Annotated in this window: 54 protein-coding genes and 1 pseudogene (1 of these 55 only partly in view); 26 read left to right on the top strand and 29 right to left on the bottom strand. The window is 45.2% G+C overall.

Annotation, left to right across the window (positions count from 1 at the left end):
- Positions 1 to 550, bottom strand: the 5' portion of a protein-coding gene (locus J4N43_RS23555) for a LysR family transcriptional regulator (protein ID WP_005374391.1). 338 nt of this gene lie to the left of the window's left edge; 550 of the gene's 888 nt are visible here — the first part of the coding sequence; the start codon lies at positions 548 to 550; its stop codon lies beyond the left edge, outside the window.
- 126 nt (positions 551 to 676) lie between these two features.
- Between J4N43_RS23555 and J4N43_RS23560 the strand changes: the two genes are divergently transcribed.
- The 3 genes and pseudogenes from J4N43_RS23560 to J4N43_RS23570 all read left to right on the top strand — a co-directional run bounded on the left by J4N43_RS23560 (position 677) and on the right by J4N43_RS23570 (position 3,954).
- Positions 677 to 1,543, top strand: a complete 867-nt coding sequence (locus J4N43_RS23560) for an MBL fold metallo-hydrolase (protein ID WP_005374393.1) — start codon at positions 677 to 679, stop codon at positions 1,541 to 1,543.
- Positions 1,537 to 2,157, top strand: a pseudogene (locus J4N43_RS23565) (DsbA family protein). The gene J4N43_RS23560 and the pseudogene J4N43_RS23565 overlap by 7 nt, the downstream one beginning before the upstream one ends.
- Positions 2,158 to 2,274: 117 nt before the next feature.
- Positions 2,275 to 3,954, top strand: coding sequence for an RluA family pseudouridine synthase (locus tag J4N43_RS23570; protein ID WP_053350103.1), 1,680 nt, complete (start codon positions 2,275 to 2,277; stop codon positions 3,952 to 3,954).
- Positions 3,955 to 4,051: 97 nt separating this feature from the next.
- Here J4N43_RS23570 and J4N43_RS23575 read toward each other — a convergent pair whose 3' ends face one another.
- Complete coding sequence (locus tag J4N43_RS23575; protein WP_005374400.1) at positions 4,052 to 5,392, bottom strand: MATE family efflux transporter; 1,341 nt, start codon at positions 5,390 to 5,392, stop codon at positions 4,052 to 4,054.
- A 507-nt stretch (positions 5,393 to 5,899) separates the two neighbouring features.
- On the opposite strand from J4N43_RS23575, the gene J4N43_RS23580 reads away from it, so the two are divergent.
- Entirely contained in the window at positions 5,900 to 7,048 is a 1,149-nt protein-coding gene (locus tag J4N43_RS23580) for a GGDEF domain-containing protein (protein WP_053308037.1), read from the top strand.
- A 3-nt stretch (positions 7,049 to 7,051) separates the two neighbouring features.
- Here the strand turns inward: J4N43_RS23580 and J4N43_RS23585 are convergent, their stop codons facing one another.
- A complete protein-coding gene (locus tag J4N43_RS23585) occupies positions 7,052 to 7,333 on the bottom strand; it encodes a hypothetical protein (RefSeq protein ID WP_005374405.1) in 282 nt (93 codons plus the stop codon).
- A 132-nt stretch (positions 7,334 to 7,465) separates the two neighbouring features.
- The gene (gene ppnP / locus J4N43_RS23590) at positions 7,466 to 7,750 is read right to left on the bottom strand and encodes a pyrimidine/purine nucleoside phosphorylase (protein WP_005374407.1); all 285 of its coding nucleotides are present in this window, start codon (positions 7,748 to 7,750) and stop codon (positions 7,466 to 7,468) included.
- Positions 7,751 to 8,078: 328 nt separating this feature from the next.
- On the opposite strand from ppnP, the gene J4N43_RS23595 reads away from it, so the two are divergent.
- Complete coding sequence (locus tag J4N43_RS23595; protein WP_005374408.1) at positions 8,079 to 8,582, top strand: DUF2850 domain-containing protein; 504 nt, start codon at positions 8,079 to 8,081, stop codon at positions 8,580 to 8,582.
- A gap of 369 nt (positions 8,583 to 8,951) precedes the next feature.
- Positions 8,952 to 11,498, top strand: a complete 2,547-nt coding sequence (locus J4N43_RS23600; RefSeq protein WP_158159439.1) for a glycosyl hydrolase family 18 protein — start codon at positions 8,952 to 8,954, stop codon at positions 11,496 to 11,498.
- Positions 11,499 to 11,666: 168 nt separating this feature from the next.
- On the opposite strand, the gene J4N43_RS23605 is transcribed toward J4N43_RS23600, so the two are convergent.
- Positions 11,667 to 12,524: an alpha/beta hydrolase gene (locus J4N43_RS23605; protein WP_005374414.1), complete on the bottom strand. Its 858-nt coding sequence runs from the start codon at positions 12,522 to 12,524 to the stop codon at positions 11,667 to 11,669.
- 128 nt (positions 12,525 to 12,652) lie between these two features.
- The gene (locus J4N43_RS23610) at positions 12,653 to 13,243 is read right to left on the bottom strand and encodes a TetR/AcrR family transcriptional regulator (RefSeq protein ID WP_005374416.1); all 591 of its coding nucleotides are present in this window, start codon (positions 13,241 to 13,243) and stop codon (positions 12,653 to 12,655) included.
- A gap of 250 nt (positions 13,244 to 13,493) precedes the next feature.
- Here J4N43_RS23610 and J4N43_RS23615 point away from each other — a divergent pair, with 250 nt between their 5' ends.
- Together J4N43_RS23615 and nhaD are read left to right on the top strand one after the other, a co-directional pair.
- Positions 13,494 to 14,519, top strand: coding sequence for an acyltransferase (locus J4N43_RS23615; RefSeq protein ID WP_053350104.1), 1,026 nt, complete (start codon positions 13,494 to 13,496; stop codon positions 14,517 to 14,519).
- Positions 14,520 to 14,939: 420 nt separating this feature from the next.
- Positions 14,940 to 16,370, top strand: coding sequence for a sodium:proton antiporter NhaD (gene nhaD / locus J4N43_RS23620; RefSeq protein WP_053350105.1), 1,431 nt, complete (start codon positions 14,940 to 14,942; stop codon positions 16,368 to 16,370).
- Positions 16,371 to 16,407: 37 nt separating this feature from the next.
- On the opposite strand, the gene J4N43_RS23625 is transcribed toward nhaD, so the two are convergent.
- Complete coding sequence (locus tag J4N43_RS23625) at positions 16,408 to 16,803, bottom strand: GFA family protein (protein ID WP_017821038.1); 396 nt, start codon at positions 16,801 to 16,803, stop codon at positions 16,408 to 16,410.
- A 201-nt stretch (positions 16,804 to 17,004) separates the two neighbouring features.
- Here J4N43_RS23625 and J4N43_RS23630 point away from each other — a divergent pair, with 201 nt between their 5' ends.
- Entirely contained in the window at positions 17,005 to 17,613 is a 609-nt protein-coding gene (locus J4N43_RS23630; RefSeq protein WP_005374427.1) for a DUF6198 family protein, read from the top strand.
- A 72-nt stretch (positions 17,614 to 17,685) separates the two neighbouring features.
- Here the strand turns inward: J4N43_RS23630 and J4N43_RS23635 are convergent, their stop codons facing one another.
- The 3 genes from J4N43_RS23635 to J4N43_RS23645 all read right to left on the bottom strand — a co-directional run bounded on the left by J4N43_RS23635 (position 17,686) and on the right by J4N43_RS23645 (position 20,451).
- On the bottom strand, positions 17,686 to 18,504 hold the full coding sequence (locus tag J4N43_RS23635; RefSeq protein WP_053350106.1) for a hypothetical protein: 819 nt from the start codon (positions 18,502 to 18,504) through the stop codon (positions 17,686 to 17,688).
- A gap of 100 nt (positions 18,505 to 18,604) precedes the next feature.
- On the bottom strand, positions 18,605 to 19,087 hold the full coding sequence (locus J4N43_RS23640; RefSeq protein ID WP_005374431.1) for a methylated-DNA--[protein]-cysteine S-methyltransferase: 483 nt from the start codon (positions 19,085 to 19,087) through the stop codon (positions 18,605 to 18,607).
- Complete coding sequence (locus J4N43_RS23645) at positions 19,084 to 20,451, bottom strand: AlkA N-terminal domain-containing protein (RefSeq protein WP_252094182.1); 1,368 nt, start codon at positions 20,449 to 20,451, stop codon at positions 19,084 to 19,086. Before J4N43_RS23645 ends, J4N43_RS23640 begins: the two co-directional genes overlap by 4 nt.
- A gap of 194 nt (positions 20,452 to 20,645) precedes the next feature.
- Here J4N43_RS23645 and J4N43_RS23650 point away from each other — a divergent pair, with 194 nt between their 5' ends.
- The 3 genes from J4N43_RS23650 (at position 20,646) to J4N43_RS23660 (ending at position 22,323) form a co-directional block, all read left to right on the top strand.
- The gene (locus J4N43_RS23650) at positions 20,646 to 20,849 is read left to right on the top strand and encodes a hypothetical protein (RefSeq protein WP_017633816.1); all 204 of its coding nucleotides are present in this window, start codon (positions 20,646 to 20,648) and stop codon (positions 20,847 to 20,849) included.
- A 325-nt stretch (positions 20,850 to 21,174) separates the two neighbouring features.
- Positions 21,175 to 21,618 carry a DoxX family protein gene (locus J4N43_RS23655; protein WP_005374434.1) on the top strand — a complete coding sequence of 148 codons (444 nt, stop codon included), beginning with the start codon at positions 21,175 to 21,177 and terminating at the stop codon, positions 21,616 to 21,618.
- Between the two features lie 9 nt (positions 21,619 to 21,627).
- Complete coding sequence (locus J4N43_RS23660; RefSeq protein ID WP_005383228.1) at positions 21,628 to 22,323, top strand: pirin family protein; 696 nt, start codon at positions 21,628 to 21,630, stop codon at positions 22,321 to 22,323.
- 81 nt (positions 22,324 to 22,404) lie between these two features.
- Here the strand turns inward: J4N43_RS23660 and J4N43_RS23665 are convergent, their stop codons facing one another.
- Positions 22,405 to 23,298 carry a LysR family transcriptional regulator gene (locus J4N43_RS23665; protein WP_005374436.1) on the bottom strand — a complete coding sequence of 298 codons (894 nt, stop codon included), beginning with the start codon at positions 23,296 to 23,298 and terminating at the stop codon, positions 22,405 to 22,407.
- Positions 23,299 to 23,447: 149 nt separating this feature from the next.
- On the opposite strand from J4N43_RS23665, the gene J4N43_RS23670 reads away from it, so the two are divergent.
- The gene (locus tag J4N43_RS23670; protein ID WP_005374439.1) at positions 23,448 to 23,801 is read left to right on the top strand and encodes a MaoP family protein; all 354 of its coding nucleotides are present in this window, start codon (positions 23,448 to 23,450) and stop codon (positions 23,799 to 23,801) included.
- 147 nt (positions 23,802 to 23,948) lie between these two features.
- Here J4N43_RS23670 and J4N43_RS23675 read toward each other — a convergent pair whose 3' ends face one another.
- On the bottom strand, positions 23,949 to 24,200 hold the full coding sequence (locus J4N43_RS23675; RefSeq protein WP_005374440.1) for a DUF3081 domain-containing protein: 252 nt from the start codon (positions 24,198 to 24,200) through the stop codon (positions 23,949 to 23,951).
- A gap of 374 nt (positions 24,201 to 24,574) precedes the next feature.
- Here J4N43_RS23675 and nagB point away from each other — a divergent pair, with 374 nt between their 5' ends.
- Positions 24,575 to 25,375, top strand: a complete 801-nt coding sequence (nagB, locus tag J4N43_RS23680; protein WP_005374441.1) for a glucosamine-6-phosphate deaminase — start codon at positions 24,575 to 24,577, stop codon at positions 25,373 to 25,375.
- A gap of 90 nt (positions 25,376 to 25,465) precedes the next feature.
- On the opposite strand, the gene J4N43_RS23685 is transcribed toward nagB, so the two are convergent.
- Positions 25,466 to 26,332 carry a hypothetical protein gene (locus tag J4N43_RS23685; protein WP_005374442.1) on the bottom strand — a complete coding sequence of 289 codons (867 nt, stop codon included), beginning with the start codon at positions 26,330 to 26,332 and terminating at the stop codon, positions 25,466 to 25,468.
- A 153-nt stretch (positions 26,333 to 26,485) separates the two neighbouring features.
- A complete protein-coding gene (gltS, locus tag J4N43_RS23690) occupies positions 26,486 to 27,712 on the bottom strand; it encodes a sodium/glutamate symporter (protein ID WP_053350109.1) in 1,227 nt (408 codons plus the stop codon).
- A 413-nt stretch (positions 27,713 to 28,125) separates the two neighbouring features.
- On the opposite strand from gltS (J4N43_RS23690), the gene J4N43_RS23695 reads away from it, so the two are divergent.
- From J4N43_RS23695 to J4N43_RS23705, 3 genes are read left to right on the top strand one after another with little or no spacing between them, the layout of a single operon-like run.
- Positions 28,126 to 28,497 (top strand): GntR family transcriptional regulator, encoded by a 372-nt coding sequence (locus tag J4N43_RS23695; protein ID WP_005374444.1) that lies wholly within the window; start codon positions 28,126 to 28,128, stop codon positions 28,495 to 28,497.
- Complete coding sequence (locus J4N43_RS23700) at positions 28,494 to 29,351, top strand: ABC transporter ATP-binding protein (protein WP_005374445.1); 858 nt, start codon at positions 28,494 to 28,496, stop codon at positions 29,349 to 29,351. The genes J4N43_RS23695 and J4N43_RS23700 overlap by 4 nt, the downstream gene beginning before the upstream one ends.
- Positions 29,351 to 30,181, top strand: a complete 831-nt coding sequence (locus tag J4N43_RS23705; protein ID WP_053350110.1) for a hypothetical protein — start codon at positions 29,351 to 29,353, stop codon at positions 30,179 to 30,181. Before J4N43_RS23700 ends, J4N43_RS23705 begins: the two co-directional genes overlap by 1 nt.
- Before the next feature lie 99 nt (positions 30,182 to 30,280).
- On the opposite strand, the gene gltS (J4N43_RS23710) is transcribed toward J4N43_RS23705, so the two are convergent.
- Complete coding sequence (gene gltS, locus J4N43_RS23710; RefSeq protein ID WP_005374448.1) at positions 30,281 to 31,516, bottom strand: sodium/glutamate symporter; 1,236 nt, start codon at positions 31,514 to 31,516, stop codon at positions 30,281 to 30,283.
- 862 nt (positions 31,517 to 32,378) lie between these two features.
- Here gltS (J4N43_RS23710) and J4N43_RS23715 point away from each other — a divergent pair.
- The 4 genes from J4N43_RS23715 to J4N43_RS23730 all read left to right on the top strand — a co-directional run bounded on the left by J4N43_RS23715 (position 32,379) and on the right by J4N43_RS23730 (position 36,037).
- Positions 32,379 to 33,173, top strand: coding sequence for a DUF4344 domain-containing metallopeptidase (locus J4N43_RS23715; protein ID WP_158159438.1), 795 nt, complete (start codon positions 32,379 to 32,381; stop codon positions 33,171 to 33,173).
- Between the two features lie 24 nt (positions 33,174 to 33,197).
- Complete coding sequence (locus J4N43_RS23720) at positions 33,198 to 33,584, top strand: thiol-disulfide oxidoreductase DCC family protein (protein WP_047102487.1); 387 nt, start codon at positions 33,198 to 33,200, stop codon at positions 33,582 to 33,584.
- A 175-nt stretch (positions 33,585 to 33,759) separates the two neighbouring features.
- Positions 33,760 to 35,421, top strand: a complete 1,662-nt coding sequence (locus J4N43_RS23725) for a methyl-accepting chemotaxis protein (RefSeq protein ID WP_025768726.1) — start codon at positions 33,760 to 33,762, stop codon at positions 35,419 to 35,421.
- Positions 35,422 to 35,542: 121 nt separating this feature from the next.
- Positions 35,543 to 36,037, top strand: a complete 495-nt coding sequence (locus J4N43_RS23730; RefSeq protein ID WP_005374458.1) for a peptidylprolyl isomerase — start codon at positions 35,543 to 35,545, stop codon at positions 36,035 to 36,037.
- Positions 36,038 to 36,154: 117 nt separating this feature from the next.
- Here the strand turns inward: J4N43_RS23730 and J4N43_RS23735 are convergent, their stop codons facing one another.
- From J4N43_RS23735 to J4N43_RS23770, 8 genes are all read right to left on the bottom strand, one after another.
- The gene (locus J4N43_RS23735; RefSeq protein ID WP_005374466.1) at positions 36,155 to 36,790 is read right to left on the bottom strand and encodes a DUF2268 domain-containing putative Zn-dependent protease; all 636 of its coding nucleotides are present in this window, start codon (positions 36,788 to 36,790) and stop codon (positions 36,155 to 36,157) included.
- Between the two features lie 68 nt (positions 36,791 to 36,858).
- Positions 36,859 to 37,650 (bottom strand): LytR/AlgR family response regulator transcription factor, encoded by a 792-nt coding sequence (locus J4N43_RS23740; RefSeq protein ID WP_176311385.1) that lies wholly within the window; start codon positions 37,648 to 37,650, stop codon positions 36,859 to 36,861.
- Between the two features lie 15 nt (positions 37,651 to 37,665).
- Positions 37,666 to 38,688: a sensor histidine kinase gene (locus J4N43_RS23745; protein ID WP_005374473.1), complete on the bottom strand. Its 1,023-nt coding sequence runs from the start codon at positions 38,686 to 38,688 to the stop codon at positions 37,666 to 37,668.
- Positions 38,689 to 40,035 (bottom strand): DUF1302 domain-containing protein, encoded by a 1,347-nt coding sequence (locus tag J4N43_RS23750; protein ID WP_054576514.1) that lies wholly within the window; start codon positions 40,033 to 40,035, stop codon positions 38,689 to 38,691.
- A gap of 45 nt (positions 40,036 to 40,080) precedes the next feature.
- Complete coding sequence (locus tag J4N43_RS23755) at positions 40,081 to 40,866, bottom strand: outer membrane lipoprotein-sorting protein (RefSeq protein WP_005374475.1); 786 nt, start codon at positions 40,864 to 40,866, stop codon at positions 40,081 to 40,083.
- Positions 40,859 to 42,127 (bottom strand): ABC transporter permease, encoded by a 1,269-nt coding sequence (locus J4N43_RS23760; RefSeq protein ID WP_005374476.1) that lies wholly within the window; start codon positions 42,125 to 42,127, stop codon positions 40,859 to 40,861. Before J4N43_RS23760 ends, J4N43_RS23755 begins: the two co-directional genes overlap by 8 nt.
- Positions 42,115 to 42,813 carry an ABC transporter ATP-binding protein gene (locus J4N43_RS23765; RefSeq protein ID WP_005374479.1) on the bottom strand — a complete coding sequence of 233 codons (699 nt, stop codon included), beginning with the start codon at positions 42,811 to 42,813 and terminating at the stop codon, positions 42,115 to 42,117. Before J4N43_RS23765 ends, J4N43_RS23760 begins: the two co-directional genes overlap by 13 nt.
- A 9-nt stretch (positions 42,814 to 42,822) precedes the next feature.
- The gene (locus J4N43_RS23770; RefSeq protein ID WP_031778861.1) at positions 42,823 to 43,491 is read right to left on the bottom strand and encodes a hypothetical protein; all 669 of its coding nucleotides are present in this window, start codon (positions 43,489 to 43,491) and stop codon (positions 42,823 to 42,825) included.
- A gap of 392 nt (positions 43,492 to 43,883) precedes the next feature.
- On the opposite strand from J4N43_RS23770, the gene rodA reads away from it, so the two are divergent.
- Entirely contained in the window at positions 43,884 to 44,966 is a 1,083-nt protein-coding gene (rodA, locus tag J4N43_RS23775; protein WP_005374481.1) for a rod shape-determining protein RodA, read from the top strand.
- A 72-nt stretch (positions 44,967 to 45,038) separates the two neighbouring features.
- Here the strand turns inward: rodA and J4N43_RS23780 are convergent, their stop codons facing one another.
- From J4N43_RS23780 to J4N43_RS23790, 3 genes are all read right to left on the bottom strand, one after another.
- Positions 45,039 to 45,755 (bottom strand): YebC/PmpR family DNA-binding transcriptional regulator, encoded by a 717-nt coding sequence (locus tag J4N43_RS23780; RefSeq protein ID WP_005374482.1) that lies wholly within the window; start codon positions 45,753 to 45,755, stop codon positions 45,039 to 45,041.
- A 135-nt stretch (positions 45,756 to 45,890) separates the two neighbouring features.
- Complete coding sequence (locus J4N43_RS23785) at positions 45,891 to 46,100, bottom strand: DUF3283 family protein (RefSeq protein WP_005374484.1); 210 nt, start codon at positions 46,098 to 46,100, stop codon at positions 45,891 to 45,893.
- Between the two features lie 100 nt (positions 46,101 to 46,200).
- Positions 46,201 to 48,099, bottom strand: coding sequence for an ATP-binding protein (locus J4N43_RS23790; protein WP_005374486.1), 1,899 nt, complete (start codon positions 48,097 to 48,099; stop codon positions 46,201 to 46,203).
- Positions 48,100 to 48,167: 68 nt separating this feature from the next.
- On the opposite strand from J4N43_RS23790, the gene J4N43_RS23795 reads away from it, so the two are divergent.
- Positions 48,168 to 48,923 (top strand): substrate-binding periplasmic protein, encoded by a 756-nt coding sequence (locus tag J4N43_RS23795; protein WP_005374490.1) that lies wholly within the window; start codon positions 48,168 to 48,170, stop codon positions 48,921 to 48,923.
- 68 nt (positions 48,924 to 48,991) lie between these two features.
- On the opposite strand, the gene ribA is transcribed toward J4N43_RS23795, so the two are convergent.
- Together ribA and J4N43_RS23805 are read right to left on the bottom strand one after the other, a co-directional pair.
- Positions 48,992 to 50,053: a GTP cyclohydrolase II gene (gene ribA, locus J4N43_RS23800; protein WP_017635221.1), complete on the bottom strand. Its 1,062-nt coding sequence runs from the start codon at positions 50,051 to 50,053 to the stop codon at positions 48,992 to 48,994.
- 238 nt (positions 50,054 to 50,291) lie between these two features.
- Entirely contained in the window at positions 50,292 to 50,489 is a 198-nt protein-coding gene (locus tag J4N43_RS23805) for a PA3496 family putative envelope integrity protein (protein WP_005374493.1), read from the bottom strand.
- A 361-nt stretch (positions 50,490 to 50,850) separates the two neighbouring features.
- Here J4N43_RS23805 and J4N43_RS23810 point away from each other — a divergent pair, with 361 nt between their 5' ends.
- The 3 genes from J4N43_RS23810 to J4N43_RS23820 are packed head-to-tail and all read left to right on the top strand — an operon-like array spanning position 50,851 to position 53,101.
- On the top strand, positions 50,851 to 51,699 hold the full coding sequence (locus J4N43_RS23810) for an ABC transporter ATP-binding protein (protein ID WP_158159435.1): 849 nt from the start codon (positions 50,851 to 50,853) through the stop codon (positions 51,697 to 51,699).
- A gap of 2 nt (positions 51,700 to 51,701) precedes the next feature.
- Positions 51,702 to 52,634, top strand: coding sequence for an ATP-binding cassette domain-containing protein (locus tag J4N43_RS23815; protein WP_158159434.1), 933 nt, complete (start codon positions 51,702 to 51,704; stop codon positions 52,632 to 52,634).
- Positions 52,634 to 53,101 (top strand): transcriptional regulator, encoded by a 468-nt coding sequence (locus J4N43_RS23820; RefSeq protein ID WP_158159433.1) that lies wholly within the window; start codon positions 52,634 to 52,636, stop codon positions 53,099 to 53,101. Before J4N43_RS23815 ends, J4N43_RS23820 begins: the two co-directional genes overlap by 1 nt.
- Before the next feature lie 289 nt (positions 53,102 to 53,390).
- On the opposite strand, the gene J4N43_RS23825 is transcribed toward J4N43_RS23820, so the two are convergent.
- Positions 53,391 to 55,361 carry a replication initiator protein RctB domain-containing protein gene (locus J4N43_RS23825; RefSeq protein ID WP_005374502.1) on the bottom strand — a complete coding sequence of 657 codons (1,971 nt, stop codon included), beginning with the start codon at positions 55,359 to 55,361 and terminating at the stop codon, positions 53,391 to 53,393.
- Positions 55,362 to 55,979: the final 618 nt, after the last annotated feature.

Raw genomic sequence — 55,979 nt, forward strand, 5'->3', positions numbered from 1 at the left:
ATAAATCTCGCGGATGCGCGATCGCGTGGTGAGTTTGTAAATATTGCGGTGATGCTACCAACACCGATTCGCACACCGCAATCGGCTTACCAATCAAAGAAGGATCGGGATCTGACGCAATTCGGATCGCCAGATCGATACGTTGTTCGGTTAGATCACTCACTGAATCTTGCAGATCTATGTCGATATGCACTTTGGGGTGCTTTTGCATAAAACTGTTTACTACGGGGATCAACTGTGAGAATCCAAATGAAGTACTAGACGCAAGACGGATTTTTCCGGACAGCTCACCATCAGCGGCAATGTTCGACGTTAATGTATCGGCCTGTTTTAACCAGCGCTCAATCTGAGGCAAGCTGCGCTCCCCTGCGGTGGTGAGGGACACCTTGCGCGTGGTGCGGTGTAACAAACGAGTTTGCAGCCAGTTCTCCATCGCCTCTACATAACGAGTTACCATTGGCCGAGACATGTCTAACCGTTCTGCGGTCGCGGTAAAACTGCCAGAATACACCACATCTACAAATACTTTTGCTGCCGTTACTCTATCCATATATTTGCTCGAAATAAGAAATAGTGATGCACATTATTGTGTATTTTTCCGAGCGTATCAATTTCCTAATATAGCTCCCGTTCCCAAGCCATCGTCGCTTGGCCCCAAATTCTTTAGGAGCTTATTATGAAAAAATTCACTTTGATTACTGCATCCATTTTAATGGCAAGCCCTGTTCTAGCGGCAAACCACTCTCCCCTTACTCTTGAGGTTTACAACGCCGACGGTAACAGCTTCCACGTAAACTCAACTTTGGTATACGGTGAGACTGACGCCATGGTTATCGACACTGGATTCACCAAAGCTGACGCGATGCGCATTGCCGCTAAAGTGTTGGACTCAGGCAAAACACTTAAAACCATTTTTATCAGCCAAGCGGACCCAGATTACTACTTTGGCGCAGAGGCCTTACACCAACAGTTCCCTGATGCGCAGATCATCACAACGCCTGCGGTTCAAAAAATTATTAAAGAGAAATTGGCTGGAAAGCTGGCGTACTGGGGACCAAAGCTTGGCGCAAACGCACCAGTAAAACCAGTGATCCCTGTCGCGTACGACAAAACATCATTGGAGCTAGAAGGTCATAAGATTGAAATTCGTGGTAACCATGGCACATCAGCACACCGCCCTTACCTATGGATTCCAGATAACAAAGCGATTCTAGGTAACGTAGCCGTGTACTCAAACGTACATTTGTGGATGGCAGATGCCGCTGACCAAACCGCCATCAATGCTTGGGAGCAGCAACTTAGCGAGATGCTTGCGCTTAAACCTCAAGTGGTCATTCCTGGTCACATGAAAGCAGGCACAAAGCTGAACGCAGACACCATTCGCTACTCGCAACAATACTTGCAGGATTTTCAGCAAGCGAAAAAACACAGCAATAACAGCGTTCAACTCATTGACACCATGTCAGCGAAATACCCAGAAGCTCAATTGCCAATCGCGCTAGAAATCGGTGCTAAAGTGCATACTGGTGAAATGTCATGGTAACTGTGCATTACTTCTTCGATCCCATGTGTGGTTGGTGCTACGGGGCATCACCACTCATCGAAGCCTTGATGGACACCTCTCAATTTAAGGTATAGCTTCATCCCGGCGGCATGATTGAGAAACGCGCGATTGAATCTGAATTTCGTCAGCACATCATCAACAGTGACGCTCGTATCGCAACCGAAACCGGAGCAACGTTTGGTGAAGCATATCTGCAACGCGTGAAAAGCGACGATGCGTTTGTTCTTGATTCTTATCTACCAACACAAGCGATCTTGAGTGCGGAGAAAATGGGGCTGAATCCATGGCACATGCTAAAGGCCATCCAATCCGCGCATTATCAGCTCGGGTTAAAAGTGAATGAAGCATCGACGCTCAAAACCATTGCAGAATCGCTAGGTTTAGCAAACGATGAGTGGGAGCAAAACATGACGTTAAGCGAAGCCGAACTAAACGAGAGAATTCGCTCTAGCCGACAGTTGATGCGCCAGTTACACGTTGGTGGTTATCCAACCCTGATTGCAGAAGTAAATGGCGAGTACTTGACCTTGCCGCACTCGACCTACTACGACAAACCGGCACAGTGGAAGCTTGCATTACAAAAACTGCAATAAACTCTTCCCCACTCGCTCTTGTCCTTAATCCAAGAGCGAGTGCACACACCGACATGGCAATCCTGACTCAAACAGGTACAATCCTCGCTCGAATTTTTACTCGCGCGGATACCCACCATGCACTCGCCTGAACATTGTTTTACACGTTTTACTGCTGATACTTCTGACTATGAATTACCAACGCAGTTTACGTTTCCGTTCTACTACACGCCGCATCCTCTTTGCGTTATGGCCGCAAAGCAATTGCAACAGCACTTATTAGCGCAAACCGACTTCGAACACGATTTTGGTTTGGTTAATGAAGAAACGGGGCGAGGCAAAATGTTTGGCGTATTGCTGGTAAAAAGCCCTCAAGGCGAGCTCGGCTTTTTAAGTGCGTTTTCTGGCAAAATTGCCGACCAAAACTTGATTCCAGGATTTGTCCCTCCTGTGTACGACATGCTGACCGATGAAAGCTTCTTCCGCGCAGAAACGGATGCCATCAACGCCGCCAATGCGGAGTACAAAACCTGTGCTGCGAATCCGGAATTGGCAGATCTTAAAGCGCAAATCCAAGCCGACCGAGCCGCTTATCAGCAAGAGGAGCAAACACAGCGCCAAGTGATGATTGACGGCCGCGCCGCACGCAAACGACAGCGCCAACAGGGCGAGCAAACGCTCAATGCCGATGATCTCAAAATCTTGTTGGATGAGTTGGGTAAGCAAAGTGTCGCCGAGAAAAATGTTCTCAAATACTTAAAGCAAGCGTGGGATGAAAAGCTTGCAACCAAAGAAGCACGATTGGCCGAGTTAGAGCAGCAACTTGCTCACCTGAAAGAGCAGCGCAAGACGCTCTCCAACGCTTTACAGCACAAACTGCATAAACAATACCGCTTCCTAAACAGCCATGGCGAAACACGCGACTTGGTGGACATTTTTGCGGACACCACAAACCCAATCCCACCAGCAGGTGCGGGGGAATGTGCTGCGCCAAAACTGCTCCAATACGCATTTAAACACAGATTCAAACCGCTGGCGCTGGCAGAATTTTGGTGGGGTGTTTCGCCAAAGTCTGAAGTTCGCCAACACAAAAAATTCTACCCATCGTGCAACAGCAAATGTCAGCCGATTTTGGGCCATATGATGCAAGGGCTGGATGTCGAACCTAACCCATTGGCGGAGAATTGGGCAGAAGACAAAGAGCTGGAGATAATCTACCAAGACGACGCTATGGTCGTCGTCAACAAGCCCTCGGGCTTACTTTCAGTGCCGGGTAAAACCATCAAAGACTCTGCTTATACTCGCCTACAAGCGATGTTCCCTGATGTGGAAGGGCCGTTTGTGATTCATCGCCTCGACATGGCGACCTCTGGCATTTTGGTGTTTGCCTTAACCAAGCGCGCGAACAAAAGTCTGCAAAAACAGTTTATGGCTCGCGGCGTACAAAAACGTTATATGGCACTGCTCGAAGGCGTATTAAACGAGCCGGAAGGGGAAATTTCACTGCCAATGCGTGGTGACCCCGACGACCGCCCACGTCAACTGGTGTGTTTTGAACACGGGAAACATGCGGAAACCTACTGGCAACTGATTGAAGTCAAAGATGGACGCAGCAAGGTATACATGTATCCGAAAACCGGGCGAACTCACCAACTACGTGTACACAGTGCTCATCACATGGGGTTAAACATGCCAATGGTTGGTGATGGTTTATACGGCGAAAAAGCGAATCGCTTACACCTGCATGCTGAGATGCTAGAGCTGGATCATCCATACAGCAAAGAGCGTATGGTGTTCAAAGCTGAGTGCGAATTCTAACGTCTTCCAGATTTTAAATAACAAAAAGGCACTGACTATCAGTGCCTTTTTTGGTTTCTAACAACAGAATAAGCGTGATGCGCGATACCGAAAACCGTTAGCTCACCTTAAACTTGGTCCACACCTGAGAACGCCAACGCCTTGCCATGATGATACCACGCACCCATTCATCGAGTGCGATTGCCATCCAAGCCCCTAAAACGCCATAACCCAAGTGGATGCCAAAGATGTAAGAGAAAAGCACGCCTAGTCCCCACATACTCAAAATCCCCATTTGCACTGGGAACTTGATGTCACCCGCGCCTTTGAGCCCCGCGATAAAGATCAGGTTAAACACACGTCCGGCCTCGAGCAAAATTGAGCCCATGACTAACGAACCTGCCAATGCGAGTATCTCTGGTTGATCGGTAAATACGCGCAGAATCTCTTCTCTAAACAGGTAAATCAGTGTGGTTGCCGCCGTTGATGCCACAAATCCCACTAAGAAGTAGATTTGTACGCGTTTTAAAATGCTGCTCACCCAACCTTTACCGATGTAGTAACCAGTCTGAATTTGCGCTGCCTGACCAATTGCCAACGCGAAAGCAAACGAGAAACGGGCAATGTTTTGTGCATAAGTGAAAGCCGCCAACGATGCCGTCCCCATTTGCACCACAAAGTACACAATGCAGATTTGCGCCACGTTGTAAGACAGCACTTCACCCGCGTTCATACCGCCGATTTTTAAGATCTTTTTGTAAATCTCTGCCGGTACTTGTTTCATAGTCGACATTGGTAGTTCAATGCTACTGCGAGCGAGAATAAACCATAACATTAACGTACCGATGACTTGGCTGACGACGGTTGCTATTGCTACACCTTGCACACCATACACAGGTAAACCGAATGGCTGGTAAAGCGCAATATAGTTACCAATGATGTTGAACACACCCGAGATCAAATTCACCACCATTGGGGAACGTGAATAACCATGACTACGCAGAATAGTTGTAAAAACAACGCCAATCGTAACGTTAAACGTCATCGCACCGCTTATCAGCAGATATTCATGAGCGTACTGCTCGACTTGCGCTTCCAAGCCGTAATACGGGAGTAGATACATCGCACCAAGCACGGCAATCACACTCAATAGCACACCGACGAGCACAGACAACGCAATACTCGCAACACCAACGCTCACTGACTCTTGCTCGCGTCCAGCGCCATTGTATTGGGCAATCAAAATCCCCGTACCGCTACTGACAAACGTCGAAACGATGATTAAAAAGAAGGTAATCTGCGTGATCACACCAACAGCGGATACGGCTTTGTCTGAGTAGCCACTCAGCATGAACACGTCACTGGTTCCTAAAGCCGTCCGTAGCAAAATTTCGACAAGAATTGGCCAAGCTAATGCCACGATGGACATTCGTTGGTTGATGTTTTGGCTTTTAGGCATGCTTGTAACCTTTCCTACAACTAAAAACTGCCTCACAATATTTGTGAAGCAGTTTAAAAATAGTGACTCGAACGAAGCTCGATATGAGGTTGTGATTTAGCGCGGATTCTAGTCGCATATTGGTCATAACGACAACAATATTTCGCCCTGTTTCGGAAAAATATTTCTAATGCATTTTCGAAACGACATATGCCTTGACGATACGTAGAGCAGAGATTGGTGAACAATACTCTCAATCAACGAGCACCGAACAGAATCAGGATAATCAATAGAAATGTGTCTAACTAGATACATTACTTTGAGTTATCAGTCCAACCATATAGAGCCATGAAGAACCGTCATGAAAACCTGCATGCGCCACCATTCCTCTTTGAACACTCGCACCAAATCACACTGATGGCTTTGCACTAAAAATGACTGATATCACATTTGGAAACTTTGTTGTTCTATTTATCGCGAAAATACCGCCTAGAATAAGCGTACACGTTAATTAAGCAAGGATACATAATGTCGACATTGGCTGGGGCGCGCTTAGAAGAAATGGCGGACATCCGTTCAACAAGAAAAAAGAAAATTGTCTTTTTATGCTCCAGTATCGCCGCTGCCTGTTTAACTTATGGTTCCATTGCTCAATCACTTGAGAATAACTGGGGTTTAAGCTTTTTCCATGCTTTGTGTGCCTTGGCATGCTTAGCAATCAGTTATGTAATAAAAGTCCAGCGGCACCATCAATACGCCGACTTATGGCTAAGTGCTGTCTTAATGTTCGAAGGGTTATTGTTACTTCTGTATAACGACGCTCCGTCAGGCAAAATGTTATGGCTATATCCTATTGTCGCCACTCTGGTATTAATTAATGAGTTTAAGGTCGGTCTGTTGTTCAGTGGTACCTACATTTTACTGATCTTTTTTGGGGTCGCTTTTTTAGATCGACTGCCAGCAGCCACAGAAATCATAGAGCGGAGATTGATGCTGACCCTGATAGCGACCGCGTTTGTGTGTCACACGTTCTCGTATTACTACACGAAAGTCCTCAATTACATTCAAACACTGTATCGTGAGGGGATTGAGGAGTTAGCATATTTTGACCAGCTCACTGGGCTTGCCAATCGCTGGAGCTTTGAGACTTGGGCGCGCGCAAAGCTCGATGAAATCAAGCACTCATCTGATGACAGCATCACCGCATTGGTTTTTCTCGATATCGATAACTTCAAGCACATCAACGACACCTACGGGCACGATATTGGTGACCAAGTACTTCAAGCCTTCGCAACTCGATTAAAAAATAACATTCGCAACAAAGACAGAAAAACAGATAAACACGACTACTCCATCGCTCGATTTGCGGGCGACGAGTTTGTAATCATGCTTTACGATGTAAAAAGTAAAGATGACCTCGACAGCATCCTAAAACGGATCGTAAATCTGTTTCCGACAGGTTACCGAAGCTACGATATGATTAACGAGTTAACGATGAGTGTAGGTGCTGCTATCTATAAGCAAGATGCAAAGGATTTGTCTGAATTGACTCGATGTGCAGATAAAGCAATGTACGCAGCTAAACATACTGGTAAAAACCAGTACGCCTTTTATGAGCACTGCAATACGGAAGAACAGTCAACATCTGATGCACCAGCGGTACCAGAAGCTTGCTAATGACTAAGCGAACACATGCATCACCCAAAGCCCCACAACGAGGAATACGATTAACCACACTACTTGCAACGTTCTGTTCGGCTTGTCTTGCTGACGAGTGGGGTGATCTTTAAACGCACGGCCCTTCATTTTGCCCATTAAGCTCTTTCCTAGAGCACGTCGATAAAATTCACGTCTCTTATGAGCGGCGTTGGCAACTTCGGTAAAGCGCTGTCTTTGCTCATTGGTGAGATCTTTATCCTCGTAACGAGGAGGGAGATCAGAATGCTTGCGTTGTACTGCCATCACTTCCTCCCTGGTCGATGGGTACATTTTTATTAAGTATATACCCAAATAACCAAAAAGATGCGTTATAAGTGAAGCACATAGACGAAAAAACCACCCGCAGGTGGTTTTATGACGAGCAACAAATGAACGCTAGAAGTACTCACATAAATACGCAGTCGCTTCTTTCACTTGAAGCTCAAATGAAGAATTACCTTCCACTTCAAAAAACTCACCACTTTGATAAGTCGTCCAATCGCTCTCGCCAACACGCTTGACCACAAGCGCACCTTTTACAACCGTCATACGCTCTGGTGCTTGAGTACCAAACGTGTACTCACCAGGAAGCATCACACCAACGCTAACTTCCTGATCTTTCTGGTTAAAGCCTAGTGATTTTACACTACCAGCAAAATAGCTATTTTCCTTAATATTCATTATTGGTTTCCTTATCAAAAGTCCGCTCTTTTTTACCTTGTTTCTTTCCGTTACTCAAGCTTTGAAAGCCATTAAACTCAACGTAATAACGCACATCCTTTGCTACTGAGCGAGAACCTCTTTTCGCGAGGATTAATCAGGCGACCTAAACCGAGCAAGAAAACCTGCGAAGTAATGAATGTGAGCAAACAACAAAACCATCAATAAGATGTGTATCTGAATGTAAAAGTGGACATTAGATCATAGTTTCGTCGTCTCAATGGCGGGATTGTTTGTTTTTAAAAAGGAAGGTTTCCACCATGTTAAAAAAGTGGAGAAAATTAGATCTATGACGGACTCGACTCGCCGAAGGCGAAAAGCACGACAAGAACCAAAACTTTCATTTTTGGCTCGCCACCAATCCAAAATCCTCAAGAGTACATTTGTCTGCTTCGGGATGGGTCTGTTGACGTTTTTTGGCTATCAAATCCACCTTTCCTATCAAGACCACATTGATCCGGAAAAGGTGTACGGCGAATGGATTGAGATTGGCGCGCCACCCTACCAAACAGAACGTCTCGTTTTCACTGAAGATGGGGTATACCGAAACCATCGACTCATTACGACGGAATTTGAATTCGATGGCAAGGTCATCACGTTGAATACCGGATTAGGAAAGACAGCGTATCAGATCTCAGGCTCTCATCTTTCACCTCAAATACGCCGTATTGAACCTCTTATTCCAGATCAGCGATTCATTCGTAAAGGATTTGAGCATACCGTTCAGGGCTCAGAAACCGGCGCAGCCTCTAAACGTCGTGCCGCGTTGAGTGAACACTTCAGCCGTGACTAGTACGTCTTCACGACTATTTTTCCTTTCAATTCTCTTTCTATATCAATGAAACAAAACCTTAATAAACAACAAAATAAGGCCTTCATCGCATTTAACTAACTCGTTACTGAGTAAACAATAATTTTAGTTTCTGCTGAGATTTTATAAATTATTGACTCAGTCTGACACTTTCTGTGTAACAGAGTGCGAGTTTTAGTTAAGTTCTCTCAAGTGCCTCGAAAACCGTCTTAATTTTTTTTGACGAAAAAAAACTCTCTGAAATGCTGAGTGTGATGCTTTTGCACGTGGAGTAAATCCAATCATCTTATCTGGTGCAAGAGCAGCCTATGTTCTAGGTAGAACATGAATCCAAGGATTGAGAGAGAAGTTATGATTCGATTTAACCTATGTGCAGCTGGAGTTGCTTTAGCGCTATCAGGTGCTGCAGTTGCTGCTCCAACCGCACCAAGTATCGATATGTACGGTTCCAACAACCTTCAGTTTTCTAAAATTGAACTCGCGATGGAAACCACGTCAGGCTACTACGACATGGTGAAATACCATGAGCAAGCGAAGATCACTGTTAAATTTAACCAGTGGAGTGGCACACCTGGTGACACTTACAACGTCTATTTTGATGGTGTAAAAGTAGCAAGCGGCCCTATCACTGGTAGCCAAACAACAGCTTCGTTTGAATACGGCCAAGGTGGCTTATACCAAATGGAAATCGAAGCATGTGATGCGACAGGTTGTGCGAAAAGCGCACCAGCTGAAATCACAATTGCAGATACCGATGGTTCTCACCTGAAGCCACTAACGATGAATGTTGATCCAAACAACAAAACCTACAATACCGATCCAAGCGTCGTGATGGGTACGTATTTTGTTGAATGGGGCATCTATGGCCGTGACTACACCGTCGATAATATGCCGGTCGACAACTTGACTCACATCCTTTACGGTTTTATCCCAATTTGTGGCCCAAATGAGTCTGTGAAGTCTGTTGGCGGCAACAGTTTCAACGCGCTACAAACTGCTTGTACAGGTGTGCCTGATTATGAAGTCGTTATCCATGACCCTTGGGCTGCTTATCAGAAGAGCTTCCCACAAGCTGGTCATGAATACAGCACGCCTATCAAGGGTAACTACGCAATGCTAATGGCATTGAAACAACGTAACCCTGATCTAAAAATCATCCCATCGATCGGTGGTTGGACACTGTCTGACCCATTCTTCGATTTCGTGGACAAGAAAAACCGTGACACATTCGTCGCATCAGTTAAGAAGTTCCTGAAAACTTGGAAATTCTACGACGGTGTTGACATCGACTGGGAATTCCCTGGCGGCGGCGGTGCAGCAGCCGATAAGGGCGACCCTGTAAACGATGGCCCAGCATACATCGCACTGATGCGTGAACTGCGCGTAATGCTTGATGAATTAGAAGCTGAGACAGGCCGAACTTACGAGCTAACGTCCGCTATCGGTGTCGGTTACGACAAGATTGAAGACGTAGACTACGCAGATGCAGTTCAGTACATGGATTACATCTTCGCAATGACTTACGACTTCTACGGTGGTTGGAATAACGTTCCTGGTCACCAAACTGCGCTTTACTGTGGTTCATTCATGCGTCCTGGTCAGTGTGACGGTAGTGGCGTTGATGAGAACGGCGAACCGTACAAAGGTCCTGCTTACACAGCAGATAACGGCATCCAACTTCTTCTTGCTCAAGGCGTTCCTGCGAACAAGCTAGTACTTGGTACAGCAATGTACGGTCGTGGCTGGGAAGGCGTAACTCCAGATACACTCACAGATCCAAACGACCCAATGACAGGTACTGCTACAGGTAAACTGAAGGGCAGCACAGCGCAAGGTGTTTGGGAAGATGGCGTAATTGACTACAAAGGCATTAAGTCATTCATGCTAGGTGCAAACAACACTGGTATTAACGGCTTCGAGTACGGCTACGATGCACAAGCAGAAGCACCATGGGTATGGAACCGTACTACGGGCGAGTTGATCACATTTGATGACCACCGTTCAGTGCTAGCAAAAGGTAGCTACGCGAAGTCTCTTGGTCTTGCTGGTCTATTCTCTTGGGAAATTGACGCGGATAACGGTGACATTCTAAACGCGATGCACGAAGGTATGGCTGGTGGTGTGGTTCCTCAACCAAACCGTAAACCAACCGCAGCCGCTGGCGCAGATCAATCGGTAACAGGTCCTGCAAATGTGGTTCTAGATGGCAGCCTGTCAAAAGACTCTGACGGCACCATCGCAAGCTACGCTTGGGAACAAGTATCTGGCACAGCAGTGGTACTAACAGGTGCAAACACAGCGAAAGCAAGCTTTGATGCAGCAGAAGTTACTGTTGAAGAGCAATTAACTTTCAAGCTGACGGTGTCTGATAACGAAGGTGCAACGGCATCTGACCTCGTTGTAGTAACAGTGAAACCAGCAGGTGTTGTTGACCCAGTGAACAGCGCACCAGTAGCGCAAGTTGTTGCTCCAGCGACAGCAAACGCTGGTGACGTTGTGGTTGTAGATGCATCTGCGTCTAGCGATGCAGACAACGATACCCTGACATTCAACTGGACTCTACCTCAAGGTCTGAATGCAACGGTTGAAGGCTCCAAAGTCACGTTCACTGCTGCGGAATACCCGCAAGACACAAGCTTAAGCTTCACTGTAAGTGTGAGCGACGGTAAAGTGTCTTCATCGGCAAGCGCGACAGTGGTTGTTGCACAGCACACAACCGATCCGAACCCTGGTACTTGTGACAACGCATGGGATGCGAGCGCAGTGTACACAGGTGGTAACCAAGTGACTCACGCAGGTAAAACGTGGGAAGCGAAATGGTGGACTCAGGGTGACGATCCTAGCCAATCTGGCGAATGGGGCGTTTGGAAAGAAGTTGGCGTAGCTAACTGTAACTAATTTCAGCCTTGCAGACGTTCTGCTAAATAAACAAAGGACAGCTTCGGCTGTCCTTTTTGGATTTAACCTCTTAACGAGGAGAGCAACACCAGAGACGAAAAAATCTGAGGTGTTACTTTCAAATCGAATTAGCGCAAAACGGAGCGAATCAATCAGTAAAAGTAAGGGTTACCAAGCACTATCGAGCAAACGGTCAAAACTACTGAAGACTTGCTCACACTTCATCACTCGACCATGCCCCTGACCTTGTGTTGTCACTAACTCAACGTTTTTAATCTCTTCAGCCGCTTTTGCCGAGACACTGTATTTGGTGAACTTGTCTTGCTCATCATGAATAATAATGGTGTGAGACGGACGCTCAGACAAACGCTTCATCGGATCAATGGACTGTAACGGATAACCAAATTGGTCTTCAACTTCTGAAACCACAGCATTAAAAAGCTTCATCGAGTAACCGGAACGTGCAATGCTACCGAATAAGTTCTCTACGTAATTTAATACCGGAGCAATAAGCAGCAAAGGCTTGTTTTCTAATTTACTGTGCCTACACTCAAGAGCAGAAGCGGTGCCCATGCTGTGCCCAACTAGGCCAACAATATCCTCGACCGTATCCAACACATCTTCTAATCCTCTGACAAACCCCGGAATGTGCCCATACTGCCCCTCACTCTCACCATGTGCCGGATGATCGTACGCCAAAGCAGTAAACCCTTTCGACGCAATATGTTCCATCAGTGGATAAAACTGACTTGCCGTTCCAGACCAACCATGAGTTAGCACCCAAATAGGTCCAGAGCCCAAAGTATAGGTTTTGATGATGCCTGCATGCCCTTTAATTTCATCTTTGATAAGCCCTTGAGGCTCAATATTTTTAGGTTGCGTACGAGCAGGTGTCAGAAGAAGCTTGCGCGCGGTCTTCTTTGCATGTGACGGGGCCAGTGTATGGTGTAACCGAGTACTAATGTTCACCAAACTGCGCTTAATACTGAAACGTTGCGATGTATTAAAGTAAATTTTTTCACTCATAATCATGTCCTTAACTATCAGCTTTGCACAAAATAGAACGGTCGTGCTTTTTACGCTGATAAGAAAGAGCGAACTCAGCCGCTCTTTGTGATTTTATGTCTACGAATCTGGGAAGCGAATAACCGATATTAGCCTTTCCAGCGAGAAAATAAGTTGTCGATCCCTTGCCAAAACAGACGCAAGCTTTCTTGCTCACCTTTAATTGAGTAAAAAACATGCGCACTCAAATAGAGACCGTACAAATCAAACGTTGCTTGGCGTGTATCTAAGTCTGCTGCAAATTCTTGCTTCTCTTTGCCTTTCGCTATTTGGATCTCCAAATAACTCAGCCAAGTGTCTATGGATTTACGCAGTCCGGCCTGAAGCGGGCAATCTTTATCTGCCGTATCATTCCAAGCGTCAAGAAACATACAACTTCCTTGGAATGCGTGATTCCAAGTCATCCAAGAGTCGAGCAACCCTCGAATTTTACGCTCGATATTGCCATCCCCGAGTTCTCGAGCAGGCTCAATAACCCGATCAGCGAACACTTTATTGGCGTGATCAAGCACCGATAGTTGTAAATTCAACTTCGAATTAAAGTGGGCAAACAGACCACTTTTCGACATACCGCATTGCTTGGCTAACTCTCCAATCGTAAGACTTTCTAATCCGTCTTCGCTGGCGATCTCAAAAGCCCGCTGCAGAATAAACTCTTTTGTCACTTTTCCTTTTTGCATAGTCTTATTTTTAGCACGATCGTTCTTTTTTGCAATCTCGAGTTAACTGGTCTAACCATTATTCAGTGCTATTTTCGACTCACGAATCAGGTATTGATTGCGTTAATAGGTTAATAATTAAGAAGTTTGAAGTAAGTCTTAATTTTCAAAACAGCTTCAATGTAAGCGCAAGTCTGTTGACTTTTTCACGTATTACTTCAGTAACAACCTGCTATTTTCACCTAAGTTTTTTATTTAGGTAAACAATGTAATGGCAAAGAAACAAAAAATAGCCAGCTTAGAGTTTGCACGTATCATTGCGATGCTTGCGATTGTGGGTTTGCATTGCCAGATGGCACTGACGTACTGGCAGTGGAATGGGATACCATGGGTTGGCTATATGCTCAACCAACTGGCTCGTTTTGCTGTTCCGCTATTCTTTCTCATCTCGGGTTATCTAATCCAGCCGAAGTTGAGTCATTCACCTATCGATACTCTTAAGAACTACGCCAAACCGTTAATGAAGGTTTGGCTCATTTGGAGCATGATCAGTTTACTGATGCCATTCCAATGGCAGACGGTCGCTGAGGCTGGGTATCTCGCCGAAAGGCAAGGTTATTGGGGGTACTTAATGTCAACCCCGATCAATTCACTCATCGAAGGCGGACTCGTTCATCTGTGGTTTATTCCGGCTCTGGTCATTGCCGTAGCGTTAATTGCCTTTCTCGTGCATATCAATATGGTGCAACTGATACTGCCAACTGCAGTATTGCTATACATATACGGGGTCTTTGCTGGCAGTTACGCGACCATTACCGACCTGCCAGCGCCTTTCTTTACTCGTAACGGGCCTTTTTTCAGCACGTTGCTAGTTGTTCTGGGTTATTTCGCACGAGAAGCGCAGTGGCGGTGGTCGCGAAACAATACGGTTCGATGCATTATTCTTGGCATAGCACTGCATTTTGGTGAAGCTTACTGGCTGATGCAACATGACATCGCTTTCAACTCGCACGACTTCCTATTCGGTACCGTTATCTGGGCTGTAGGTGTCTTTATGTGGCTTTTGGCTCACCCTCATTTTGGCGACATGCCTTGGGTCTTCAAACTATCTCCTAGCGTGTTAGGAATATATGTTAGCCATCTGCTTATCATAATTGTCATGATGAATGTCGCTGGATTTATCGGGCTGCAACACCTCGCGAAAGATGTGTTTATTTATCCTGCAACGATTGTTGCAACCATACTGCTTGTGAAAGCAATTGACGCTTCACCGTTGAAAAAATGGCTCCTACGCTAAATGCATTCAGCTCTAGATATAGCTAGCTTTAACTCAAAAGGGTTAGAGCTAGCCAGTTAAAAATGAGATTTCTCTCTCACTGACCAATTTTTGACTTTCTAATCCTTCAGAATTTGCTTTCACTCACAAAAAACATTGTTCATTTCCTTTAGATTGGCTCGACTATTACAACATTGCTCATTAAACGGAGGCTGTATGTGGGCAGGTCAAGGACTCGTTCCTTTTTTAGAGATTAGTCACTGGTTAACTTACGGTTTATATGCCGCTGCGGTTTTATTCGGCGCAGCAAGCATTGCGTCACTCAGAAAATAGTGGCGCACACTATCATTTCCTAACTCCTACTGTTAATTCGAGCTCTCTCACAACTAACTCATTCATTTGTGGCTAATATTTCTCCAACCAGACAAAGGAGAAATGTCTATGCCAATCTATCCAATTGTGGCTTTCTGCTGTTTGTTGTTCTCTAGCGCCACCTTTGCTGCATCAACCAATGAACTGAATCTTGTTAATTCTGGTGTCGGTTACGCGGCTCTGATTATCTTTTCGATCGCTTACATACTGGTTATGTTGGAAGAGTATCTGAAAATGAGAAAATCCAAGCCAGTGCTGCTCGCTGCAGGGTTAATTTGGATTCTGATTGGCTACACCTTTGCTCAGCACAACCAGCCTGAAATCGCCAAATCCGCACTAGAACATAACTTGTTGGAATATGCCGAGTTGCTGCTGTTTTTGCTCGTGGCGATGACCTACATCAACGCAATGGAAGAACGCAAACTCTTCGATGCCTTACAGGCGTGGATGGTTGGTAAAGGTTTTGGATTCAAAAAGTTGTTCTGGCTGACGGGGTTTCTCGCTTTTGTCATTTCACCGATTGCCGATAACTTAACTACGGCCCTTTTGATGTGCGCTGTAGTGATGAAAGTCTCTGGTGATAATCCTAAGTTCGTCAATCTTGCTTGTATCAACATTGTTATCGCAGCCAATGCTGGCGGTGCATTCAGCCCATTTGGTGATATTACAACCCTGATGGTGTGGCAGGCCGGTCATGTCAGCTTTGCTGAGTTCACTCCGTTGTTTGTACCGTCATTGGTGAACTACTTGGTTCCCGCATTTTTGATGTCACTTTTTGTTCCAAACACAAAACCGAATACGATTCACCAACACGTTGAGCTAAAACGCGGGGCAAGGCGTATTGTCGCGTTGTTCATTTTGACGATTGCCACCGCAGTCTCTTTCCATGCTGTGCTGCACTTCCCACCCGTTATGGGCATGATGATGGGCTTGGCGTACTTACAGTTTTTCGGATATTTTTTGCGCCAAACTCTCAAACACTCACTCGCAAAAAAAGCAGCTATGGCAATTGCCAATGGCGATGATCAGGCATTGAAGCGCTTAGGCTCAGTGGTTCCGTTTGATGTGTTTCATCGTGTGTCTCGAGCCGAATGGGACACCTTGTTGTTCTTCTATGGTGTTGTGATGTGTGTTGGCGGTTTAAGTTTACTTGGCTACCTCGAACTGGTTTCAAACGTCATGTACACGCAATGGAACCCAGTCTGGGCAAACGTAATGGTTGGTGTCCTATCTGCAATCGTCGATAACATTCCGGTTATGTTTGCTGTACTGACTATGGAACCAAACATGTCGATGGGCAACTGGCTACTGGTCACATTAACCGCAGGTGTCGGGGGCAGTTTGCTTTCCATCGGATCCGCGGCAGGCGTCGCTTTAATGGGAGCCGCGCGTGGGCAATACACCTTCTTTGGCCACTTAAAGTGGGCTCCCGTCATCGCCTTGGGTTATGCCGCCAGTATTGCGGTACACTTGTGGATGAATAGCGGTTTATTTACTTAAAAGCACCGACAATCAGGTACTTAACTTGCAACACAACCTAGCGGTCGGATGGATGGTTAACGCCATCCATCACTTCAATCGCTCCCAACTCATATGGGTTGACGCCCTCTAAGCAGCCGACATTATAGCCATACTCACTCGGGTCAGAACGACGCTGATGGTGCGTATAAATACCGCACTCGCCACAGAAAAAGTGCTTCGCAGTGTGTGTATTAAATTGATACTGCTTCAAGACGTCTTCGCCTTGCACAATACGAATACCGTTCAAAGGTACAGATGCGACAATCGCGCCACGACGTCGACACATAGAACAGTCACACCGTCTCGGTTTCTCAATACCATTGGGTAACGCCAGTTCCAACTCAACTTTTCCACAGTGACAACTCAGTCGATGTAATGTGTTGATTTGGGTGTTGCCAACTTTCTTAATCATAACTTTTCCTTGTTGTTTTTCTATCTGTGTACATTATGTTAAACAGGTTAATATCATCATAATCTCGTCCAAAAACTCGACATCCATCACTTTTCGCGACATTTTATTTGCCGATTTGTTAGTTGCTATTTTGGCGACTGTCTATCGCGTCCGTGAGACGTGTTATCTCCGGCGCGTTTTTTAAACCAAGGAAATTAATTTATGGACAAAGATCATAGCCTAAGAGAGAACCTCTTGGCTCTGACGCTCGGCAGTGCGTTAGTGTCACTTGGAGTGATATTTTTTAGCAAAGTAGGATTGCTCACTGGCGGTACGGCTGGCTTGGCGATCTTCCTAACCAAAGTGAGTGACTTCAGTTTTGGTCAGATATTTTTCGCTCTTAACCTCCCTTTTTATATTTTATCTGTGATGCGCATGGGTTGGCGCTTCACTATCAATACCTTTATTGCGGTTTCGATTGTCTCTTTTGCGGTCGATCATCTGCATCATGTGATTGAGATTTCACGAATCGAACCTTTCTATGCGGCACTTTTGGGTGGTGGGCTGATTGGAATCGGTATGTTGGTAATTTTCCGTCACAAAATGAGTTTGGGTGGCTTTAACATTCTAGCGTTGTACCTTCAGGAACGTTTTGGAGTTCGAGCGGGTAAAGTTCAAATGGCGTTAGATTGTGCCATCGTGGTGATGTCACTGTTCATTGTAGATGTGCACCTTATCGCTCTATCTGTTCTAGGTGCCATCGCAACGAACTTGATTTTGGCGATGAACCATAAACCAGGACGATACCAAGCAAAAGCGCAAGCAGCATAATCATCGCTGCATAGTCAACAACCCTAAAGCCCCCAGCCAGTCACTCGGGGCTTTTTTCATTCAACGCTAAGATCACGTCAACGAGCTCGTTTTGCAGTGCTGCTGCATCTCTTCATCCAATTTAGCTTTATATTTCTGACTAAGATGGAAGTGTACTTGCATCAACAAGTCATGTGCGTGGAACAGCTCAAACGCGTCGCTACCATTTTGCTGACAAATAGCCTCACAGCGCTCAGCATGCACTTTGGCTTCTTGCGGTTTATCCGCTTTAAGCAAGCTCATCGCTAAGCGATACTCTGCGCGCTCTTCTTGCATCCAACCCCCTGCCACTTTCCAATAGTCTAGCGCGAGTGTCGCTGCTTCTAACATCTTCGATTTTTCCATGCACGTGCGCTCAGCCAGCGCTTCGTACTGACATGCTAAGTTGTTCGCAGTGATCGCGATAGCGCGCGCTAATGGCCCTTCTGCATCGTTCGGCGTCGTTCCTAACGCTGCCTTCACCAACCATTGACTCGCCAGTTCAAGCTGAACAAGTGCAGAAAGTTCATTCGAAATCAAAGCGTAAACTCGGCGTTGTTCTTGCTCTTCCAATAATTCCATATTGTCAGTGCCATCTACGAAATAGCGCGCAACGGCAATACTGCGTTGAAATGCAAAACTCTCGGCAACCTTGCGTTCATCAAAGTGCTCTAAACAAGTAAGAAACTGTTCTGGGCACTGGAGATGCCCAATAGCGGTATGCAGCATCAATGCGAATATTCGCTCGATTTGGGTAACGTCTTCCACCTCGCTCAGAGCCGTTTCTAGCTGAGCATAAACTTGTTCGGGATTTTCCTCGTGATGCTGCCAACACTCACTCATGAAGGCATCAAAATCCGTTTTGAAAGGCATGTCCTTATTGTCCTTCTTCTATTCGTATAACGATTATGAAACTCTACACTATCGTTACCCCTGTGTAGCACGCTTAATCCCAATACGAGAATCGCCTCACTTAAAGCGGTGTACCTTGCTCCAACGCGAGCAAACGTTGCTTGCGCTCCACTCCACCTGCATACCCAGTCAGTTTTCCGCTTTTGCCAATAACGCGATGACAAGGCACCACGATAGAAATCGGATTCTTCCCGTTTGCTAACCCAACAGCACGCACAGCTTTAGGGTTACCTATCGCATTCGCGAGATCTTGATAGCTCCACGTTTCCCCATATGGAATGGTCGTTAGTGCCTGCCAAACTTGATTTTGAAAATCAGTGCCTGTCGCTGCAAGGGGCAAATCGAATTCGTTGCGCAGACCAGCAAAGTATTCATCCAGTTGGGTGACAGCTTGGCGCAAGACCGGATGCTGCTCGTCTCGCACTCCCAGCTCACTCGGCTTAGTGGTGCATGTTTCAAACCAAATGCCAAGTAAGCCCTCAGCGTTCGATTGGATAGTCACCGTTCCTAGTGGACTCGGCATTTCGGTATAAAATGTTTTCATGATTGATTCCATAAGTGAAACGTCGCGTAGCTTCCCCAAGGGGCCGCAGTGTGCGTATTCAGTGATGGGTAACGCTGCATCGCCTTTTTCACCACTAAGTCTTTATCTAAAAAGCAATCGGGTTGAGATTGCCCTCGCAGTTGAGCATAACTGACGGTCCAAGGTCCAATGCCTTTCAAAGTTAGCCACTGCTGGGGGTCAGCTTCTGAGTTGTCCTGCATAAACTGGGCGAAGCGCACTAGCGTCTCTTTACGGCTTTGCGGCATGCGCAAAAAGCTCACGTCGGCGTTTGCAATATCACTGGGAGTCGGGAAAAAACGTTTTTCTGACTCTCCACTAAGTGTGGCCACCAATAAGTTAAGTTGACCAATCGCCGCTTTAACCGACACCTGCTGGCCTAAAATCGCTCTAACCCCTGCTTCCCATGCATTCCATACACCAGGAATACGAATACCTTTACTCGACACGAGCCCAGGCGCGACATACTCCAAATGCTGCTCAACAGTACAAATATCAGCGTCAAGATCGAACATACGACGAATGTCAGACACCAAGTTTTGCAGCTTCGTTACGTCTTCAATTTCAAACGCCAGTTCTAAGTATCCTTCACCTTTTGTCGCTTTAAACCAGGCTTTGCTGTCATCCAAAAAAACGTTGCGCTGATAACTCTCATCACTCACTAGCTCAACCCCCTCAACCGCTCGCAAACGATAGAAGTCCAACATGTGCGACCAATTCAACTCACCTCGATAAGGTAAGGCAATTCGATTGCAACCCGCACCATCAAACTCTTTACGGCGTACTTGAGAAGGCGTTAGTTTGAGAAACTTTTGAAAAGCATCGTTAAAGCGGCGCGTACTGTTAAAACCTGACGCAAACCCCACGTCGGTGACCGACATAGAGCTGGAGTGAAGCAACTGTTTGGCGAACATTAGTTGCTGATATTGCGCATACTGCTTGGGTGACATACCTAGATACTGCTCAAATAACATACGTAAGTAACGGTCAGAAATCCCAACACGCTCAGCCAACTCAGACACCGAATGGTGACGCAACTCCCCTCTATCAATTAACGAAATCGCTCGTTGAAAGGTCGTCTCGACACCTTTCCATGCCCAAGATCCAGGAGCGCTATCAGGTCGACAGCGTAAACACGGACGGTACCCTGCTTGAAGGGCTTGCGTCTTATCAGCGAAATACTCAACATTTTCTTCTTTAGGCAAATTTGCCGGGCAAATCGGACGACAAAAGATTCCCGTTGTTTTTACCGCCACATAAAATCGCCCATCAAAACGACTGTCTCGCGCGACTCGCGCCTTGTGACACTGCTCAAAGGTCAGTGAGGTATGGGGGTGAATAAACATAGTGCTTTCCTTGCTCATGCCTTTTGTCATTTATTGTTCATAGGCATCGTTCAATATAGTGTTATTGTAGCTTGCTTAAGCGCCCATAATTAGCCATTTTCGGAACTCAATATTGAGATTTATTGGCATTAGCGCTTTTGTACACTAAAGTTAGATCCAGAACATCACAACAACGTCGGCTAAAGGGAATTGGCATGGACTTACATACTTGCGTAATTGTATTAAGAAACCAAAAGGTTATTACCAGTAAATCCGTAGATCATTCTATTGGAATCATCGAACGAGACTCAGATAACGAGATCTCAGAAATTCAGATTAATGCGACGGATGGACGTAATATTCGAACTTATCACTACAACAATGTAGAGGAGTCATTAGAGAGCTTAATGAACCTCTGACGGTTTTCTTTAACGCACCTTTCTCCCTTGTTAAAAGCGAAAGCAATAGAGCACAGTACATGTGCTCTTTTTTTGTTTAACAGCAAAAATGTTTATCGAAAATAATGACAGACCTTGATTTAAAACAGACAATAATCGGCAAATAAACACTCTAATATAAAAATCAAGACATTGATTTAAATAAATAAAAACCAACTATTCAATTTTTTAGAACGAGTTTATCAAAATCCTCCCGTTATTTTTATATTCGCCTCTACCTAAACTGTTCTCAACAGCACGGGAGCACACGCTTCCCACTCATTGAAAACAGTCAGAGGACAGAATCATGAAAGCACTATTACAGAAAATTACCACATCAAACGCAGGTTACAGCGCACTATCACTTCGCGTTCCAATCGGCATTATCTTTATGGCGCACGGCGCACAAAAACTATTTGGCTGGTTTGGTGGCTACGGGCTAGAAGGCACAGGTCAGTGGATGGCATCTATCGGTTTAGGTCCTGGCGTGCTCATGGCGTTACTTGCGGGCAGCGCAGAGTTCTTTGGCGGCTTGTTCATTTTACTTGGTCTGCTAACTCGACCAGCAGCGGTTGCTTTGGCGTTCACGATGGTGGTAGCGATATTCTCTGTCCACTTTGAAAATGGCCTATTCATGGCAAACAACGGTTACGAGTTTGGCTTAGCATTACTGGCAGCAAGCGTTTCTCTGGCGTTCTCTGGCGCAGGTAAAGCAGCGTTAGATAACTTTTTAAACAAAAAGCTCTCTTAAGGAGGCCTTATGATTACGGTAAGACATGCAGCAGACCGAGGTCGAGCAAACTTTGGCTGGCTTGATAGCAAACATACGTTTTCTTTTGGTAGCTACTACGATCCTCAACATATGGGCTTTTCTGAGCTGAGAGTCATTAATGACGATGTAGTCAAGCCTGGCGCGGGTTTTGATACACATGGCCACCGTGATATGGAGATCATCAGCTATGTGTTGGAAGGTGTTATCGCACACAAAGACAGTGAAGGTAACGTCAAAACACTACCTGCAGGTGAATTCCAACTCATGTCGGCAGGGAAAGGGATTTACCACAGTGAGTACAATGCATCGAACCAAGATACGCTGCGGTTTCTACAGATTTGGATTCAACCGAACACATTTGGAACCAAACCAGGTTATCAGCAAAAAGATTTTGGTCGCAATCCTGGGTTAACGACTATCGCAACTCCAACTGGAGAAAACGGCACGCTACTTATTAAGCAAGATGCGACTTTGCATCAGTTAATTCTTGAGCCAAGTAGCGAACTAAACTTTGAGATTGAGTCGGGCCGAAATCTATTCATCCATCAAGTGACTGGGAGCCTTAGTGTCGACAATACCACTTTGACGGCTGGCGACGGCGCGAAGATTGAACACCAGAGTAAGGTTGTTTTGCGCAATACATCAAACGAAAGCACAACAGCCCTGTTGTTTGACTTACCATAACTATCGATTCATCGAGATAAAAACAAAGCCGCCTTGATTTCTCAAGGCGGCTTTTTCGTTTTTCTGACTTTTCATTCAACGCTATTCGTCGGAAGTGCCAGAACCAATTTGCTGAAAACTGTAAGCGGTCAGTGGATCGATCTCTTTGACAATTTCTTCCACTTGCTTAATTGCGTCTACAGACGAGCTAGCTTTACGATAGCTCAAATAGATAGGGCGACACCAATCTTCTACTCCAGACACCTTGTGAAGCTGCCCATTAGCGATAAATGGCTCCACGAGAGAGATTGGTAAGTACGCGGCTCCACCCTTCTCTAAAATAAAGTCCAATGCGATACGCGCTGTTGAAGTGCGTAAATATGGAGCCGGAATCTTAGGGTGACGTTCAGAATGCTCCGAGGAGAAACGCGTCCCCCAGTCAACGTACACATATTTGTTTTCGAAAACGGTATCTAAAGAATCTTTCTCAGTTGATACCAGAACGAGAACAACATCTGCCACTTTTTTACAGTTAAGCTCATCAGCTTTGATCTGATCGAACGCAAATGCCATATCTAACGTGCGCTCTAGCAAGCTACGACTGAGCATCTCACGTCCCATCACTTCTGCCATGAAGCCATAACCACCAAACGAATCTGTGACGACACTTAAACAATTCTGTAAATAAGCGTCCCAAATGTTTGGCGTGCCACCTAACGTTAGTTGCAGCGCTTTGCCATCTTCAAGCGATAATTCTAGCTTCGCTTGTTGCAATGTAGTGACCATTACCTCGGCATAGCTGATTAAGCGCTCACCTGCAGAGGTCAACTTTATGTTATTTCGATCACGAATAAACAATTGCGTATCGAAGTAACTTTCCAATTGTTTGATACGTGCGCTCACTGCGGCTTGGGTAATATAAAGGTTCTCAGCAGCACGTCCGAAGTGACGAACTCTTGCCAGCTCTAAAAATGTTCGAAAGACTTTTACATCCATAAACCATCTCCTGGTTAATATAAAACCAGATTAACAACTAATTAAAATCATGACGACAAAAAAGTTTTGTTTTTCTTTTGTTAGATTTAAGCCTAATTTTCGCCGTAAGTTCACTACATTCATCAATAACGGTTACAGAGGCTGTTGACATGTCTGACACTGAATTCCGTCATGGCAAAAAACGTTTTTACGATAACGTAAAATTCCCACGCGGCTTTGCAAAGTCTGGCGATTTTACTCTTTCAGAAGAGGAAATCCTAACAATTTATGGGGATACAATGCTTGGCTTAGAGTCAGGCGAATTAACACCTGAAAACAGCGAAGAGAAACACTTCATCAAGGTGTTAGAAAACCCGGGCAAAGCAAAAACAAAACTTGAGCGTACGTGGCTAAAGTACACCCAACTTGCTCGTGGTCGCAAGCGCTTCCATACGCTAAATGGTCGTAACAAGCCTGACGCCACAGAAGAATACATTGAAGAGAGTTTGGTTGAAGACGATTAATAACCAATAACCTAGTTCTCGCCTTTTTCTAGTAGTAGGCGAAAGCTCGTTTGACTTTACTGAGCGAGCAAGACAAGTTCATTTCTTCTCCTAAAGCCCAAGGGGGCGTTCTCCCAAGGGCTTTTTTAATATTTGGGTGATGACCGTTTACTTGGCGAGCGTCGCAATCTTTTTCAGAAAGCTCTCTTTCAAATGCTCTTGGTCATATTCCAAGTGATAGGTGTTGTGGAAGCCAATTTTTAGCTCAACACCATTCCCTCTCAAGAAAACGTTGTACCCATCGTAGTCAGAAAACGCTTCTACACCTTCATACATTTTACCAAATTCGGTTGGCGTACCGTTGTTCATCACACATTCGTAAGCCTGTAGTACTTTGCTCGGATCTAACTCATTTTTCATACCGAATTCCTCACTGGTTTACACATTTCAATTATGGTTAAAGAATGAGCGCCATGCCATATCTAACCCATAATATTTGAAGTTCGTGTGCGATTTCGCACTCTGTAGGTTGTTAAAAAACAAGGTTAAGTACGAAGGCAGAACTTAATTTAGATCATAAATTTTATCTATTGATTCGTCAGTTTCATAATGCAATTTCTTTGTAAAAAATCGTCTTATAAAAGCATTTAGATATAAAAATCGTCGACAAAACCAACATTGGTTAAAGAAAAAGCAAAATTTTGACCTAAAACAATAGCAGTTCGCCATTACTTATTTTATAATGCGAATTAATGTTTCAGTACATCGTCAATTCCAATAACTAGGGGCACAAAATGAGACTTATCCCGTTAACTCGAGCAGCACAAGTAGGTAAGTGGGCAGCTGCGCATATCGCTAAGCGTATCAACGACTTTAAACCTACTGCTGAGCGTCCATTCGTTCTGGGTCTACCAACTGGTGGCACTCCTCTAGCAACCTACAAAGCCCTAATCGAGCTTTACCAAGCCGGCGAAGTCAGCTTCAAAAACGTCGTGACTTTTAACATGGATGAGTACATTGGCATCCCTGCGGATCACCCAGAATCTTACCGCTCGTTCATGTACAACAACTTCTTTAATCACATTGATATTCAAGAAGAAAATATCAACCTACTGAACGGTAACACAGACGATCACGACGCAGAATGTAAGCGTTACGAAGACAAAATTAAGTCTTACGGCAAGATCAACCTGTTCATGGGCGGCGTGGGTAACGACGGTCACATCGCGTTCAACGAGCCAGCGTCATCTCTTTCTTCTCGTACTCGCATCAAGACCCTCACTGAAGACACTCGCATTGCGAACTCTCGCTTCTTTGACGGCGATATCAACCAAGTGCCTAAATACGCGCTGACTATCGGTGTTGGTACGCTTCTAGACTCAGAAGAAGTGATGATCTTGGTCACTGGTCATAACAAAGCTCAGGCACTTGAAGCAGCCGTGGAAGGTTGTGTAAACCATCTATGGACAGTTTCTGCACTTCAGCTTCACCCTAAAGCGGTGATCGTATGCGACGAACCAGCTCAACAAGAACTGAAAGTGAAGACAGTGAAGTACTTCTCTGAGCTAGAAGCAGAAAACATCAAAGGCTTTTAACTCATAGGATGGCAGCCTAGAAATACACTAAAAATACAAAACCCGTGTTGAACACGGGTTTTTTCTTATCTGAACAGCGGGCTTAAGTCGTCAATAAGCTTTAATACCAAACTGACGAAGACGCTTAGGAAGCACTTCATCCAACTTGTCTAGTTCACTCGGTTCGACTTCGATAAGATTGAAATGATGCTGCTCATAAACAGTACGAATGGTCTCACGGTCGGCCTGAGCCATCTCCCCATCGTCACTTCCCCAAAATTGCAAATAGACTTTGCCGCCTGGCAAGTAAAAATCGCTAGTGACATCTTGGTCAATCGGCAACTGACGCTCATAAGCGTGCACAACACCAGCCAAGTACAGCCAGTTGTCGATGAGCAACTCCCCCTTAGAGCGCACGTAATGCCCATCTAATGTTCGGTGCTTGGCTTCAAATTTTTGGCGAAAGCTTGAGTACGATTTATCCGTAGAATGTGACTCCGCGTCTTGCCCTAAAAACTCAATGACAGACTGCTTAAGACGCTTGTTACGCAGCACCACATCGTGCCATACGACAAAGGTATTTTGTGTTTCTTTATCGGTTCTTTGCTGTCCACCAGCGCGCACACCAGCTTCAGTGACACTCCATCCCTCTTCGGATTTGGTCAACCAACCCAGTTCACTCAAAAGCTGATTCATGCGCTTCGCATTCAATTTCAGCTTTTCACCCAGTTGTGTCGCGCTCAATGTTTTCCCTGAGCTGGGAGTCAGCTCAATATGTAAGTTGGTCGGCCAGACGATGAACTGGCCAAATTTAGGGTGATCCACATACTCACCGCCAAACTTTGCCCCTTCTTCGGTCAAAATCCACTTTTCATCTTGGCGAACGATGTAGCCTGCACGTTTGAGATCGGCAAACAGCAGCTTAGCTTCTACCTTGCGCATTTTCGCTAATGCCGACGTCGATATTTTTTCAGACATGTGGGTACCTCATGCTGCTGCAAAATGAACACTATGTCGTCATAGTAACGCATTGATTTCACGGCTTGAAGTCAGGCAAACAAGATTTCGTGTTACAAATGGCAAAGCCAGCGTATAGGTGCTGGCTTTGTTATTTCGGTAAAAAAGCGAATGTTATTTAATAAAAGCGATGCATCCTTGCAAAATCACTAAATTCACAATGTCGATGAAGAATGCACCGACAATTGGAACCACCATAAATGCTTGTGGTGATGGACCATATCGACTCACGATGGAGCCCATATTCATGACCGCAGTCGGTGTAGCACCTAATCCAAAACCGCAGTGTCCGCTAGCGATCACCGCCGCATCGTAGTTGCTTCCCATCATTCGGAATGTTACGTAGTAAGTGAACATCGCCAACACTGCCGACTGAATAGCAAGAATAATAAGGAATGGGATCGCAAGATCGAAAATATTCCACAATTTCAAACTCATCAAGGCCATGGCAAGAAATAGAGATAGTGCAACCGTGCCAAGAATATCAACGGTTTCTAAATCAACCTTGCGCGCCTTCGTCACTTCCATGATGTTAGTGATAACAACACCAATAAACAGCGCATAAACAAAATCGGGAATCATTAACCACTTGATGTCAAAACTGCTTACCCAACTCTCCAGATACTTCGCGCCTGTCACGCAAAGTAGAATGATGGACAAGCTTTCAACGACTCTTTTCGCTGTGACACGATCTTCCTCATGTTCGTTGTACGTCACCAGTTCAGGGAAACTCTGATGACTTTGATTGGTGCGTCCGTATTCCGATTCCAAGTTGTGTTTGTTTAGTAGCTTTTGTGCAACAGGGCTGCCAATAATCCCGCCCATCACCAAGCCAAATGTAGCAGAAGCCATTGCCACCTCTAGAACATTATGCAAACCATACATTTCTTGAAAAGTTTGCGACCACGCAGCTCCCGTTCCATGTCCGCCAGAAAGCGTAATGGATCCGGCGATCAACCCCATGAGTGGATCTAACCCCAACGCTGTTGCTAAGGACACGCCGACCGCATTTTGGATAAGAATGTAGACCGATGCCACAACTAGGAAGATGAAAACCTTCGCACCGCCTTTAATCAGTTGGGTGTAATTTGCCGCTAAGCCAACGGTTGCAAAAAACATCAGCATAAAGACGTTTTGCAGTGGTAAATCAAAGGAAACATCCACACCGTTTAAGTGCATCGTCGTGATGACGCAAGCGACCACTAGACCACCAACAATTGGCTCTGGAATATTAAATTTTTTTAAGGTTGGTAACTTGGTATTGATGAACTGCCCTAAAAACAACACGCAAATTGCGACGAGGAACGACTCCTGTGGGCCGATAGATATTACCTGATTCATGAGACCTCTTTACTCTACTCTTTCTCATTCATTGAGCACGCGCTCAACGTGAGATAGGTGCCTAAGCCAGTCAGATTGCCTCTCGAAACTTTTGTTTTCTAGGCCTCTTTGACCATTGATTCTCATCAAGTAAGAAATAGGCAGACCTAAAATTATGCTAATTATCATTCAGTGAGAATATTCATTTAGAACAGGCGATAAGTGTATTGATGGGAAGAGAAAAACAACACTTCTCAACTTATGAGAAGCAATTAATTTCCATATAAAACAAAACCTCAAAACAACGACCACATAGGTGGATATTTAGAGCGAATAAGACAGGCGGATACACTAGGTTTTAAATTATTACTTTCTCTCTAACGCACTAGGTGTTATACATATATATAACACCATCTCAACCAAGAGATTCACTCATGACTAATTGGCATGATCGCCAACCGATATTTCGACAGTTGGCAGACCAGATCACGCAGCAAATACTGCAAGGTGTCTGGCAAGAAGGCGATGCTCTGCCCTCCGTCCGTAGCATCTCTGCAGATATGAAAATTAACCACCTCACCGTTATGAAAGGCTATCAATTGCTTGTTGATGACGGGCTAGTGGAGAAAAAACGCGGTCAAGGTATGTTTGTCGCTTCAGGAGCAAAGCTCAAATTACTCGCAGACGAGAAGGCACGTTTTCTTCAGCAACAAATTCCGCAGATAGCCGACACAATACAGCGTCTGGATATGTCACTCGACGAATTCATTCAACAACTAAAACCACACTTGAAAGGTGACCAATGAGCGCATTAGTCAGTGTAAACAACGTCTCCAAGCAATATCAGCAACAAGGAGAAGCACTGCATGAAGTGAGTTTCGACCTACATGCAGGACAAGTACTTGGCTTACTCGGCCATAATGGCGCAGGTAAATCAACGCTTATTAATGCCCTACTCGGTGCACATGAATATCAGGGCACTATTCGTATCAACGGATTTGAACCCATTATGCAACGCGACAAGATAATGCAGAGCTTATCCTACATCTCGGATGTCAACGTTCTGCCAGATTGGATGACCGTTGCTCAACTGCTTCACTATACCGAGGGCGTGCATCCAGGGTTCAATCGCGCCCAAGCAGATACGCTACTTCGTCAAACGGACATCAAACCTCGTGCGCGTATCAAATCTTTATCCAAAGGGATGAAGGTGCAATTACACCTCGCGATTGTGATCGCGACCAACACCCAAATCCTCATATTGGATGAACCGACACTCGGGTTAGATCTCGTGTATCGCGAGACGTTTTATCGTCACTTATTGGAATGGTTTCACGACGGCGAGCGCGTGTTGATCATCGCCAGTCATGAAGTATCAGAGATTGAGCACTTGCTGACAGATGTTCTGATTCTTAAGCATGGTCGCCCCGTTCTGCAAACCTCGATGGACAGTATCAGTGAAGACTATTTCATTCTTGAAGCCAACGACGAGCACCGCACACAAATTGAAGCGATGAACCCACTCTCGTCACAAAAAGGCCTCGGTTCAACGAAATGGTTACTCAAAGCCCAGTATGCCCAACAAGCAGAAACAATGGGCTCCATCCATGGGGTGAAGTTAGCGGATTTATTTTTAGCATTGCAGAAGGAGGCAGCGTAATGCGTTCAGTTGTCGCGATGTTGCAAAAAGAGTGGTTAGAAAACCCTCTTGTTTTACGTATTCCACTGTTTGTGTTGGCGTGTGGAGTTATTCTCTTTGTGAGTTTAATGAGTAACGACACTCTACAACACAATATGTTTTTCCAAATGAGCTTTGGTGGCGATGTCAGTGACATTCACAAAGAGCTTGGTGATGATGTCAATACGTTGATTACCGGAGGAGCAGGGCTGCTGTCTATCTTGTTAGCCGTTCAGTACTTCCCAAGAACGCTACGCAAAGAACGGGCGGAAGGCAGCATTATGTTTTGGCGCAGTATGCCTGTCAGTGACATAAAAACCCATTTAGTGAAGCTAGGATTTGGCTTATTGGTGATTCCGCTCGTCTGCTCGGTGCTCGTACTCGCTGCAAATTTAATGTTGTGGTTGCTGAACATCTCTACTGATCACCAATTGGCTTTATTGTACCGCCAAGCCTCGTTAGGTTACGTGCTGCTGCATTGGGGAGAGTTTTTAATCAGAATGTTGTTCGCCGGTATTCTGCTGTTACCGCTGGCATTAACTGCGATGGCTATTTCACAAAAAGTGAACTCACCACTGGTCATTTTGTTTATCGCCATTTATGCGCTGCGTTGGATGCCTATCGCACTTTTTGGTTTCTACGGGCTAGATCAGTTTTTCTCCGAAGTGCTTTACCTTCCGCTGCACGCCATTATTACACCAAACCCATTCAATGCCATTCCTCAAGCGGGTTGGTTAAACGTTGGCATTTACGCCTTCATTGGTATTCTTGGTTGGACAGCTAGCCTCAAGTTCAGCCGAACTATCCAATAATGCTTCGTTCAATAAACGACCAAACCAAGTCATAAAAAAACGGTCACAACCAGTGTTGTGACCGTTTTATTTCGCCTCTAGGAGCTCATCCACTTAACTTTAACCAAGGAATGAAATGTAGCCTTGCAAGATAATTAAGTTGACGATGTCGATAAAGAAAGCGCCCACAATTGGCACCACCATAAATGCTTGTGGCGACGGGCCAAATCGGTTAACGATTGAACCCATGTTCATTACGGCTGTTGGGGTTGCACCCAAGCCAAAACCGCAGTGCCCCCCTGCAATAACCGCAGCATCGTAGTTGCTTCCCATCACTTTGAACGTAACATAGTACGTAAAGATAGCTAAGACGACAGACTGCACAGCTAAAATAACCAAGAATGGAATCGCTAGATCAAAGATATTCCATAACTTCAAGCTCATCAGAGCCATCGCTAGGAATAGAGATAGCGATACCGTACCTAACATATCGACCGTTTCGGCATCTAACTTACGAATTTTGGTCACTTCCAAGAAATTCGTAATGATCACACCAATGAATAGCGCATATACGAAGTCTGGAATCATCAGCCATGAGATTTCATACGTGCTTACCCATTGCTCGACATACTTGGCCCCAGTAACACAAATCAGTAAGAAGAAGAGTTTCTCCACCACTTTTTTCGCCGTTACTTTATCTTCTTCGTATTCATTGTAAGTCACCAACTCCGGGAATTTCTCGTGAGTTTTGGCATCTCGACCACCACGACCATACTCAGACTCTATGCTGTTCTTTTCCACCAGACGCTGCGCTACAGGGCTACCAATGATACCGCCGATGATCAAACCAAAAGTCGCTGATGCCATTGCAATTTCTAAGACGTTATCCAATCCATACACGTCTTGAAAGGTTTGTGACCACGCAGCACCTGTACCATGACCACCCGACAGAGTAATCGAGCCAGCAATTAACCCCATCAAAGGATCTAAACCGAGCGCCGCCGCAAGTGAAACGCCAACGCCGTTTTGTATGATGATGTAAAACGATGCGACAGCTAAGAAGATAAAAACCTTCGCACCTCCTTTCATCAACTGAGTGTAATTTGCGGCCAAACCAACTGTCGCAAAAAACATTAACATAAACGTATTTTGTAATGGCAAGTCGAACTCTAAATCGATGCCGTTGAAATGAAGAGCAGTAATCATGCAGGCTACAATAAGACCACCTACAATCGGCTCAGGTATGTTGAATTTCTTTAAAATCGGTAGCTTAGCATTAATAAAATGCCCCAGGAAAAGCACACTAATTGCGACCAAGAAGGACTCCAGTGCACCTACAGATATTAAATGATTCATATCGCCTCTTATTATTGTTCTCTTCATTCTCCGTAATGAATGAGTGTTAGTTTAACCTTCGTTCAATAGCAAATTTTCTCGCTTTATTGTTTCGAAAATACTCAAAAAGTTGGTGTAGATGCGCCTTAGGCTAGTTTAAGGGGCGCTCCTTAAGCGATGTGTCAGTTTTTACGCTGTTAGCAAGCCCTTAAATGTGAAAGGAGCTGATACAGCTCCTTCAAATGGCCCCTCGCAATACCTGTGCGTTATCGCTTGGGGTGTTGTGTTGTGAGTAAATTCTGGGTGACACTTTCTGAACCACTTCGGGCTCCCTTACTTAAACAGAATGTGTCAATTACTATCAAACAAAGTTCCTTCCCGTTGTAACCGTTAAACGCCGAGAGCGCGTTCAAAACAATTGGGTTTGCCTGTTCCTGTCGTAGCTTTTCAACTCTGGCTCATGGTGTATAAACGAGCCGAATCCAAGGAAACTCTCAGGCTGCAACAAACGTTTTCGTCACAACGGAGCAGGATTATAACATATCGCTGATAATTTTCTTCAATTCAGTGACATTCACCAACCCCATGGTTAAACCTTGCAATGATTAACTGCCTATTATCATTTTCACAGATAAAGATCGAAGCACAGTTACTCAGTAAGCTTCTTAGAAAACGATGCATAGCCAATAACTTCACCGCCGTTCTTATCCAAGAGGTCTTGATAAACGCCCTAGAGAACCAAGCCGCCGAAATATGCGATGTTATCATGATTGCTTTTCGAGACCGATGCCCCGACTTTGGCTAATGAGTACAACCCCAACTATGCATCAGACAAAAACATGTATAATTTTTTATACAAGTTATTCAATAACAAGAGTCCCACATGAACATTCATTCGCTTTGCCCTGCGCTATTACTCAGCGTCGTCTCATCAGCTACAGCAGCTGAAAGCATTCGTATTCAATATTCTCCCGTAGAGACAACTCATGAAAAAATCGCCCAACAATCGATTCAAAGCAGCGATGTAAACACCATCTTTGTTGAGCTATCTCAGGTCTACTTTCCATTTGATAAAGCTCTCACGCTGGTTTACGGCGGAGAAGATGGTCCAATGTATGACCCTGATACATACACAATATACGTTCCTTACACTTTTTATTTGGAGTCGCTCAATTACTTCTCCAATAATCAGTATGAAGAACGCTTCGGAAAATCCCCAAAAACAGGGGCGCTAGATACGTTATTGCACACTTTACTTCATGAAGCTGGGCATGCTTACATCGAAGATCAAAGCATCCCTGTTCTCGGAAAAGAAGAAGATGCGGTCGATAATTTTGCCACCATTTTAATGATTGACTTCCTAGAAGATGGCGCAGATATGGCCATTAGCGCCGCCGACATGTTCGCATTCGAATCCGACGACAGACCGGACTACTACGATTTTGGCGAGTACATTGACGAACACAGCTTTGATTTGCAGCGTTACTTTTCAACGTTATGTCTGGTGTACGGTAGTGATCCTGAGCAATACAAAGCCTTACTCGATGAAGTAGAAAAAGACTACCTGCGTGATCGCAAAGAGTTCTGCCAATTCAATTACGGCAACATTCGCGACAATTGGCTGCATTACTTGCAAAACAATGAACCAAAAGAAAATTCGCCACGTAAAAGCGATTAGAAAATCTCAAACAAGAAGACCGCAATGACAAAACTCACCATATTTTATGACGGAACCTGCCCGCTTTGTGCCAAAGAGATGAAGGCGCTAAAACAACGCGATTCCAAGCAGCACATCAAAACCGTCGATATCTATAGTGATGCATTCGCAGATTATCCTCAGATCGCTCCTGAACAAGCCAACACCATTTTGCACGCCCTCAACGAAAAGGGGGAGCTTCTGCTTGGGTTGGACGTGACTCATCGTGCGTGGCAATTAGTTGGTCGCGGTTGGCTCTACGCTCCACTGCGTTGGCGCCTCGTTAAACCTGTTGCTGACTGGCTTTACCTCAAATTCGCAAAGAATAGGTATCGCGTCTCATATTGGTTAACAGGGACTTCTCGTTGCAATAGTGGGTCGTGTTCACGTTAATTGTGATCCCGCTTAAAAATGCTACGACCTTCGTCTAGATTTACAAATTTCCAGTACTTCTGATTGAGTAACTCGGTTAATCTCTAAGCATTACAACAATAAGTATTAACACTTTTATCAGGCAAGCTTATTCAGCTTGTCACTTGTAACGCTGCGCCGAGAGAAGGACGTCTCTATGAATCTGACGATCAGAAAACGACTATATATCCTTTCAATAATTCCAATTCTAACTATGGCAATAGGCATGATGTGGTTCACCTACGTACAAACCACAGCCTACAACGAGCACGAGATTGAGCAAACTCGAAGTCGAATGATGGAGATGAAAAAAGCCGAACTCAAAAGCTACGTACAAATGGCGCGTTCCGCTGTCGAGCCGCTACTCGCACAAAATGCCCCACTGGAAGAGGCTCTGCCTATCTTGAAACAACTAGAGTTTGGTCAATCCGGCTACATCTTTGGTTATGATTCAAAAGGCGTTCGCGTCGTGGTGGGTAAAAACACCAAAGGCATCGGGGAAAACTTCTATAACTTGCAGGACAAGAAAGGCAATTACCTGATTCAGGATTTGTTAAAAAATGCCAAAACTGGCGAGTTCACGACTTATTACTTCCCGAAACTCGGTCAGAGTGAAGCACTACCGAAACTGAGCTACTCAGTCTTTATTCCTGAATGGGACTTGATGTTGGGAACGGGTTTCTACACGGACGATATCGACGCCATTGTGGCAGACATGGAAAAAGCCGCACACGAAGATCTCAACACCACACTGACGGCAATAGCCCTGTTTTGTGCCTCGATAACAGCGATAGTTGCAGTCTTTGCCGTATTTGTTAACCGCAGCATCATGAAACCTATTGAGCAGTTTGATGCTTCAATTCACTCTTTCGCACAAGGCGATGCAGATTTAACCGCGCGCATGGAAGAATCGAGCGTGCCGGAGTTCACGCAGCTGAGCCGCAACTTCAATATCTTCGTTGAAAGCCTGCAAGGCATCATCAAGAGTGTTAGCCATGTCGGACAAGAAGTGGTTTCAGAGACCAACGAGATGTCACAGCGTGCATCGCAAGTGGACGAGTTAGCTTCAGGTCAACGTGAAGAAACCGAACAGGTCGCTGCGGCAATGACCGAGATGACAGCAACGGCGCACGAGATTTCAAACAACGCTAACCAAGCAGCGCAATCAGCCAGAGACGCCGATGAAAACTCACAACAAGCAAAACACATTGTTGATTCAGCAGCGAACTCTGTCGAAGCGCTCGCGCTAGAAGTGTCAGAAGCCAGCACGGTGATTTCTCGTTTAGAGAGCGACGTAAAAAACATTTCTTCTTCGCTAGAGGTTATTCAAGACATCGCCGAACAAACTAACCTATTGGCACTGAACGCAGCCATTGAAGCAGCCCGTGCTGGTGAACAAGGTCGCGGCTTCGCAGTCGTTGCCGATGAAGTCCGTAAACTGGCAAGTCGCACTCAAGACAGCACAGGCGAAATTCACCAAATGATCGAGCAGTTGAAGTCTGGCTCGGATGCGGCAGTGAAAGCCATGGGTTCAAGCCAAGCGCGTGGTGAAGCAACGGTAGAAGAAGCACGAGCAGCCTCTGCCGCACTGCAAGAAATCCAAGCCGCAATTGCTAACATCATGGACATGAACACGCTTATCGCAACGGCAACTGAAGAGCAAAGCCAAGTTGGCCAAGAGATTTCACAACGTATCGAAGTCATCTCTCAACAAAGCAGCCAATCGGCACACCTTGCCAACCAAAACCGAGCAGGCAGTGGCAACCTTAACCACAAAGCCAACGAACTGTACGACTTGGTCGGTCGCTTTACGGTCTAGAGCTTTCCTCAAACACTCAACATGCAAACAGCGACGCCAAAACGTCGCTGTTTTTATTTCTGCTATCATAATGCGACTTAGCTATAATGCCGCCAACTTAGCACCCACAAGGGCAAACAAGATGATTATTATGACCACCAATTTCGGTGACATCGAAATTGAATTGAACCTAGAACGAGCGCCAGTTAGCTCAAAGAACTTCAAAAAATACTGTGAAGATGGCTTCTACGACGGCACCATTTTCCACCGCGTTATCGACGGCTTTATGATCCAAGGTGGCGGTCATACCGAAGACATGGCAGAAAAGCCAACACGCGCACCGATCGCGAACGAAGCAAACCGTGGTCTAAAGAATCTTGTTGGCACTATCGCAATGGCACGTACCGATGCACCGCACTCTGCAACGGCACAGTTCTTCATTAACTTGGAAGACAATGATTTCCTAGACCACACCGCAACGACCAACCTAGGCTGGGGCTACGCCGTGTTTGGTAAAGTGACCGCGGGTATGGATGTCGTAAACCGCATCGCGAAAGTAAAAACGACCTCTAAGCTTGGTCACGATGATGTGCCATGCGATCCAATCATTATCGAGAAAGTGACGATCAGCGAATAAACCCATTCGCCTCTGCAGAGAAATCGTCGCTATAAAACGAAGAAAGCGCCTAACGTCTGATGACTTAGGCGCTTTTTGTTTTTATGACTCAGCCGATTAGTTGGGCTTATAACGAAGTTATTGATAGAAAAGCTCAGCTTTGGCTCCAACCAAATCCAGTTCAGAGCCTTGAAAATCAGCCATATATTCAGCAACAAGGTTGTACCCAACCCAATACCCCATGTATTTCGGCCAGCGGCTTTCATCGCTGCCAAGAAAGTAAGCGTCGAAGTTGTAATCTAAGCTGGTCAACTTGCCTTTCATCTCAGCGTAGAAAGGGCGCCAATCTTGATCTTTGATTTGCTCAAACAAGCTCGGAGTGACGCCGCCATTCACCTTACGTTCGAAGTGACAAGCTAACCCTTCCATAATTAGTACATCACCAAGTGCAACGCCACTTTCTCCCGCTCGCATACGGAACAGGTGATGCAACTCATGCGCTAACACCGCAGCTAGTTCTTTCTCAATAACGTTTTTAATATCAGTACGTTGAGTATCAAGCAGAATCTCTACACGATAGGCACTTAAGCAATAGCCACCAATCCCCGTCTGCGGTACGTCATTGCGATCAAACGGGCTAATGGTGAGGTCAATGTTACTCAAATCAAAGTAACTAGAAAGTTGTGAGCTCAGATCATCAAGTTTCTGATGCAAATACTCAGAGATTGGAGACAGTTCTCCCGTCGCATTTAACAGGGTTACGCGATAACTCATTTATCTTCCTTGATAATGTGGGTTAAGAGCAGCGAGTTTACAGTGTAAAGAGTGAGCAGTTCTAGCAATTACATCCCTTTGAACAAACTTTGAGATGCACGGCTCACAGCGAGCTTAGTTTCTCCAACGTGAACAAACATTCTGCCAGCAAAGTCTTTGTTTACTTTGCTAATTTTGCACACTTGCACCACGCTTGAACGGTGCACTTGCCAGAACTGTTCTGGGTTAAGCTGCCCTATCAACTCTTTCAACGATGTGCGAATCAAATACTCCTGCACTTTGCCTTGTCCTTGTTGGGCATATACAGAAACGTATTTTTCTTCCGCTTTGAAATACAGCACATCAGACGTGGCGATCAGATGAATATCTTCCCTCTGCGTCGCTTTGATCCACTGAAGATATTGCGGCGTTTGTGGCGCGGATAATTGCTGCAACTGCTCTAATAGGCTGCTCATCTGCACATTACTGCTTTCTTGCTCTTGCTTAGCAAGGCGTGCTCTCACTCTTTCACACGTCGTCAGCAAGCGCTCATCCGAGATAGGCTTGAGCAAATAATCGGCGGCATTTTGCTCAAAAGCTTTGATGGCGTAATCATCGTACGCGGTGACAAATACAATCAAAGGTGGATTGGCGAGTTGATTGAGTTTTTGCGCTAATGTCATGCCATCCAAAACTGGCATACGAATATCAAGAAACGCAATGTCAGGTTGGCATTGCTCAATGGCTTGCAACGCTTGTTCACCATCGGCGACTTTAGCTATTACCTCTAACTCTGGCCACACTTCAGCTAGGCTTTTATCAAGATGACGCCTCAATAGCGGTTCATCATCAGCAATAATGGCAGTAAACCCTGTATTCATTCCTTTCTTCCTTGATTACGATTCCATCGGCCAGCTCAGGCGAACACAAACGCCACCCTGAGCAGACTCACTGATAGAGACCTCTCCTTGCCCTGCGAACAAAGCTTCAACTCGCTGCTTGAGATTACTTAGACCCACTCCAGAGCCCATGTGCCCACTAACGTGATTCAAGCCAACACCCGTGTCTCTGACTTCAATCAGCAAGTTCTGTTGTTTGCGCTTAATCAGCAAACAGACTTCACCGCCTTCTCGCTTCGGTTCAATACCATGGATGATGGCGTTTTCGATTAAAGGCTGGAGCATCATCGGCGGTAACTCGGTTCTGCCTAACCCCTCTTCCACCTCAATCTTGTAACTGAGTCGATCACCCAAACGAGTTTGTTGGATGCCTAAGTAAGCCTCAATTAACGCCGTTTCATTGTCTATGGTGGTGTGCTCTTCGCGTGAGCTTTTGAGCGTTGCACGCAGCAGCGCGGTTAACTGTTCTAGCATCAGCTTGGCTTTATCGACATCTTGCGACATGAGTGCACTGATATTCGCCAAGGTATTGAATAGGAAATGCGGTTCAATCTGGCTTTGCATCTGCTTAAGCTGACTCAGCAATAGCGCACGATCTTGCTCTGCTTTCTCGCGTTTGATGGCCTCTAACTCTCTTTGAGCGATTGCATGTTGCTCGCGTGAATAGAAATAGAAAAAGCACATGGCACTGAATAACAACCCCATGAGACCAACCGACAGCATACTTGAGATACCGAAGTATTCCCCAAGCCAAAGCTGAGCGTTCACCACACCAAACAATAGGCAAGCCGTCAGCGAAATAGCCACTTCCGCCAAACGAGGAATGGTAGGAAACAGGCGGTCGACAAGCCATGAGAAGAAGATAGCCGAATAGCCAAATCCAAAGCTAACCACCACATGAATGTAGAATGGACCGCCCCAAACCGAGAGCGTCATTGCTGCGATAAAGAGACAAAATGCCGTAGTCACTAATAAGCTACGCGGCCATCCACTTTTCACCACTGATTTTGCTGAACACATTTAGAATTTCCCTTTGATGTTAAATACAATCATATGCTTATCATTGATTTGTGCGTAAGCAGATTGGTCGTCTCCGGTTAAAAAGCGTGCGGCAACTTCCACTTCTACACTTTGATCGCCGGTATCAATCCATTGGTAGTTAAGCCACTGCGTGACGATCACACCACCATCTTGTGGCGACAGCATCACATCCAACGTAGGGGTTACATCACTTAGCCAGCCCATATCCGCTTCGCCGTTCCATGCAGCCCATGCTTCTACATCCCAACTCCAGTGCAGCATTACGTTATGCTGAACGATATTGGCATGCTGAAACCCTTGGGCGTAGCTTGTCGCAAGTAGAGCGCTGCTAGCCAACAGAGAGTTGTTAGGTTCAGGGAGCTGAGAGAGTAATTCGCCACGCTCCATTGCTTGTTGCCATTCGTTTTTCGACCATGCTCGGCTGTCGTACCAATATTCAGCAATCACGTTGTGTCCGGCTTGGTTTGCCCAGTTCAATCCAATCAAGGCTTGGAATGCGCTGCCCTGCTTCTCAACCGAAACAGGTTGGTAAAGATCGTCTTGCTGAAACTGATAGCCGACACTTTGCTTTTGCCACAGCATGGAACCGTGCATGGCGATGGATTCATCCCACACGGCAATGGCACTGGCTCCAAGCAAACCTCGGCGCACATCATCGTAATAACCAATAAGTTGATACTCAGTGTCACCCACCAGCGCATAACGACGAATACCAATACCTTGTTGCTCTGCGGCTTGATCAAGTGCACTTTGGTCTTGTTGCCCCCAGCTTGAGTCCGTTGCAATCACCGTCCACTCGCCTGCCATATCGTAGTGTGAGAGTGAAAACACACCCGCTCCTTCTTCTGCGACTAAGCCAACAGGATTTTGTCGATAAGGCTTAAACAGATCCAAAGGTCGGTAGCCATAACCCACGCCCCAATCCACGCGTAACTTACCCAAACTCACATCAAGAGTGGTATCACCGACTTGCCACTCCCCTAGCCAAGCCAGCTCTCGAATCAGCAATTGATTATCAGCTTCACTCCACCAGTCACTCTCTCCTTGTTGATTGAGGTACAAACCTTGGCTGTACAGAGCAAACAAGCCACTGAAGTTTTGATAATTCACCTGCACATCCAACAGTGCATTAAGTGAATCACGAGAACTGCTCTGCGCTTGTATAAATGCGCTGTCACGCTGCTTGGTCGTTTCGTAACTGACAGCCCAATCCCACTCAAAACTCAGTTCATCATTGGCAAAAGCAGGGGCTGACGCGCCCACACACAATGAGGCAGCAATCAACAAACTGGTGCTTTTGTTAAGGTTAGGCTGGTACGATTTCATCTGACTTCCTTGCTCGTTTTCATGGATCTATTTACGGAGTTCAGGCTAAAGCTGAGTCGTGTTGGCCTTCGGCAAATAGCTTGGGTTGTAGAACTTGTTATCCAGTTGCCAAGGCACGATTTCTTGGTACTCGATAACGGTCTTTTTGCTCGGCTGAATGCTATCAAGCAAGGTCATCTCACTGACGTAGTCTTCGCCGTTGTCGGTTGCACGTCCGTATTGCGCTTGCTTAGCAAGTTTGCCAGAGCGCAGGTAAAGATCAGCTTTAATTGGAAACGCATCTTGCTCAGACAACCACAAGTCGATCTTCTGATAGCTTGCCCCTTTGGTTTTCGCGGTTAAAGCAAGATGATAAGCCGCGACACTTTCCCCGTTCACCGAAACGGTTTCTGTCGCTTTCCATTCACCTTGATAATCTTGGCTCCACGTCAGCGTTGAGATGTCGCCGATAGACGCTTCACCAAGCAGCTTTTGCATTGGCGTAATGCGAATCGGACGGCGACTCTTAGGCATTTGTAGCCAATAGTTGTCGCCCATCATCAACATCTTTTGCCCTGCTTCAACTGCCGATTTGAACACCACCAGCGATTCACGATTTGGACGCGTGTACACGTGGTAAAGGCGGGTTTTATCTAACTCTTGGTCTTGATATAAGCGCACCAGAGACACCACTTTGGAGGAATCATCTTGCAAGCGGTAGCTGTCGGCTTTTTCAATCAATTGCGCAACTTGCTGTGCATCTAGCGCTGTTTCATTCGCACTGGCATTGATGCTTGCAACGCCAGTTACCGTCAGCAATGCAATTGGTAATAGTGATTTGAAATTAAACATAAATCAGTGCCTCCGTAATTGGCTTGTTCACCCCTTTGTGTGCCGAGAAAAACGCCGCAATCAAACAAATCATCAATACTGCGAATCCTGCGACAGCCACCAGCTCCCAAGAGAAGTAAATCGTCAATGGGTAACCTTCTGTGCGTCCTGGCGGTGGCGGCATTTGCACATCCACGACCATCAGTAAAATGGTGACTAGTGCAGTGAACAAGGCGCCGATTAAGCTGCCAATCACCGCAAGTAAGCCAGCTTCGCGCAAGAACCCAGCAATGATTTCGCGAGGGTAGCTACCAAGTGCTGACAAGGTGCCGATTTCACGGGTACGTTCGGTGACCGACATGGTCATGGTGTTGAACAGCGCGACAAAGACCACCAACGCCATCACTGCACCCATGATGCCGAAGATGCGGTCGTACAAATCTTTCACTTTGAGATAGAAGAACGCACGTTCTTGCCAAGGCGTGATCTCAATATCTTGATCGCCCAAGTTCTGCTTTTGCTTACTAAGAACCGAAGCTACTTGTTGCTCGACTTGGTTAGTTAAACTGGTATCGAACAGGAAGACAGATAACGCACTGACTTTGTCTGAACCGAGCAACGATTGCGCGCTGTTGATGTGTATGTAAAGTTGGCGTTTATCAAGCTCAGGCACGCCAGTTGAGTAGATGCCACGTACTTTGAAGTCATACGCATTCAATGCACCGTCGGTTGTGGTCGCCAGCAAGGTGATCCAATCGCCAACGTGCACGCTTAAGTTGTTCGCCAAATCAACGCCAAGCATCACTTCCGGCTCTGCTGGGTCATAACGCGATGCATGAATGTTGGACAGCGTTTGCCCTTCGCGCACATCTAAAAATGGTCCTTTCATATCGAATTCACGTTCGTTCACGCCAATGCCGATAAAGATCGATGATTTGTTACCGTTGGAAATCAAACCACTGAACTCAACTCGTGGTTGCACACCTCGCACTTCATTCAACCCAATCAATTGCTTGGTGATATCGTCGGCGTGAGTTAAACCGTTACTCAGTGGCATCTCTTCTTCTTTAGCGAAGTAACCCGGTGTGGTTAACGTCAGATGCCCCGTGTCACGCGCTGTCGACTCTTTCAAACTGTCGTAGGTGTACAGGCCAAAGCCACCTGCACTGGTTAATGCAAACACGGCAATGGCGATGATCAGCATCGACAATAAACTGCGGCGGCGATTGCGTTGCAGGTTCAACCAAGCAAGGCGAACCGAAACAGGAATTAGCTTGCCCATGAAACCTCCTCCACACTTGCGTGCGTTTGGGTAATTTTGCCGTCCACCAACTCAATGGTGCGGTCACAGCGGGATGCCATACGAGGGTCGTGTGTAGCGACGATAAAAGTGGTGCCAAGCTCGTGTCCAAGCCCTTTCATAATGTCGATGACCTTGTTGGCAGTTTGGCTATCAAGACTTGCGGTTGGCTCATCAGCAATCACCAACGCTGGTTTGTGCACTAACGCACGAGCAATTGCCACGCGTTGCTGCTGACCGCCAGATAGGTTATCGGGCATGTGATGAATAAACTCACCCAAGCCAACGTGTTCTAGCATTTGTGTGGCGAGCTCGGTTTGTTCTGCTTTTGAAAAACCGTTGAGGTGTAGCGGATAAGCCACGTTCTCTAACGCTGTCATCACGGGGACAAGATTGAATTTTTGGAACACAAAACCAAGCTTTTCACGGCGCATTTTCGCCGCCTGCATTTGTCCGGTTGGGTATGGGCTGCCTGCAAATGTCACCTGACCTTGGTATTGAGTATCCAGCATGCCAAGTACGTTAAGTAAGGTACTTTTGCCAGAACCAGACGGCCCGCACAATGCCACCATTTCGCCGGCAAATACTTCACCAGAAACGTCTCGCAATGCACGCACCGTTTGGCTGCCAAGGGCGTAATCGCGGCTAAGTTGATTAAAAACGATCATGACGCCTCCCTAATACTTGGCTAGCAGCGCTTTCGCGGTTTGCGTTTCTAGATTGCTGTCGCCCAATTGCTCCATTTGCGCTAACCATGTTTTGGCTTGTTGAACATCTTCAGCACGCAGTGCTGCTTCAATGGCGTAGCGATAAATCCAAGACGTTGCCGCAAAAGGTTGCTGGCTAAAACTCGGCTCATCGAGCAGAGAAAGGTACAGCTCGTAGCCACGCTCAAAGTGATTGAACATGTCAGGTAGAGAAGTAAAAGTGGTGGCTGCCATGGCAGTGGCTAATTGATATTCCGGCAAGCCTTGTAAGCGTTGTTGCTCTTGTAGCGGCACTGGTTGATTCGCCATTAAATCCAAACCTTTTTGGATTGTGGCAAGACCGCGCTCGGTGAACTTCATCTTGTTCCAAGGCATAAACGCCTCACGACCTTGCAACGTCTCCGCACTACCTAAGTAAACCAAGGTCACCGGCGTTGCGCCTTGCTCTTCGAGTTGTTTGGATAATTCGCCGTAAACGGTATCAACTAAGCCAGAGTCACCCTGCGCCGCTTGGTTGAATTGACTGAGTGTGCGCTCGCTTGGGTTAGCCAGAGCCAGATTGCTGCTGAGTGCAAATGCGACGATAAAGGTACTTGCCAGTTTAAGAGCTTTGATTGAGCGAAATTGAGAAACCATCATGTACTGTCCTTAGTTGAACGTGATTTGATGGTTTCAGATTAAGGGAGAAGGTCGCACGCTGCTTTTGCATGCGACCAATGGCAGTTATGCGGAGTGAATGGTATTGAGAGAGGATGAATGACATTCACTTAAACAGAAAATACAATTCCGCTCATTCGTAACTCTACATTTTTACGGCAGTCACAATAAAAACACTGGCTTAAAATCTGAGGCTAGTGTATTTATCCATCCCACAGCTACCCATAACAGACGTGTCGCACTCTCCTTTCTTACACACCTTTGCATGGTGTCTGTTGTTTCCAAATCGAGATTCTTAGCATCGGAATAGTTTGAACTCTTCGAGTTTTAGTTGTTTTCGCACTCAAAATAGGTGCGTTATTAGGTCGTTGAAAATGAATAAGCGTTATTTCCCAAGAGTTGATTTGCCACTACTCATGGCGATCATTCCGATCATGCTGTTAAGTTCGCTCACTCTCTGGAGTGCCAGTAGCTTTAATGAGGCGATGCTCTTCAAACATTTGGCGCGCTGCGGACTGACATTAGTTTGCATCTTGGCCATGTCCTCGATTCCAGCGTCCAGCTATCAGCGCTCAGCTCCATATCTCTACATTATTGCGGTTGCTCTGCTACTTGCTGTCGCTTTATTTGGTGATAGCACCAATGGCTCTCAACGTTGGCTCGATATCGGCTTCTTCCGCTTTCAACCGTCTGAGCTAATCAAGCTTTCCATTCCAATCATGATCGCCTGGATGCTTCATATTGAAGGAGGTCGACCAGACAGTCGGAAAATTGCGTTTTGCTTACTTATTACAATGATTCCTGCCGGGTTAATCGCGCTACAACCGGATTTAGACGGTGCAGTTTTTACCATCATTTATGCATTGTTCGTTTTGTTTTTGGCTGGCATGAGCTGGAAAATAATCTGCGGGTTTATTGCGAGCATTTTAACGTTAGCACCTATTTTATGGTTCTTCGTTATGGAAACCTATCAAAAGAGCCGTGTAACACAGTTCTTGCACCCTGAGTCCGATCCACTGGGTTCGGGTTACCAAATCATCCAATCTTTGATTGCGATTGGCTCAGGCGGTATGAAAGGCAAAGGTTGGATGAATGCAACGCAGGGAACACTTGGCTTTATTCCAGAAAGTCATACGGACTTTATTTTTTCGACCTATGCAGAAGAATGGGGCTTTGTTGGCAGTTTAGTCTTACTCGCATTGTACTTGTTTATTACTGCACGCGTTATGTTGCTTGCATGTCAGTCTGACCACTTTTTTAGTCGGCTGGTAAGTGGCGCATTAGCGATGAGCTTTTTTCTGTATGCTTTTATCAATACGGGCATGGTGAGTGGCTTGTTGCCAGTAATGGGTAGCCCACTTCCCTTCTTTAGCTATGGCGGCACGGCGATGCTAACTCAAGGTATCTGTTTTGGTGTAATCATGTCGCTGTGTTATTCCAAATATCGTAACGCATAGCTCTGCTTGAGAAAAAGCGATCAAAAAAGGCTTCCCTAAGGAAGCCTTTTTACAACGATATGAGCGAATTAATTACAGCTCTGCGTTGTGGTAAACCTGCTGAACATCATCACAGTCATCTAGAAGATCTAGGAATTTCTGGAACTTCTCAGCATCTTCACCCGATACAGGCGTATGAGTTTGCGGAACGAATGTGATTTCTTCAACATCGATCGTTAGATCTGGGAATGCACCGTTAAGCGCAGTTTTTGTTTTGAAGAATTCTGTGTGAGGTGCGAATACAGTGATAACACCGTCTTCTAGCTCAACGTCAGTAACGTCTACATCTTCCATCATTAGCGTTTCTAGGATGATTTCATCATCGTCGCCTTTGAACTGGAATACCGCTTGGTGATCGAACATGTGAGAAACCGAGCCCTCAACACCAATTTTCGCACCGACTTTCACAAAGCATTGGCGTACATCTTGGAAAGTACGGTTGCCGTTGTCTGTTAGACAGTCAACGATAACGCTAGTACCGCCAGGGCCGAAGCCTTCGTAACGTGCTGGAGTGTAGTCTTCACCACCGCCACCGTTCGCTTTGTCGATCGCTTTATCGATAACGTGCGCAGGAACTTGGTCTTTTTTCGCTTTTGCGATCAGGTGTTTCAAAGACAAGTTCATGTCTGGATCACCACCACCGTTTTTCGCGCACATGTAAATTTCTTTACCGTATTTGGAATAAACTTTAATTTTCGCGCCTGCAGTTTTCGCCATAGAGGCTTTGCGCACTTCAAAACTTCTTCCCATCGGGATGTCTCTCTAAATTCAAATTTAATGCGAAGGATTTTAGCAAAAAGCGAAACCTTTTCAATTTCGCTTAGCAAAGGAATAGGGAGGTTACCTCATTCGTCACATTGGATTGAACCATTGCCACGGTTCGCGTTAAGCGACACCCATTACTCGTTTGTACTTTTCGACCGATTGCTGGAAAAACGCCTTTTCATCAGCATCGTTAATCTTGGACAACTGTTCTTCTATTGCTTCAGGACCAGATTTGGCCTCTCTGAGCTTCCAAACCAAAAACGACGCCTGCTTATCCAGTTCGATTTTGTTTTTTTCGTCAGGCGGCAATAGGGATAGATTAAACGACATTCACAGCCTCAAGGTACTTTAAATACTAGCCGGGCACTATATCACACAGAGTTACAATTACAGAATAGAAACGCACTTAACTTGATCGATTTCAAGTTAACTATTTAGGCACAGCGCTGATTTTCAGTGCTTTTGGTAAATGCTGTTCGAATATTTGTTGTAATCGAGTCTTGGTAACGGGTTTAGCCACGAACTCGTTCATCCCAACATCGAAGCAATGTTGCTGATCCTCTTTAATGACATTGGCACTTAGCGCAATAATTGGAACGTGTTTCCCCCACTCTCCCATTTTTCGAATTCGCTCCGTAGCAATAAACCCATCCATCACAGGCATTTGGCAGTCCATAAAAATCAAATCGAAAGGCTGCTGATCACACAGCTGCAATGCTTCTTCGCCATGGTTGGCGACACTCACTCGCACACCCAGTTTTTCTAACATGATGCGAACTACCTTCTGATTGACGATGGTATCTTCAACAACCAATACCCAAGGTTTATCATTATCTTGAGGGCTGATTTCGTTGTCTTCCGCTTTCGGGAAATCTAATACATTAAGTTGGTCGGTATAGGTCGATTGCGCATTTATTACAGCAACAGGAATCGAAAATTCAAAACAGCTTCCCAGCCCAAGCTCACTTGTTAGTTGTATTTCCCCTCCCATCAAGTTAACCAACTGTGCAGCTATCGCCAAACCAAGCCCTGTCCCACCATACTTTCTGGTGGTACTACCATCAGCTTGTTGGAAGCGTTCGAAGATTGCTTGTTGGTGCTCTTTCGCAATACCAATACCAGAATCCACAACTCGAAACCGGATATGAGCGGTCTCTCCATCAAGTCGAGACAACGCTACAAGAAGCTTCACATGGCCGCGCTCGGTAAATTTAATCGCGTTGCTCAACAAATTGTTCAGAACTTGTTTCAATCGTGTGGCATCACCTTGCACTTCGATTGGCAAGTGAGGATCAATATTGCTGAGCAGCTGTAAGTTTTTCTGCTTGGCTTTGACACTATGTAAACTGATGACATCGTCAAGTAGCTCGCGAAGATCATAGCTCGTGTATTCCAGCTCTACTTTGCCAGCTTCAACTTTAGAGAAGTCCAAAATGTCGTCGATGATCGTCATTAGTGAGTGAGAAGAACTGTCAATGATCTCTACAAACTCTTTTTGCTGGGGATCGAGGTCGGTGTCATTGAGCAACGACGACACACCAATAATGCCATTCATCGGTGTGCGGATCTCATGACTCATAGTGGCAAGAAACTCACTTTTCTTACGATTAGCGACTTCTGCCCTATCGCGTTCAGCCTCTAACTCAGTCTGGTGCTCTTTCACTTTCTCAACACTTCGGTTGTATTTCTCTGCCAAAACACTCACTTCATCAAAGCACCATCGTTTAGGGAGAGTCACTTTACTCGGCACTGTACCGCCACGAAAATCGCTCACCGCACCAGACAGCAATTGTAACGGATTGACCAACAAGCGAAACGCCACCCAAAGAACACCAATGATGAGGACAAGAATTTTGATCGCTTCTGTCGTAAGTAGAAAAAAGAACTGCTGCCAAAGATCTTCATATATCGCGCTAAGATCCGATTGAACCGTTAATATCGCGAGATCATACGTTTTATCGCCGACCCGATACTGCATCGGCCAGCTTCTCTCGACAACATCCTCAGAAAGCGCCGAACCTAATTCAATGATAACTTCGTCTTCACTAGCAATACGTAAGTAGTCCACCGAGGGCATACGCATTGCACCTTGAGCTTGTGTCAACAACAGCTCCCTATCCTCTACCCACAAACTCGCAGAAAAGCTCGATAAATAGCTAGACTCAACCTGCTTTAATTCAACATCTAAATGGGCTAAATCTTCGTGAAAAACTCGATATAAGCTCACTGTAGAAATGATGACCGTAAAGATTAAACTCAACGTTAATACCGCCAACATAAGTTGGTTGCCGATACTAAAACGACGTTGAGATCGCTCTTTTTCATCCATATGAAACCGCTCCGATAAACTTGCGCTACTCTAAATATAGCTACGCACAAATAATAATCGAGGATACGATGAAAAGACTTCTACTTAGATTGGCTTTTAGCTTAATTGTTGTAAGTTCTCATGTGACCGCAAATCAAGTGAACTATTACGTCATTGCTGAACAAGCTCGACCATTTCAAATTGAACAACAGGGACAAATGCACTCCGGAATTGTGACCGATATCGTCAGCGCTATCTTCGCGGAGTCGGATTACCAAGTGAATTATCATACTTATCCATTTAAACGTATGATTTCCATATTGGAAGAAGGCGCTGAGCCAAACTGGTTAACTTATGGCAGCCCGAACTGGGGCAAGGTGCAATCGGAAAATTTATCTGAGGAGCCCATTTACACTGTAAAACATGTACTGGTGTCGAGTAGCGAGAAGCCTTTAGAATTCAAAAATATGGATACCATGCATGGTCGTTCTATTGTATTACTGCTGGGGTTTGATTATCCAAATTTAACACCGTTCTTTGAAAATGGCAGTGTCAATGAAATGCGCGTGAAAGACTACAACGCCGCATACCGAGTGATAAGCCGAACCCCTGGAGATACAGCTTTTGTCGAGATGGAATCCCGAGTCCTTTACAACTTAAAGCGACTCAATTTGCCGTTAGAGAATTTTCAGATACAGCCTTTCAGCTCGGTTATTCCTGACTACTCAATCTACCTGGCTTTTTCACCTCAAATGCAACCAGAAACTCAAAATTACATCAATACACGACTCGTTGAATTAAAAGCCTCAGGGGAAATTGATGAAATCATTCAAAAGTATCAATGAATCAACTCATTAACAAAAACGCCAACGATGATACGTTGGCGTTTTTGTTTCTGTAAAATCTGTAGCACTTACTTAGTGTGGTTAACAAACTTAGGATCAAACATGTGCCCCAATTTACTCGCCTTGGTTTGCAGGTAATGTTGATTACTTGGGTTATTCCCTTCTTGTAATGGCACTCGTTCAATGACGTTAATATCAACCGCTTTTAAGGCGGCGAGCTTGCGTGGGTTATTCGTCATTAGACGCACAGCGTCAATCCCCAAATGCTCTAGCATTCCTTTACAGAACGCGTAATCACGCATATCAGCGGCAAAACCTAAACGTTCATTTGCTTCCACGGTATCTGCGCCATCATCTTGTAAGTGATAGGCACGAATTTTATTAATCAAGCCGATTCCACGTCCTTCTTGACGTAAATAAAGCAGCACGCCACATCCCTCTTTGACGATGTTTTGTAGCGCTCTATTAAGCTGAAAACCACAGTCACAACGCGTGCTAAATAGAGCATCTCCGGTAAGACACTCCGAATGCAACCGAATAAGTGGTGCTGCACTTTTTGTCGGCTCGCCATAGACCAGAGCAAGATGCTCTTTATTTGTCGCGGCTTCAATAAAGCCGTACATCATAAATGTGCCCCACTGGGTCGGCAATTTGGCTTTATCGATAAACTTCACGAGATTGTAAGGCTCAACATGTCTCAGCTCTGCCCGCACATTCATCAGAATCTCTCCTAGATGATTTTCTCCTTTACCATCTCCCCCGTCCCCCCAAAAGGCATCTTTATGAGAATGCTCTGTTAGGCAAGCGTTACCCGTTCTCATTAATTGCTGCGCTAATGGTGGATTTTGTAGAAACTTTTCCCTAACGATGAAAGCCATAACAGCCAACTTTATATCGTCCCAATCGCTTCTGACAAAGTGTTCGTATTTACGGCTTAAAGCAAACGCTTCATCAGGGGTGCTTGCGTGCTGAATTTTACTTTGCAACTGAGCATCGAGAAACTTTTGGGCTTGGTAATAATGTTCGCTGGTGGGCCAAGTTTGGGAGGAGATATTGACTGGGGCATGGCAAAAATTTGAGAGAAAACCGTGGGGCTCATCGGGCTCATAAAAAAGGATTTGATCAACCATACTTGCGCTCCTTGCTTTGTGGTTGCGATAATCAACAAAAAGCATATCGCTACTGATATATCTAGTAACACAAGGTCAGATTGTCAAACTTCTTCGGGACGGGACGTGAGTGTGAAACTCGTGCTTTTGAGGCGCAAGACAGATAAATGGAGGTTTTGAATAAGAGAGTAATAGAGTGAAAAAATAAAAAGGGCAGTCCGTCGACTACCCTATGGGTTGCTAAACCAACCTAAGGCGATCAGTGTATCAAGCCAAGCTCCCTTGCTTCTTCAATGGTCAACCCACTTTCACGGATCTCACGTAACGCTTCAATGCGTCTTCTGGCTTCTGCTGATTTCACTGTTTTCTCTGGCTTCACAACGGTTTCCTCATCAGGTAATTCCCATTTGTGAGCGATGTTGGTCATCTCGTCATGGTCGATAGAATTAATGGACATATTTCCTCCGAACACACCATGTTTTCGATGCGTAATCTATAGCAAAACCGGAACAAGGTGGTAAGAAAAACTGTAGGGAAATGTGACCCCTCCCGCCCTTTCGTTAACTCCTTAATAGATTCATCATTTAAGTTTTGCCAAGGGACAAATTTACGATTAAATTTGAGTAATTCCCCCTACGAAAAGTGTGCTGATCTAGCTCTCAATTCTGCTCTTCTTTAGTTTTATCAACGACGCATTACACCACTTCCTGTTTCACCTAACTTTCGAGTCACTTCACTGATTCATGGTTTGATACTTTCTAAAAACCGTCACACCTGATAATGATAATAATTATCTTTTAGATTGGTTAGGTGTTTATATGGATGGTATTAACTTAAGTCATGCATACCACAATGACCCGGTCATCCAGATCCGAGATTTGTGCGTCGATTACATCACTGATAATGGTGATTTTAATGCGGTAAAGTCCATCAGCTTTGATATCGGCAAAGGCGAAGTATTTGGTCTTGCCGGTGAATCTGGATGTGGTAAAAGCACAATCGCATTCTCAATAAATCGTCTTCATAAGCCGCCAGCGTTCATTTCTGGCGGTAAAATATGGTTTGATGGCAAGGATATCCTTAGTATCTCAGACTCTGAGCTGACCGCTCTAAGGTGGAGTGAAATCGCCATGGTGTTCCAGAGCGCGATGAACTCACTCAACCCTGTCTTAACGATACAAGAGCAATTTGCTGATGTGTTACGACACCATCAAGGCCTCACTAACGCTCAAGCAAAAGATAGAGCAGAAAAGTTGTTGGACTTGGTCAATATTCCTCGAGAACGCTTAGCAGAATATCCTCATCAATTTTCAGGAGGAATGCGTCAGCGGTTGGTGATAGCCATTGCTTTGTCTCTAAATCCAAAACTGATCATTATGGATGAACCCACAACAGCATTAGATGTAGTGGTACAGAGAGAAATTTTACAGCAAATTTATCAGCTTAGAGATGAGTTCGGTTTTTCAGTCCTCTTTATCACTCATGACCTGGCACTCATGAGCCAACTATGTGATCGAATTGCAATCATGCGTCACGGAGAAATCGTCGAAGTCAATCGAGCATACGATATACGCAATCAGCCTCAACACCCCTACACGCAAAAGCTATGGGCTTCTTTCCCAAACATTCATGACGTCCACAAACAACCAGAGTTACAAGGAGCGTAACCATGAGCCAGCCTATCATCCAAATGAAAAATGTGATTAAAGAATTCAAAGTGGGCGGTGGTTTAGCGACAGAGGAAACCTTTCGTGCGCTTCAAGGAGTGACTTTTGATCTGTACGCAGGAAAAACCTTGGCTTTGGTTGGAGAGTCAGGCTGCGGTAAGAGTACTTGCGCTCGCTTAATAACCAAAGTCTATCCTGTAACGGAAGGCGAGATCCTTTTCAATGGCACTGACATAAATGAGATCACGTCACGATCGGCTCTACAAGAATATCGCAGTAAAGTACAAATGGTGTTTCAAGATCCGTTTGGCTCTCTCAATCCAACTCATACCATTCGCCATCACCTAACACGTCCTTTAAAAATTCATAAACAAGTCAAAAACGAGCGCGACATCCCAGCCCGCTTGGAAGAGCTCCTAAAGCTGGTGGAACTACCTGAAGAGACACTGAATAAGTTCCCTCACGAACTCAGTGGTGGGCAACGTCAGCGAGTAAACTTAGCAAGGGCTTTAGCGGTAGGTTCGCAAATCATTCTTGCGGATGAGCCTACGTCTATGCTGGATGTTTCTATTCGCTTGGGAGTGTTAAATTTAATGCAACGGATGAAGCAAGAACTGGGAATTGGTTTTTTATACGTCACTCATGATCTGGCGACTGCGCACTACATCGCGGAAGAAACCGCAGTAATGTACAAAGGGCAAATCGTTGAATGGGGCGACACTCATTCAATACTTAAGAATCCGCAGCATCCTTATACTAAGCTGTTGATTTCTGCCGTTCCTGATCCTGACTTACCTTTTGGTAACTTAGTGAAAAATGAACCAAACTATTCGATAGATGCCGATGAAATTCGTCAACGTAGCAGCATAATTGTCGACGAATTTGATCAAATAGGACCAAATCACTATGTAAAACAATGGACTGAGGCAGCGTAATGGATTTAAGTACTTGGCAAGATCAAGTCGCCATGTGGTACGAACAGCGGAAACATGATCAAGTAGAAAAATTGGAAACGATCTTATATCAGGTGCCTGATGACGTGTTTGGACCCGAATTGAGTGATCTTCAAAGTAAAGCGATTGCTTGCTGGTTGGATGGATGTTTACGCGTGTTTCAACATGCAAGGTACCAAGACCCTCAGAAAGCATATCAAACTTTGCTTTATACGAGTGCAAAGCTTGAACAAGCAGCATGCCAAGTCTCGACTGATATTCTGATCAAAGATTGGTGTTTGAGACGACTTCAGCATCTCACCGTTGTGGCGTTAGAGTTTTGTAATCAGCAGTGTGATCAAAACAAGTGGCAGGAACAAGCCCATAGCTTAATCGAATCACATGTTGCGTTGATGCGTTCATTACATTGGAATGAACCCAAGAAGCATGATCAAGGTTTACCTCATTAGTCCGGAAAAATGATCAAGGCTTAATTAGCGGAATTTTAGGCAAAAAAAAGCGAGTTTCCTGAGGAGAAACTCGCGAAGTCTATTCAGAATGAATGTAACAATATGAGCCAATCTATTAATCATCAGAAAGGACAAAAGGTTGTCTATTCGGGATAAATAGTAGTATTAGGCTTGGCTTCTAATGTCAGTGGTTTGTAAGAGTTAAGTCTGTTTTTTATCATCGAAAGACATTGTTACATTTCAAACCGATACATCACACCTATAGCTTGATACACATCAAGCGACACTTTTAAATCGCCATTTCATCCAAGGCACGAAATACCATTTCATCCATGTGACCATCGAAGATTTGACGACAAACTTTCCGACGCACCGCTAACCCCGCAATCAAGCGCTCGATGGTAAGATGCTTAACATCGTTCTGGGTGTTAAACAGCTCGACGGTTTTACTTAATGTCTCATAAGGAATCGGCTCATCCCCTACCCTTAGCCAATCGAGCTTCTCTATGTAATCTGAGCACTCTTCTTTGATTGAGGCATACGAGTGCCCTGTCATCGCAGACAAAGCCGTTATACTGCGTTCTAGAGCCTCTGGTGAGGTATATTTAGATAGAGTAATGGTGATCTCATCAGCATTGATCTCTACCAAATGTTTTCTTTGCTTCACGCGTCGCCCTAAATTTCCTCTTGGAGACGGTGCTTTGCGTTGAATGGGCTCAAATTCGCCGTCTATGATGCCTGAGAGCTCCTCAAGCTGCTGTCGGGTTACCATCTCATTACGAAGCGGGTTTGGCAGCGTAGGCGCCATGTTGCGCTTACCTGCGTTGGTTGTACGCGCTCGCGAATAACGTAAGACCTCTTCGACATCACATTTGATATCGATCTGGTAGTCCATCACTTTGTCATTTTCGATCATGGTTTCTATCGTTAAGTGATAGCCCCATAAGTTCACTACAAAAAGATCGTCTGTCCCTTTGCCGTCTGACAAGCGTTTCAGCTCACGGATCAGATCCATTGAGAACCGACGCCATTCAATGTTACGTGCAAGCTTCTGATTTAACTCACTCAGTAGCATGCAATCCGTGTGACGACGAACCATGCGACTACGGAAGAAAGAGTACAGTTGAAACACCAACGTATGTTGTTTCAAGATCTCTGGCGGAAACAAGAAGAAATAATCGCGTGTTAACAGCTCTTCATAAAACGAAGGTTCCCAAACTAAAATATATAAGTTTGGCTTGATACGAATTTCACCATCGCTTCCCTCCACAGGTGCCTCTTCAGAGGCTGTGATGGTTCGTGCAAGAAAACGAAAACGATCACTTTTGAAGCCCTCTGGCATGTTTTCACTTAGCCAACGTCCAGTAAGTTCATGGAGCTGAAAATCAGTGAATTCAATGCGATCAATGCTATCGCGAATGGAATCACGAGCTGGGCCACTGTCTTTTTTGCCTCTGAGCGACAAAATATCAGTGATGTATAGCGGCGTTTTGTTTGGTACGTGAGCAGCATCAAGCTGATACTGATCTTTGTGATGATCATGATACTGAACCGTTAACGTGAAGAGAGCGAACAGGGTCATGAGATCATCCACAGTCATGATATTTTTGGATGATCGCGTCTCAATAACGGCTTTTGTGCCAGAGATCGACACCATGGATTTCTGATAACTTTTTCGAGTTCTTGGTGGCGCAAGTGCTTGGTCAATTATCCCAGCCCAATTTGTTGGAGATACAACAAATTGATCGGCTTCATCTTTCATCGTGGGAGGTGTGTTTAACCCGTGCTCATTCAACAAACGTTTGTTTACTTGAGTCTGAGCCAATGCTTTCGAACGTTTTTGTTTCTCGTTCTGGCGAACTTTGTCGGTAACAAGACTTGTTGCTCCCAACACAGATATAAGCTGATTGGGATTCACAAATTTATGTAGCATCGTTTTACCAGCAAGTCCCTCTTCAAAACGCACTGGAGTTTGAGTAAATAAACCAATATTTACTGCCGCGCGCAAACGTTGTTGCAGAGCTGCACGTGTGAGTTGCCCATCTGTTGCTTCTACAATCTCTGTGGTTGAAACCAAACCATCCTTGCTGCTGAAGCCTCGTAATGAGATCAGATTAAGCAACTCTAAGATGCTTTTGGTCACCCCTTTGAAATGTTGGTACTGCTCTACCCAATCCGCAGAGGATTCATGTACCTCAAAAAGATGGCCATCTTTGTGGCTTCTCGGTGCTTTAATCAGAATTTTTTCATCAGCCGTCATTTTAGATCCAGATCACACTAGCCGTAGTTGTGCTATGGTTCCGAAGAATAAAGAAAAACAGATCATAAATAAAGAAAAAAGATTGTTTTTAAATAACTGATCTTTTTGATTAATCTGATCTTAATTGATTATATGATCTAATGATCTGGCTTGAAATTTCTCGCTAAGCTTTTGTTCTATAAGACTATTATTTCCATGTGTTTCGGAACTATGATCATAAGAAGTCTGAAAGTATGATCAACAATAACCTGAAAGCATGATCATATTTATTCGTAAGCATGATCATTAAGGTTATGAAAAGATGATCAAAAGAGTCTTGAAACGATGATCATGATGTTTTTACAGGTTATCCACAGATGCAGTATTTAATAGTGATCTTCACGATGATTATATTGTGCATTGGTGATGTTATTTATACTCGGACCGATGATCAAGAGCCAATATATCTATCGTTCTGCCGCCCATATTGATGAGATATCACTCATCTGATTAAAATATATTCAAGTCGCTCATATTTAGAAGTAAATCCTAGTCTCTGCTTATTTACAGGAAGCATGATCATGAGAGCGTGATTTATCATAGCAACTTGAGCAATTTCATTGTTCCGGCTTCTATACC

This window comes from Vibrio sp. SCSIO 43009, from assembly GCF_023716525.1.
In the GTDB taxonomy this organism is placed as follows: Bacteria; Pseudomonadota; Gammaproteobacteria; order Enterobacterales; family Vibrionaceae; genus Vibrio; species Vibrio alginolyticus.

What these genes read in the sequence shown, in the direction of transcription:
- J4N43_RS23560 (WP_005374393.1), top strand. Translation starts at nt 677, where the DNA reads ATGAAAAAATTCACTTTGATTACTGCATCCATTTTAATGGCAAGCCCT.
- J4N43_RS23570 (WP_053350103.1), top strand. Translation starts at nt 2,275, where the DNA reads ATGCACTCGCCTGAACATTGTTTTACACGTTTTACTGCTGATACTTCT.
- J4N43_RS23575 (WP_005374400.1), bottom strand. Translation starts at nt 5,392, where the DNA reads ATGCCTAAAAGCCAAAACATCAACCAACGAATGTCCATCGTGGCATTA.
- J4N43_RS23580 (WP_053308037.1), top strand. Translation starts at nt 5,900, where the DNA reads ATGTCGACATTGGCTGGGGCGCGCTTAGAAGAAATGGCGGACATCCGT.
- J4N43_RS23585 (WP_005374405.1), bottom strand. Translation starts at nt 7,333, where the DNA reads ATGGCAGTACAACGCAAGCATTCTGATCTCCCTCCTCGTTACGAGGAT.
- ppnP (WP_005374407.1), bottom strand. Translation starts at nt 7,750, where the DNA reads ATGAATATTAAGGAAAATAGCTATTTTGCTGGTAGTGTAAAATCACTA.
- J4N43_RS23595 (WP_005374408.1), top strand. Translation starts at nt 8,079, where the DNA reads ATGACGGACTCGACTCGCCGAAGGCGAAAAGCACGACAAGAACCAAAA.
- J4N43_RS23600 (WP_158159439.1), top strand. Translation starts at nt 8,952, where the DNA reads ATGATTCGATTTAACCTATGTGCAGCTGGAGTTGCTTTAGCGCTATCA.
- J4N43_RS23605 (WP_005374414.1), bottom strand. Translation starts at nt 12,524, where the DNA reads ATGAGTGAAAAAATTTACTTTAATACATCGCAACGTTTCAGTATTAAG.
- J4N43_RS23610 (WP_005374416.1), bottom strand. Translation starts at nt 13,243, where the DNA reads ATGCAAAAAGGAAAAGTGACAAAAGAGTTTATTCTGCAGCGGGCTTTT.
- J4N43_RS23615 (WP_053350104.1), top strand. Translation starts at nt 13,494, where the DNA reads ATGGCAAAGAAACAAAAAATAGCCAGCTTAGAGTTTGCACGTATCATT.
- nhaD (WP_053350105.1), top strand. Translation starts at nt 14,940, where the DNA reads ATGCCAATCTATCCAATTGTGGCTTTCTGCTGTTTGTTGTTCTCTAGC.
- J4N43_RS23625 (WP_017821038.1), bottom strand. Translation starts at nt 16,803, where the DNA reads ATGATTAAGAAAGTTGGCAACACCCAAATCAACACATTACATCGACTG.
- J4N43_RS23630 (WP_005374427.1), top strand. Translation starts at nt 17,005, where the DNA reads ATGGACAAAGATCATAGCCTAAGAGAGAACCTCTTGGCTCTGACGCTC.
- J4N43_RS23635 (WP_053350106.1), bottom strand. Translation starts at nt 18,504, where the DNA reads ATGCCTTTCAAAACGGATTTTGATGCCTTCATGAGTGAGTGTTGGCAG.
- J4N43_RS23640 (WP_005374431.1), bottom strand. Translation starts at nt 19,087, where the DNA reads ATGAAAACATTTTATACCGAAATGCCGAGTCCACTAGGAACGGTGACT.
- J4N43_RS23645 (WP_252094182.1), bottom strand. Translation starts at nt 20,451, where the DNA reads ATGTTTATTCACCCCCATACCTCACTGACCTTTGAGCAGTGTCACAAG.
- J4N43_RS23650 (WP_017633816.1), top strand. Translation starts at nt 20,646, where the DNA reads ATGGACTTACATACTTGCGTAATTGTATTAAGAAACCAAAAGGTTATT.
- J4N43_RS23655 (WP_005374434.1), top strand. Translation starts at nt 21,175, where the DNA reads ATGAAAGCACTATTACAGAAAATTACCACATCAAACGCAGGTTACAGC.
- J4N43_RS23660 (WP_005383228.1), top strand. Translation starts at nt 21,628, where the DNA reads ATGATTACGGTAAGACATGCAGCAGACCGAGGTCGAGCAAACTTTGGC.
- J4N43_RS23665 (WP_005374436.1), bottom strand. Translation starts at nt 23,298, where the DNA reads ATGGATGTAAAAGTCTTTCGAACATTTTTAGAGCTGGCAAGAGTTCGT.
- J4N43_RS23670 (WP_005374439.1), top strand. Translation starts at nt 23,448, where the DNA reads ATGTCTGACACTGAATTCCGTCATGGCAAAAAACGTTTTTACGATAAC.
- J4N43_RS23675 (WP_005374440.1), bottom strand. Translation starts at nt 24,200, where the DNA reads ATGAAAAATGAGTTAGATCCGAGCAAAGTACTACAGGCTTACGAATGT.
- nagB (WP_005374441.1), top strand. Translation starts at nt 24,575, where the DNA reads ATGAGACTTATCCCGTTAACTCGAGCAGCACAAGTAGGTAAGTGGGCA.
- J4N43_RS23685 (WP_005374442.1), bottom strand. Translation starts at nt 26,332, where the DNA reads ATGTCTGAAAAAATATCGACGTCGGCATTAGCGAAAATGCGCAAGGTA.
- gltS (WP_053350109.1), bottom strand. Translation starts at nt 27,712, where the DNA reads ATGAATCAGGTAATATCTATCGGCCCACAGGAGTCGTTCCTCGTCGCA.
- J4N43_RS23695 (WP_005374444.1), top strand. Translation starts at nt 28,126, where the DNA reads ATGACTAATTGGCATGATCGCCAACCGATATTTCGACAGTTGGCAGAC.
- J4N43_RS23700 (WP_005374445.1), top strand. Translation starts at nt 28,494, where the DNA reads ATGAGCGCATTAGTCAGTGTAAACAACGTCTCCAAGCAATATCAGCAA.
- J4N43_RS23705 (WP_053350110.1), top strand. Translation starts at nt 29,351, where the DNA reads ATGCGTTCAGTTGTCGCGATGTTGCAAAAAGAGTGGTTAGAAAACCCT.
- gltS (WP_005374448.1), bottom strand. Translation starts at nt 31,516, where the DNA reads ATGAATCATTTAATATCTGTAGGTGCACTGGAGTCCTTCTTGGTCGCA.
- J4N43_RS23715 (WP_158159438.1), top strand. Translation starts at nt 32,379, where the DNA reads ATGAACATTCATTCGCTTTGCCCTGCGCTATTACTCAGCGTCGTCTCA.
- J4N43_RS23720 (WP_047102487.1), top strand. Translation starts at nt 33,198, where the DNA reads ATGACAAAACTCACCATATTTTATGACGGAACCTGCCCGCTTTGTGCC.
- J4N43_RS23725 (WP_025768726.1), top strand. Translation starts at nt 33,760, where the DNA reads ATGAATCTGACGATCAGAAAACGACTATATATCCTTTCAATAATTCCA.
- J4N43_RS23730 (WP_005374458.1), top strand. Translation starts at nt 35,543, where the DNA reads ATGATTATTATGACCACCAATTTCGGTGACATCGAAATTGAATTGAAC.
- J4N43_RS23735 (WP_005374466.1), bottom strand. Translation starts at nt 36,790, where the DNA reads ATGAGTTATCGCGTAACCCTGTTAAATGCGACGGGAGAACTGTCTCCA.
- J4N43_RS23740 (WP_176311385.1), bottom strand. Translation starts at nt 37,650, where the DNA reads ATGAATACAGGGTTTACTGCCATTATTGCTGATGATGAACCGCTATTG.
- J4N43_RS23745 (WP_005374473.1), bottom strand. Translation starts at nt 38,688, where the DNA reads ATGTGTTCAGCAAAATCAGTGGTGAAAAGTGGATGGCCGCGTAGCTTA.
- J4N43_RS23750 (WP_054576514.1), bottom strand. Translation starts at nt 40,035, where the DNA reads ATGAAATCGTACCAGCCTAACCTTAACAAAAGCACCAGTTTGTTGATT.
- J4N43_RS23755 (WP_005374475.1), bottom strand. Translation starts at nt 40,866, where the DNA reads ATGTTTAATTTCAAATCACTATTACCAATTGCATTGCTGACGGTAACT.
- J4N43_RS23760 (WP_005374476.1), bottom strand. Translation starts at nt 42,127, where the DNA reads ATGGGCAAGCTAATTCCTGTTTCGGTTCGCCTTGCTTGGTTGAACCTG.
- J4N43_RS23765 (WP_005374479.1), bottom strand. Translation starts at nt 42,813, where the DNA reads ATGATCGTTTTTAATCAACTTAGCCGCGATTACGCCCTTGGCAGCCAA.
- J4N43_RS23770 (WP_031778861.1), bottom strand. Translation starts at nt 43,491, where the DNA reads ATGATGGTTTCTCAATTTCGCTCAATCAAAGCTCTTAAACTGGCAAGT.
- rodA (WP_005374481.1), top strand. Translation starts at nt 43,884, where the DNA reads ATGAATAAGCGTTATTTCCCAAGAGTTGATTTGCCACTACTCATGGCG.
- J4N43_RS23780 (WP_005374482.1), bottom strand. Translation starts at nt 45,755, where the DNA reads ATGGGAAGAAGTTTTGAAGTGCGCAAAGCCTCTATGGCGAAAACTGCA.
- J4N43_RS23785 (WP_005374484.1), bottom strand. Translation starts at nt 46,100, where the DNA reads ATGTCGTTTAATCTATCCCTATTGCCGCCTGACGAAAAAAACAAAATC.
- J4N43_RS23790 (WP_005374486.1), bottom strand. Translation starts at nt 48,099, where the DNA reads ATGGATGAAAAAGAGCGATCTCAACGTCGTTTTAGTATCGGCAACCAA.
- J4N43_RS23795 (WP_005374490.1), top strand. Translation starts at nt 48,168, where the DNA reads ATGAAAAGACTTCTACTTAGATTGGCTTTTAGCTTAATTGTTGTAAGT.
- ribA (WP_017635221.1), bottom strand. Translation starts at nt 50,053, where the DNA reads ATGGTTGATCAAATCCTTTTTTATGAGCCCGATGAGCCCCACGGTTTT.
- J4N43_RS23805 (WP_005374493.1), bottom strand. Translation starts at nt 50,489, where the DNA reads ATGTCCATTAATTCTATCGACCATGACGAGATGACCAACATCGCTCAC.
- J4N43_RS23810 (WP_158159435.1), top strand. Translation starts at nt 50,851, where the DNA reads ATGGATGGTATTAACTTAAGTCATGCATACCACAATGACCCGGTCATC.
- J4N43_RS23815 (WP_158159434.1), top strand. Translation starts at nt 51,702, where the DNA reads ATGAGCCAGCCTATCATCCAAATGAAAAATGTGATTAAAGAATTCAAA.
- J4N43_RS23820 (WP_158159433.1), top strand. Translation starts at nt 52,634, where the DNA reads ATGGATTTAAGTACTTGGCAAGATCAAGTCGCCATGTGGTACGAACAG.
- J4N43_RS23825 (WP_005374502.1), bottom strand. Translation starts at nt 55,361, where the DNA reads ATGACGGCTGATGAAAAAATTCTGATTAAAGCACCGAGAAGCCACAAA.